General features: G+C 75.1%; 61 protein-coding genes. 25 read left to right on the top strand and 36 right to left on the bottom strand.

Going from position 1 to position 54,512, the window contains the following annotated elements; translation table 11 throughout:
- The first annotated feature begins 131 nt into the window (after positions 1-131).
- A complete protein-coding gene (locus ACI79K_RS17635; RefSeq protein WP_456589712.1) occupies positions 132-1,361 on the top strand; it encodes an MFS transporter in 1,230 nt (409 codons plus the stop codon).
- 257 nt (positions 1,362-1,618) lie between these two features.
- On the opposite strand, the gene ACI79K_RS17640 is transcribed toward ACI79K_RS17635, so the two are convergent.
- Together ACI79K_RS17640 and ACI79K_RS17645 are read right to left on the bottom strand one after the other, a co-directional pair.
- Positions 1,619-2,452 carry an ABC transporter permease gene (locus ACI79K_RS17640; protein ID WP_456589713.1) on the bottom strand — a complete coding sequence of 278 codons (834 nt, stop codon included), beginning with the start codon at positions 2,450-2,452 and terminating at the stop codon, positions 1,619-1,621.
- The gene (locus tag ACI79K_RS17645; RefSeq protein ID WP_456600344.1) at positions 2,449-3,438 is read right to left on the bottom strand and encodes an ATP-binding cassette domain-containing protein; all 990 of its coding nucleotides are present in this window, start codon (positions 3,436-3,438) and stop codon (positions 2,449-2,451) included. Before ACI79K_RS17645 ends, ACI79K_RS17640 begins: the two co-directional genes overlap by 4 nt.
- Positions 3,439-3,674: 236 nt before the next feature.
- Between ACI79K_RS17645 and ACI79K_RS17650 the strand changes: the two genes are divergently transcribed.
- Together ACI79K_RS17650 and ACI79K_RS17655 are read left to right on the top strand one after the other, a co-directional pair.
- Positions 3,675-4,814 (top strand): globin domain-containing protein, encoded by a 1,140-nt coding sequence (locus ACI79K_RS17650; protein ID WP_456589715.1) that lies wholly within the window; start codon positions 3,675-3,677, stop codon positions 4,812-4,814.
- Positions 4,811-5,584 carry a DivIVA domain-containing protein gene (locus ACI79K_RS17655; protein WP_456600345.1) on the top strand — a complete coding sequence of 258 codons (774 nt, stop codon included), beginning with the start codon at positions 4,811-4,813 and terminating at the stop codon, positions 5,582-5,584. Before ACI79K_RS17650 ends, ACI79K_RS17655 begins: the two co-directional genes overlap by 4 nt.
- 40 nt (positions 5,585-5,624) lie before the next feature.
- On the opposite strand, the gene ACI79K_RS17660 is transcribed toward ACI79K_RS17655, so the two are convergent.
- Positions 5,625-6,518: an ATP-grasp fold amidoligase family protein gene (locus tag ACI79K_RS17660; protein ID WP_456600346.1), complete on the bottom strand. Its 894-nt coding sequence runs from the start codon at positions 6,516-6,518 to the stop codon at positions 5,625-5,627.
- A 206-nt stretch (positions 6,519-6,724) separates the two neighbouring features.
- On the opposite strand from ACI79K_RS17660, the gene ACI79K_RS17665 reads away from it, so the two are divergent.
- Positions 6,725-7,810, top strand: coding sequence for a glycosyltransferase family protein (locus tag ACI79K_RS17665; RefSeq protein WP_456600347.1), 1,086 nt, complete (start codon positions 6,725-6,727; stop codon positions 7,808-7,810).
- Here the strand turns inward: ACI79K_RS17665 and ACI79K_RS17670 are convergent.
- Positions 7,807-8,370: a sugar O-acetyltransferase gene (locus tag ACI79K_RS17670; protein WP_456589719.1), complete on the bottom strand. Its 564-nt coding sequence runs from the start codon at positions 8,368-8,370 to the stop codon at positions 7,807-7,809. The genes ACI79K_RS17665 and ACI79K_RS17670 overlap by 4 nt on opposite strands.
- 66 nt (positions 8,371-8,436) lie before the next feature.
- On the opposite strand from ACI79K_RS17670, the gene ACI79K_RS17675 reads away from it, so the two are divergent.
- The 6 genes from ACI79K_RS17675 (at position 8,437) to ACI79K_RS17700 (ending at position 13,812) form a co-directional block, all read left to right on the top strand.
- Positions 8,437-9,051: a DUF4178 domain-containing protein gene (locus tag ACI79K_RS17675; protein ID WP_456589720.1), complete on the top strand. Its 615-nt coding sequence runs from the start codon at positions 8,437-8,439 to the stop codon at positions 9,049-9,051.
- Positions 9,048-9,557: a DUF2617 family protein gene (locus ACI79K_RS17680; protein WP_456589721.1), complete on the top strand. Its 510-nt coding sequence runs from the start codon at positions 9,048-9,050 to the stop codon at positions 9,555-9,557. The genes ACI79K_RS17675 and ACI79K_RS17680 overlap by 4 nt, the downstream gene beginning before the upstream one ends.
- Before the next feature lie 5 nt (positions 9,558-9,562).
- Positions 9,563-9,961, top strand: a complete 399-nt coding sequence (locus tag ACI79K_RS17685; RefSeq protein WP_456589772.1) for a DUF4247 domain-containing protein — start codon at positions 9,563-9,565, stop codon at positions 9,959-9,961.
- A gap of 49 nt (positions 9,962-10,010) precedes the next feature.
- Complete coding sequence (locus tag ACI79K_RS17690; RefSeq protein WP_456589722.1) at positions 10,011-10,475, top strand: DUF350 domain-containing protein; 465 nt, start codon at positions 10,011-10,013, stop codon at positions 10,473-10,475.
- 4 nt (positions 10,476-10,479) lie between these two features.
- Positions 10,480-12,057 (top strand): polyamine aminopropyltransferase, encoded by a 1,578-nt coding sequence (locus ACI79K_RS17695; RefSeq protein ID WP_456600348.1) that lies wholly within the window; start codon positions 10,480-10,482, stop codon positions 12,055-12,057.
- 126 nt (positions 12,058-12,183) lie between these two features.
- Entirely contained in the window at positions 12,184-13,812 is a 1,629-nt protein-coding gene (locus tag ACI79K_RS17700; RefSeq protein WP_456600349.1) for a peptide chain release factor 3, read from the top strand.
- 10 nt (positions 13,813-13,822) lie between these two features.
- Here the strand turns inward: ACI79K_RS17700 and ACI79K_RS17705 are convergent, their stop codons facing one another.
- The gene (locus ACI79K_RS17705) at positions 13,823-14,695 is read right to left on the bottom strand and encodes an alpha/beta fold hydrolase (RefSeq protein ID WP_456600350.1); all 873 of its coding nucleotides are present in this window, start codon (positions 14,693-14,695) and stop codon (positions 13,823-13,825) included.
- A gap of 186 nt (positions 14,696-14,881) precedes the next feature.
- On the opposite strand from ACI79K_RS17705, the gene ACI79K_RS17710 reads away from it, so the two are divergent.
- From ACI79K_RS17710 to ACI79K_RS17720, 3 genes are all read left to right on the top strand, one after another.
- Positions 14,882-15,355, top strand: a complete 474-nt coding sequence (locus tag ACI79K_RS17710; protein WP_456600351.1) for a hypothetical protein — start codon at positions 14,882-14,884, stop codon at positions 15,353-15,355.
- 72 nt (positions 15,356-15,427) lie between these two features.
- Positions 15,428-16,192: an SDR family oxidoreductase gene (locus ACI79K_RS17715; protein ID WP_456589727.1), complete on the top strand. Its 765-nt coding sequence runs from the start codon at positions 15,428-15,430 to the stop codon at positions 16,190-16,192.
- 49 nt (positions 16,193-16,241) lie between these two features.
- Complete coding sequence (locus ACI79K_RS17720) at positions 16,242-16,604, top strand: DUF1330 domain-containing protein (protein ID WP_456589728.1); 363 nt, start codon at positions 16,242-16,244, stop codon at positions 16,602-16,604.
- Positions 16,605-16,616: 12 nt separating this feature from the next.
- On the opposite strand, the gene ACI79K_RS17725 is transcribed toward ACI79K_RS17720, so the two are convergent.
- The 4 genes from ACI79K_RS17725 to ACI79K_RS17740 are packed head-to-tail and all read right to left on the bottom strand — an operon-like array spanning position 16,617 to position 20,162.
- Positions 16,617-18,263 (bottom strand): thiamine pyrophosphate-binding protein, encoded by a 1,647-nt coding sequence (locus ACI79K_RS17725; protein ID WP_456600352.1) that lies wholly within the window; start codon positions 18,261-18,263, stop codon positions 16,617-16,619.
- Positions 18,260-19,036, bottom strand: coding sequence for a cyclase family protein (locus ACI79K_RS17730; protein ID WP_456600353.1), 777 nt, complete (start codon positions 19,034-19,036; stop codon positions 18,260-18,262). Before ACI79K_RS17730 ends, ACI79K_RS17725 begins: the two co-directional genes overlap by 4 nt.
- A gap of 59 nt (positions 19,037-19,095) precedes the next feature.
- Positions 19,096-19,278 (bottom strand): PspC domain-containing protein, encoded by a 183-nt coding sequence (locus tag ACI79K_RS17735; RefSeq protein WP_456589731.1) that lies wholly within the window; start codon positions 19,276-19,278, stop codon positions 19,096-19,098.
- Between the two features lie 50 nt (positions 19,279-19,328).
- A complete protein-coding gene (locus ACI79K_RS17740; protein WP_456600354.1) occupies positions 19,329-20,162 on the bottom strand; it encodes an alpha/beta fold hydrolase in 834 nt (277 codons plus the stop codon).
- Between the two features lie 104 nt (positions 20,163-20,266).
- Here ACI79K_RS17740 and ACI79K_RS17745 point away from each other — a divergent pair, with 104 nt between their 5' ends.
- On the top strand, positions 20,267-20,461 hold the full coding sequence (locus ACI79K_RS17745) for a hypothetical protein (RefSeq protein WP_456600355.1): 195 nt from the start codon (positions 20,267-20,269) through the stop codon (positions 20,459-20,461).
- A gap of 7 nt (positions 20,462-20,468) precedes the next feature.
- On the opposite strand, the gene ACI79K_RS17750 is transcribed toward ACI79K_RS17745, so the two are convergent.
- Positions 20,469-21,827 (bottom strand): alpha-amylase family protein, encoded by a 1,359-nt coding sequence (locus ACI79K_RS17750; protein WP_456589734.1) that lies wholly within the window; start codon positions 21,825-21,827, stop codon positions 20,469-20,471.
- A gap of 258 nt (positions 21,828-22,085) precedes the next feature.
- Here ACI79K_RS17750 and ACI79K_RS17755 point away from each other — a divergent pair, with 258 nt between their 5' ends.
- The gene (locus ACI79K_RS17755) at positions 22,086-22,289 is read left to right on the top strand and encodes a cold-shock protein (RefSeq protein WP_236826100.1); all 204 of its coding nucleotides are present in this window, start codon (positions 22,086-22,088) and stop codon (positions 22,287-22,289) included.
- 557 nt (positions 22,290-22,846) lie between these two features.
- On the opposite strand, the gene ACI79K_RS17760 is transcribed toward ACI79K_RS17755, so the two are convergent.
- The gene (locus ACI79K_RS17760) at positions 22,847-23,641 is read right to left on the bottom strand and encodes an alpha/beta hydrolase (protein WP_456600356.1); all 795 of its coding nucleotides are present in this window, start codon (positions 23,639-23,641) and stop codon (positions 22,847-22,849) included.
- Positions 23,642-23,655: 14 nt separating this feature from the next.
- A complete protein-coding gene (locus tag ACI79K_RS17765; RefSeq protein WP_456600357.1) occupies positions 23,656-24,096 on the bottom strand; it encodes an NAD(P)H-dependent oxidoreductase in 441 nt (146 codons plus the stop codon).
- A gap of 66 nt (positions 24,097-24,162) precedes the next feature.
- On the opposite strand from ACI79K_RS17765, the gene ACI79K_RS17770 reads away from it, so the two are divergent.
- Entirely contained in the window at positions 24,163-24,432 is a 270-nt protein-coding gene (locus tag ACI79K_RS17770; protein WP_456589737.1) for a YciI-like protein, read from the top strand.
- A 9-nt stretch (positions 24,433-24,441) separates the two neighbouring features.
- On the opposite strand, the gene mug is transcribed toward ACI79K_RS17770, so the two are convergent.
- From mug to ACI79K_RS17785, 3 genes are read right to left on the bottom strand one after another with little or no spacing between them, the layout of a single operon-like run.
- Positions 24,442-24,993 (bottom strand): G/U mismatch-specific DNA glycosylase, encoded by a 552-nt coding sequence (gene mug, locus ACI79K_RS17775; RefSeq protein ID WP_456589738.1) that lies wholly within the window; start codon positions 24,991-24,993, stop codon positions 24,442-24,444.
- Between the two features lie 34 nt (positions 24,994-25,027).
- Positions 25,028-25,681, bottom strand: a complete 654-nt coding sequence (locus ACI79K_RS17780) for a histidine phosphatase family protein (RefSeq protein ID WP_456600358.1) — start codon at positions 25,679-25,681, stop codon at positions 25,028-25,030.
- Positions 25,672-26,739, bottom strand: coding sequence for a phosphotransferase family protein (locus ACI79K_RS17785; RefSeq protein WP_456600359.1), 1,068 nt, complete (start codon positions 26,737-26,739; stop codon positions 25,672-25,674). Before ACI79K_RS17785 ends, ACI79K_RS17780 begins: the two co-directional genes overlap by 10 nt.
- 184 nt (positions 26,740-26,923) lie before the next feature.
- Here ACI79K_RS17785 and ACI79K_RS17790 point away from each other — a divergent pair, with 184 nt between their 5' ends.
- Positions 26,924-27,382, top strand: coding sequence for an STAS domain-containing protein (locus tag ACI79K_RS17790; RefSeq protein ID WP_456600360.1), 459 nt, complete (start codon positions 26,924-26,926; stop codon positions 27,380-27,382).
- A gap of 32 nt (positions 27,383-27,414) precedes the next feature.
- On the opposite strand, the gene ACI79K_RS17795 is transcribed toward ACI79K_RS17790, so the two are convergent.
- From ACI79K_RS17795 to ACI79K_RS17810, 4 genes are all read right to left on the bottom strand, one after another.
- A complete protein-coding gene (locus ACI79K_RS17795; RefSeq protein WP_456589742.1) occupies positions 27,415-27,648 on the bottom strand; it encodes a hypothetical protein in 234 nt (77 codons plus the stop codon).
- A gap of 25 nt (positions 27,649-27,673) precedes the next feature.
- A complete protein-coding gene (locus ACI79K_RS17800) occupies positions 27,674-28,963 on the bottom strand; it encodes a S8 family serine peptidase (RefSeq protein ID WP_456600361.1) in 1,290 nt (429 codons plus the stop codon).
- Positions 28,964-29,097: 134 nt separating this feature from the next.
- Positions 29,098-29,493, bottom strand: a complete 396-nt coding sequence (locus tag ACI79K_RS17805; RefSeq protein WP_456589773.1) for a VOC family protein — start codon at positions 29,491-29,493, stop codon at positions 29,098-29,100.
- 60 nt (positions 29,494-29,553) lie between these two features.
- The gene (locus tag ACI79K_RS17810) at positions 29,554-30,084 is read right to left on the bottom strand and encodes a winged helix-turn-helix transcriptional regulator (RefSeq protein ID WP_456600362.1); all 531 of its coding nucleotides are present in this window, start codon (positions 30,082-30,084) and stop codon (positions 29,554-29,556) included.
- Between the two features lie 152 nt (positions 30,085-30,236).
- On the opposite strand from ACI79K_RS17810, the gene ACI79K_RS17815 reads away from it, so the two are divergent.
- The gene (locus ACI79K_RS17815; RefSeq protein WP_456600363.1) at positions 30,237-30,380 is read left to right on the top strand and encodes a hypothetical protein; all 144 of its coding nucleotides are present in this window, start codon (positions 30,237-30,239) and stop codon (positions 30,378-30,380) included.
- A 101-nt stretch (positions 30,381-30,481) separates the two neighbouring features.
- Here the strand turns inward: ACI79K_RS17815 and ACI79K_RS17820 are convergent, their stop codons facing one another.
- Positions 30,482-30,937: a hypothetical protein gene (locus ACI79K_RS17820; RefSeq protein ID WP_456600364.1), complete on the bottom strand. Its 456-nt coding sequence runs from the start codon at positions 30,935-30,937 to the stop codon at positions 30,482-30,484.
- Between the two features lie 386 nt (positions 30,938-31,323).
- Positions 31,324-32,355, bottom strand: coding sequence for a potassium channel family protein (locus ACI79K_RS17825; RefSeq protein WP_456600365.1), 1,032 nt, complete (start codon positions 32,353-32,355; stop codon positions 31,324-31,326).
- Between the two features lie 314 nt (positions 32,356-32,669).
- Here ACI79K_RS17825 and ACI79K_RS17830 point away from each other — a divergent pair, with 314 nt between their 5' ends.
- From ACI79K_RS17830 to ACI79K_RS17845, 4 genes are read left to right on the top strand one after another with little or no spacing between them, the layout of a single operon-like run.
- Positions 32,670-33,347: a response regulator gene (locus ACI79K_RS17830; RefSeq protein ID WP_456589749.1), complete on the top strand. Its 678-nt coding sequence runs from the start codon at positions 32,670-32,672 to the stop codon at positions 33,345-33,347.
- Entirely contained in the window at positions 33,344-34,762 is a 1,419-nt protein-coding gene (locus ACI79K_RS17835) for an ATP-binding protein (RefSeq protein ID WP_456600366.1), read from the top strand. The genes ACI79K_RS17830 and ACI79K_RS17835 overlap by 4 nt, the downstream gene beginning before the upstream one ends.
- On the top strand, positions 34,759-35,346 hold the full coding sequence (locus ACI79K_RS17840) for a GerMN domain-containing protein (RefSeq protein ID WP_456600367.1): 588 nt from the start codon (positions 34,759-34,761) through the stop codon (positions 35,344-35,346). The genes ACI79K_RS17835 and ACI79K_RS17840 overlap by 4 nt, the downstream gene beginning before the upstream one ends.
- A 4-nt stretch (positions 35,347-35,350) precedes the next feature.
- Positions 35,351-36,727, top strand: coding sequence for a DUF2254 domain-containing protein (locus tag ACI79K_RS17845; protein ID WP_456600368.1), 1,377 nt, complete (start codon positions 35,351-35,353; stop codon positions 36,725-36,727).
- Between the two features lie 75 nt (positions 36,728-36,802).
- Here ACI79K_RS17845 and ACI79K_RS17850 read toward each other — a convergent pair whose 3' ends face one another.
- The 12 genes from ACI79K_RS17850 to ACI79K_RS17905 form a co-directional block, all read right to left on the bottom strand.
- Positions 36,803-37,339, bottom strand: a complete 537-nt coding sequence (locus tag ACI79K_RS17850) for a DUF421 domain-containing protein (protein ID WP_456589753.1) — start codon at positions 37,337-37,339, stop codon at positions 36,803-36,805.
- 9 nt (positions 37,340-37,348) lie between these two features.
- The gene (locus ACI79K_RS17855; protein WP_456600369.1) at positions 37,349-38,605 is read right to left on the bottom strand and encodes a cation:proton antiporter domain-containing protein; all 1,257 of its coding nucleotides are present in this window, start codon (positions 38,603-38,605) and stop codon (positions 37,349-37,351) included.
- A 40-nt stretch (positions 38,606-38,645) separates the two neighbouring features.
- Complete coding sequence (locus tag ACI79K_RS17860) at positions 38,646-39,053, bottom strand: four-helix bundle copper-binding protein (protein WP_456589755.1); 408 nt, start codon at positions 39,051-39,053, stop codon at positions 38,646-38,648.
- Between the two features lie 162 nt (positions 39,054-39,215).
- Entirely contained in the window at positions 39,216-40,058 is an 843-nt protein-coding gene (locus ACI79K_RS17865; RefSeq protein ID WP_456589756.1) for a formate/nitrite transporter family protein, read from the bottom strand.
- Positions 40,059-40,174: 116 nt separating this feature from the next.
- A complete protein-coding gene (locus ACI79K_RS17870) occupies positions 40,175-41,287 on the bottom strand; it encodes an L-dopachrome tautomerase-related protein (RefSeq protein WP_456600370.1) in 1,113 nt (370 codons plus the stop codon).
- Positions 41,284-42,879, bottom strand: coding sequence for an alpha/beta hydrolase fold domain-containing protein (locus ACI79K_RS17875; RefSeq protein ID WP_456600371.1), 1,596 nt, complete (start codon positions 42,877-42,879; stop codon positions 41,284-41,286). The genes ACI79K_RS17870 and ACI79K_RS17875 overlap by 4 nt, the downstream gene beginning before the upstream one ends.
- A gap of 47 nt (positions 42,880-42,926) precedes the next feature.
- Positions 42,927-43,916 (bottom strand): ribonuclease Z, encoded by a 990-nt coding sequence (locus ACI79K_RS17880; protein ID WP_456600372.1) that lies wholly within the window; start codon positions 43,914-43,916, stop codon positions 42,927-42,929.
- Positions 43,917-43,925: 9 nt separating this feature from the next.
- Complete coding sequence (locus ACI79K_RS17885; RefSeq protein WP_456589760.1) at positions 43,926-44,081, bottom strand: hypothetical protein; 156 nt, start codon at positions 44,079-44,081, stop codon at positions 43,926-43,928.
- Positions 44,082-44,167: 86 nt separating this feature from the next.
- A complete protein-coding gene (locus ACI79K_RS17890; protein ID WP_456600373.1) occupies positions 44,168-45,064 on the bottom strand; it encodes a dioxygenase family protein in 897 nt (298 codons plus the stop codon).
- A gap of 47 nt (positions 45,065-45,111) precedes the next feature.
- The gene (locus ACI79K_RS17895) at positions 45,112-46,083 is read right to left on the bottom strand and encodes a zinc-binding dehydrogenase (RefSeq protein ID WP_456600374.1); all 972 of its coding nucleotides are present in this window, start codon (positions 46,081-46,083) and stop codon (positions 45,112-45,114) included.
- 11 nt (positions 46,084-46,094) lie between these two features.
- Positions 46,095-46,931 carry a citryl-CoA lyase gene (locus tag ACI79K_RS17900; protein WP_456600375.1) on the bottom strand — a complete coding sequence of 279 codons (837 nt, stop codon included), beginning with the start codon at positions 46,929-46,931 and terminating at the stop codon, positions 46,095-46,097.
- On the bottom strand, positions 46,928-48,124 hold the full coding sequence (locus tag ACI79K_RS17905; protein ID WP_456600376.1) for a CaiB/BaiF CoA transferase family protein: 1,197 nt from the start codon (positions 48,122-48,124) through the stop codon (positions 46,928-46,930). Before ACI79K_RS17905 ends, ACI79K_RS17900 begins: the two co-directional genes overlap by 4 nt.
- A gap of 232 nt (positions 48,125-48,356) precedes the next feature.
- Between ACI79K_RS17905 and ACI79K_RS17910 the strand changes: the two genes are divergently transcribed.
- From ACI79K_RS17910 to pdxY, 3 genes are all read left to right on the top strand, one after another.
- On the top strand, positions 48,357-49,871 hold the full coding sequence (locus ACI79K_RS17910) for an amidohydrolase family protein (RefSeq protein ID WP_456600377.1): 1,515 nt from the start codon (positions 48,357-48,359) through the stop codon (positions 49,869-49,871).
- Positions 49,872-49,989: 118 nt separating this feature from the next.
- On the top strand, positions 49,990-50,814 hold the full coding sequence (locus ACI79K_RS17915; RefSeq protein ID WP_456589766.1) for an IclR family transcriptional regulator domain-containing protein: 825 nt from the start codon (positions 49,990-49,992) through the stop codon (positions 50,812-50,814).
- 44 nt (positions 50,815-50,858) lie between these two features.
- Positions 50,859-51,710: a pyridoxal kinase PdxY gene (gene pdxY / locus ACI79K_RS17920; protein WP_456589767.1), complete on the top strand. Its 852-nt coding sequence runs from the start codon at positions 50,859-50,861 to the stop codon at positions 51,708-51,710.
- Between the two features lie 36 nt (positions 51,711-51,746).
- Here pdxY and ACI79K_RS17925 read toward each other — a convergent pair whose 3' ends face one another.
- The 3 genes from ACI79K_RS17925 to ACI79K_RS17935 form a co-directional block, all read right to left on the bottom strand.
- On the bottom strand, positions 51,747-51,923 hold the full coding sequence (locus ACI79K_RS17925) for a hypothetical protein (protein ID WP_456589768.1): 177 nt from the start codon (positions 51,921-51,923) through the stop codon (positions 51,747-51,749).
- A 47-nt stretch (positions 51,924-51,970) separates the two neighbouring features.
- The gene (locus ACI79K_RS17930; protein WP_456600378.1) at positions 51,971-52,792 is read right to left on the bottom strand and encodes a hypothetical protein; all 822 of its coding nucleotides are present in this window, start codon (positions 52,790-52,792) and stop codon (positions 51,971-51,973) included.
- A 93-nt stretch (positions 52,793-52,885) separates the two neighbouring features.
- Positions 52,886-54,310, bottom strand: coding sequence for an NADP-dependent succinic semialdehyde dehydrogenase (locus tag ACI79K_RS17935; protein ID WP_456598494.1), 1,425 nt, complete (start codon positions 54,308-54,310; stop codon positions 52,886-52,888).
- Positions 54,311-54,512: the final 202 nt, after the last annotated feature.

The raw sequence follows: 54,512 nt of genomic DNA on the forward strand, positions 1-54,512 counted from the left end.
CCCCCCCCCCCCCCCCCCCCCCCCCCCCCCCCCCGCCCCCCCCCCCCCCCCCCCCCCCCCCCCCCCCCCCCCCCCCCGCGCCCGGGTGTCTCGTGCGTGTCGGGCCACCGCACGTGCGACGATCGCCTCTCGTGCGGGTGGGGACACGGGGCGAGCTGCCCCGCGAGGTCAGAGTCCTGGCGGTCATCGCCTTCGTCGTGGCGCTCGGCTTCGGCATCGTCGCCCCGGCGATCCCCCTGTTCGCCCGCAACTTCGGGGTCGGGACCACCGCCGTCGGGCTGGCGGTCAGCGCCTTCGCGTTCTTCCGCTTCGTCTCCGCCTTCAGCGGCGGCACCCTGGTCGAGCGGTTCGGCGAGCGGCTCGTGCTCGCCTCCGGGCTGGTGGTCGTCGCCGTCACCACCGGTCTCGCCGGGCTGGCCGGGTCCTTCCCGCTCTTCCTCGGGCTGCGGGCCGCCGGCGGGATCGGCAGCGCCATGTTCACCGTCGCGGCGCTCTCGCTGCTGCTGCGGGTGGCCCCGCCGTCGCACCGCGGGCGGGCCGCGGCCACCTGGCAGGGCGGCTTCATCCTCGGCGGCATCGCCGGGCCGGCCGCCGGCGGGCTGCTGGCGGAGCTCTCCCCCCGGCTGCCGTTCTTCCTCTACGCCGGGTTCCTGCTGGTGGCCGGTGCGGTGGGCGTCGCGCTGCTGCGCACCGCCGAGCCCGACCCGGCCGCGCCCCCGGCGGGTGACGCCGCCGGCCCCGACCTCGACGCCGGCCCGGTCCGGCTGGGCAGCGCGCTGCGCTCGCGGGTCTACCTGGCCGCGCTGCTGGCCAACTTCGGCGTCGGCTGGGTGCTGTTCGGCGTCCGCAACTCCCTGGTGCCGCTCTACGTCACCGAGGAGCTGGGCCGGACCGTGGCCTGGGCGGGGGCCGGGCTGCTCGTCGGCTCGGTCGCGCAGGCGCTCGGCCTGCTCCGATCCGGCCGACTGGTGGACGGCTGGGGACGCCGGCCTTCGCTGATCGTGGGCGCGGCGCTGGCGACGGCGGCCATGGCGGTGCTGGTCCTGCCGCCCGTCCTCTGGGCCTTCCTGCTGTCCATGGCCGTCTTCGGGCTCGCCGCCTCGCTGCTCGCCAGCGCCCCGGCGGCCCTGGTCGGCGACCTGAGCGCCGGGCGGGGCGGCCGGGTCGTCGCGGTGTTCCAGATGTCGGCGGACCTGGGTGCCATCGCCGGGCCCCTGATCGCCGGCTGGCTCACCGACGTGGCCGGCTTCCAGGTGGCGTTCGGGGTGAGCACCGCGGTGCTCGCGGCCGGGCTCCTCGGTGGGCTGGCCATCCCGAGGACCGCGCCCGCCCCGGCGCCGGCGGCGACGCCGGCCGCCTGACCCCGGATCCCGACGGCGGTGAGGACGAGCCGTTGATCCACCCCGGCCGCTTCGTCGCCGAGGTTCACCGGTTGCCGGCAGGCGCCGTCCGCTCCGCGCCTCCCGGCCCGGTGATCTCAGCATGACTCGTGCCCTGCCCACTCCTGTGGGCAGGGCACGAGTGATGCAGAGGGCACCTGCCCGAGCTCCCGGGCCGGGCTCACGAGCACCGGCGTGGACGGCGGGAACCGGGCGGGGTCGTCGGCGGGAACCGGGCGTCAGCGGCTGCGGTACAGCCGGGTGGTCAGCGGGAGGAAGACCGCGGCCAGCGCGGCGGCCACCGCCAGCGAGACGCCGATCGCGACGCCATCCGGCGTGCCGTCCATCAGCGAGCGGCACGCCGTGGCCAGCACCGAGATCGGGTTGACGTCGACGAACGCCTGCAGCGGCCCGGGCAGGGTGGCCGGGTCGACGAACACGTTGGAGAGAAACGTCAGCGGGAAGATGCTCATGAACCCGGCGTTCATCACGGCGTTCGGGCTGCGCATCAGCAGGCCGAGCACCGAGAAGGCCCACGACAGCCCGAACGAGAAGACCACCACCAGGGCCAGCGCCGCCACGGCGCCCGCCACCCCCGCGTCCGGGCGGTAGCCCAGCAGCACGCCGACGACGATGATCACCGTGCCCGCCACGACGTACCGGACGCTGTCCCCGAGCAGCGAGCCCAGCAGCGGCGCGGGCCGCCAGATCGGCAGCGACCGGAAGCGGTCGACGACGCCCTTGGTCAGGTCGGTGTTGAGCGAGACGCCGGAGTAGACCGTCGTGAAGAGCACCGACATGACCAGCAGGCCGGGCAGCGTGTAGTCCAGGTAGGCGCTGGTGGAGCCCGCGATGGCGCCGCCGAAGAGGTACGTGAACATCAGCAGGAACATCACCGGCGTCACGGTCACGTCGAGCAGCTGCTCGGGGACGTGCTTGACCTTGAGCATCCCCCGCCAGCCGAACGTGAGGGCCGCCGACAGCGGTCCGGGCCGCGGGGGCCGCTCGCGGCCGGCGATCGCCCGGCGGACGGCCGCGGCGTCGGCGTCGGTGGTCGTGGTCGCCGTGCTCATGACGTCCGCTCCTCGAGGGTCGGTGCCGCTCCGGGTGGGTCCTCGGCGCCGCGGCCGGTCAGGGCGAGGAAGACCTCGTCCAGGCTGGGCTGGTCGAGGGAGAAGTGGGCGATGCCGATGCCGGTCCGCGCCAGCTCGGCCACGCCGGCGGCGGCCCGGGCGGAGTCGGGGCAGGTGGCCGACAGCGCCGCCGGGTCCGGCTCCAGGGCGACCGAGCCGAGCGCGCTCTCGAGGACCGCGGCCGCCTCGGCGCGCCGGGCCGGGTCGAGCAGCCGCACGTGCAGCGCCCCGGTGCCGACCGACGCCTTCAGCTGGGCCGGGGTCCCCTCGGCGATCACCCGCCCCCGGTCGATCACCGCGATCCCGTCGGCGAGCTGGTCGGCCTCCTCCAGGTACTGCGTGCAGAGCAGGATCGTGGTCCCCTCGGCCACGAGCGCGCGGGCGATCTCCCACACCTGGTTGCGTGACCGCGGGTCCAGCCCGGTGGTCGGCTCGTCGAGGAACATCAGCCGCGGGGTGACCACGATGCTGGCCGCGATGTCCAGCCGGCGCCGCATCCCCCCGGAGTAGTGCTTCACCAGCTTGCCCGCGGCCGCGGCGATGCCGAAGGCGTCCAGCAGCTCGTCGGCCCGCGCCCGGGCCCCGGGGCGGGACAGCCCGAGGAGCCGGCCGAGCAGCACCAGGTTCTCCCGCCCGGTCAGCTCCTCGTCGACCGACGCGAGCTGCCCGGTCAGGCTCACCTGCGCGCGCACCGCGTCGGCCTCCGCGACGACGTCGTACCCGAGCACCCGGGCGCTGCCCGAGTCGGGGCGGACGAGCGTGGCCAGCATCCGGATGGTGGTCGTCTTCCCCGCCCCGTTGGGCCCCAGGACGCCGTAGATGCTCCCGGCCGGCACGGCGAGGTCCAGCCCGCCCACCGCCTGGGTCTCCCCGTAGGTCTTGACCAGCGCCGTCGCCTCCACGGCCAGCGGTGCGTGCTGCGGCATGGGTACCTCACCCTGGGGTCGGTGTCGTCGTGGTGCAGACGGACTCTCCCCGGATATCTCATCGGCGGCGAACGACTTTTCCGCGGCCCCGCCGGCCGGCGGGCAGAAACCTCGCCGGTGCCCGTGTGACGCAGCGTGCACCGGGGAAGGGGACGGCGGAGCGCGCAGGCGTCGTCGCGCACCGGAGCCGATGCCGCGCCAGGTAGCCGGCCGGACCCCGCCGCGAGGAGGCACGCATGGACATCGCCGCGATGCGGGCGAGCTTCGCCAAGGCGGCGGCGACCGGCGACGAGGCACCGCTGTACTTCTACTCGCACCTGTTCCTGAGCCACCCCGAGACGCGGGCGATGTTCCCGGTGTCCATGGCCCACCAGCGCGACCGGTTCTTCCACGCGCTGGGCGAGGTGGTGTCGCACGTCGACGACCTCGACGCGCTGGTCCCGATCCTCAAGCAGCTCGGCCACGACCACCGCAAGTTCGGCACGCTGCCGGCGCACTACCCCGCGGTGATGCCCAGCCTGCTCGCGACGCTCGAGCACTTCGACGACGAGTGGGACGAGCACCGCGCCCGCACCTGGACCGAGGCCTACGAGCTCGTCGCCTCGGTGATGATCCAGGGTGCCGAGGAGTCCGGCGACCAGCCGGCCACCTGGCGGGCCGAGGTCGTGTCCCACGAGCGCCGCGCCATCGACGTGGCGGTGCTCCAGGTGCGGCCCGAGGTGCCGGTCAACTACCTGGCCGGCCAGTCGCTGTCCCTGGAGATCGACCGCCGGCCGCGGCTGTGGCGGTACTACTCCCCCGCCAACGCCCCCCGGGACGACGGCACCCTGGAGCTGCACGTGAAGGCCCGCCCCGGCGGACCGGTCAGCACCGCGCTCGTCCGCAGCACCGAGGAGGGCGACCTGCTGCGGCTGGGCCCCCCGCTGGGCGACCTCACGCTGGCCGGCGACTCCGACCGCGACCTCCTGCTCGTCGCCGGCGGCATGGGGCTGGCGCCGCTGAAGGCCCTGGTCGACCAGGTGGCCCGGCAGGGGCCCGCCCGCCGGGTGGACCTGTTCGTCGGCGCCCGCACCGAGGACCAGCTCCACGACCGCGCCGCCCTGGACGAGCTGCGGGCGGCCCACCCGTGGCTCGGCGTGACCTACGCGGTGTCCGACGACGACCTGTCGGGCCTGGAGCAGGGGGACGTCGGTGACGTCGTCCTCCGGCACGGTCCGTGGCTCAGCCGGGAGGTGTTCGTGGCCGGCCCGGCGCCCATGGTGGAGGCGACCGTCAGCGGCCTCCTGCAGCACGGCGTGCCGCGGGAACGGGTGCGCAGCGAGGTGTTCGCCCCCAGCCGACCGGGGCCCAGTGCCGAGGGGAAGGTGACCGAATGACCACCACCGAGACGTCCGGGACCGGAGGGAACGCTCGGCGGCTCACGCCCGAGCAGATCCGGGGGGCGCGGTTCGCCGCGGGCACGATGCTGCACCCGGGGTACGACCAGGGGCAGGTCGACCGCTTCCAGGAGCTGGTGGCCGCGGAGGTGAGCACCCTGGTCGGCGAGCGGGAGCGGCTGCACCGGCAGGTGGCGGAGCTGCAGCAGCGCCTGGACGGCATCACCGTGCCCGAGCCCCCCAGCGAGCAGGCGGTCCGCATCCTCGCCAGCGCCCAGCAGACGGCGGACGAGTACGTCGCCGAGGCGGAGGACTTCAGCCGGCAGATGACCGCCGAGGCCCGCGACCAGTACGAGGAGCAGCTACGGCTGGCGCGCGAGAACGCCGGCGCGATCATGCAGGCGGCGCAGGAGGCGGCCGCCCGGCTCACCGGGGGCACCACCGGGGACGGCGGCGGCGACGCCGCCGGGCAGCGGACCGCCGCCGAGCTCGAGGAGCAGGTGGCGTTCCTCAGGGCGTTCGCCCAGGCCTGCCGGGCGCAGCTGCGGGCCTACCTGGAGGCCCTGCTCACCGACGTCGAGACCGAGTGGGGCCGCGTCGACCCGGCGCTGGCCCCGGAGGCGCTCGCCGCCGCGGAGCCGGGCCGGCGACCGGGCCCCGCGCCGCAGCGCACCGCCTTCCACTCCAACAGCGCCGGGAGCACGGCGCGGTCGGAGGAGGACGCCGAGAGCCGGACGGCGCCCGCGGGCGCCCCCGCCTCCGGCTCCTGACCCGCCACTGCCCGGCCGGCGGGCCGCCCGCGGTGCGCGGTCACGGCGCGGGCGGCGTGCCGCGGCGGCTCCTCCGGGGCGCACGGACGGCCGCTCGCGGCGGCAGGTCCCAGCAGGCGCCCAGCGCCCGGTCCACCACGGGGTGCAGCCGGTCCAGCCCGCCGCCGGGGTACGGGGTCAGCTCGCCGAACCAGAGCTCGCCGTCGACGTCGTAGAGGTCCACGCGCACGAAGTCGAACTCCCGGCCGAGCGCCTCCGCCACCGCCCGCATCGCCGGGTAGCTCGCCGGCGGCGGGTCGGCCGGTCCCAGGGCCATCCCCGGGTCGACGAACGGCAACGGCGACCACTCCGCGGTGTAGAGCCGGCGCCGATGCCCAGCGCTGAACCGGCCGGTGTCCACCTGCACCAGCCGCACCCGGCCACCGAACACCAGCAGCTTGTGGTCGGCGGGCGGGACGCCGGGGCGCCCGAGGAACTCCTCGACGAGCAGCAGGCGCCGGGCCCGGCTGTACACCCACTCCCCGCGGGTGGGGAACAGCGGCTCGTCCAGCCAGCCCGCGGTGGCCTCCCGCAGGGCAGCGACGTCGGGCCGTCCGGAGGCCAGCCGCACCCGCATGGTCCCGTGGTTGGGCTTGAGCACCCAGTGCTCGGGCAGCGGCACCTCGGCCAGGTCGGCGACGTCCGTGCCCGCCCAGAGGACGCGCGGCACCCGCACCTCCGGGCAGACGCGGGCCGCGTACGCCTTCATCGCCAGCTTGTCGCCGAGCTGCGCGATCAGCGGGCGGCGGTCGTGGACCACCCGCCAGTTCAGCTTCTCGGTGAAGGTGCGCGGCGGGCGGCGGGGGAACCGGCCGTGCGCCTCCCGGAAGAGCAGCGCCCGCTTCGCCGGCAACGGCAGCCTGCGGAACACCTCCCGGGGCAGCCTGTCCAGCACCCGACGCACCGCCCCTCGACCCGCCGCGCTCCGCCCGGCTCCCGGCTGCCCAGTCTGCCGAGCCGCCCGCGCCCCGGCGCCCTAGGGTCGGGGGTCGTGCGCACCGCAGGAGCCCCCCGCTGAACCCCGTCCCCCCAGCCGCACCGGCCACCCGGGTCGGGTTCGTCGCGAAGGACCCCTGGCACCCTGCGATCCGCCGCGAGCAGATGATCGCCCGGGAGCTGGTCCGCCGGGGCGGCGACGTCCGCTTCGTCCAGGTCCCGGCGGACGCCCACCGGGTGCGCACCGACCCGGGGAACTGGTGGCGGCACCTGCGCGCGGCGCGGTTCGCCGAGGTCTGCGACGGCGTCACCGTGACCGAGCGCTCCACGGTCCTGCCCGGCTCCCGGGGAGCCCTGTCCGAGCGGGTGGACGCCGCGCTCCTGCGCGCCTTCCTCCGCCGCTCGGGCTGGGCCGAGGACGTCACCGTCCTCATGCTGCCGTGGGACTGGCGGGCCACCCGCGGCCTCGGTGGCCGCGTGGTCTTCGACTGCACCGACGACTGGGCCCGGCTCCTCCCGCACGCCCGCAACGTCCCGGCCCAGCTGCGCCGGATCGCCGACGAGGCCGACGAGATCGTCGTGGTGAACCCGGTCCTCGCCGGGCTGTTCCCGGGGCGGCGGCCGGTCGTCGTGCCGAACGGCACCGACGAGGCGCTGCTGACCGCACCACGCTCCGCCCCCCGCGCGGAGCGGCACGCCGTCTACGTGGGCAGCGTCGCGGAGCGCTTCGACGTCGAGCTGGTCCGGGCCGTGCTCACCGCGCTGCCCGACTGGACCCTCGCCGTGCACGGCCAGCTGGTGTTCCCGGAGCGCTCGGCCCCGGCCCGCGCCCGCTTCCTCGCGCTCGAGGGCGAGTTCCCCGGGCGCTTCACCTACCGAGGGCTGACGCCCCGCGACCGGCTGCCGGCCGTGCTGGACGCCGCCCGCGTCGCCTTGGTCCCCGACGTCGCGGCGCGGGCGCTGGGGCAGTCGTCGATGAAGACCTACGACTACTCCGCCCGGGGCCTGCCCGTGGTGGCGACCGCCGGGCACCTCGAGCACTCCGGGGAGGTGCCGCCGCACACGGCGGTCGTCTCCGGCGCCGACGAGATGGTCGAGGCGCTTCGCGCGGCCGCCACGGAACCACCGGGCCGGGCCGACGAGCGCCGGGCCTGGGCGGCGGGGCGCACCTGGGCCCGCCGGACCGACGACTGGCTGACCGCGGTGACCGGCCGGCCGGCCGGCACGGTCTCCCCGCCGGTTCCGGTCTAGGGCCGCTCCGCGCCGAGCGAGCGGACGACGCGCGCGGGGTTCCCGACGGCCACCACGTCCGGTGGCAGGTCACGGGTGACCACCGAGCCCGCTCCCACGACCGTGCGCGCGCCGACTGTGACGCCCGGCAGCACGATCACGCCACCGCCGAGCCAGACGTCGTCGCCCAGGGTGATCGGCGCCCCCTGCTGCCAGCCGGCCCGGCGGAGCCCGGCGTCCACGGGGTGGCCGGCGGTCAGCAGCTGGACCCCCGGGCCGAGCTGCACGTGGTTCCCGAGGGTGATGGGCCCGACGTCGAGGAAGACCCCGCCCCAGTTGACGAAGCAGAACGCGCCGACGGAGATGCGGTAGCCGTAGTCGCAGCGGAAGTCCGAGCGGATCGTCGTGCCGCCGCCCACCGACCCCAGCAGCTCGGTGAGCAGGGTGTGCCGGGTCACGCCGTCGGACTCGGCGTTGTAGCGGGCCAGCAGAGCCGCCGCCCGCCGGCCGTCGGTGGCGAGGTCGGGGTCGTCGGGCCGGTAGGGCCGGCCCGACAGCATCCGGTCCTTCATCCCGCCCATGCCCGCCACGCTAGCCAGCCCGCCGCGATAGGTTCGACCGGTCCGTACCGAGCCTGGAGGCCCGCGATGCCCGATGTCCTGCTCGTCCTCCTGGTCGTGGTCCTCGTGGCGCTCGCCGCGCTCGCCGTGGTGGTCCTCGTGCTGCGCCGGCGGAACCTCGCCCGGGCCGCCGCACCGCGGCCCCGCGTCGACCCCCTGGCCGACGAGCCCGACGTCTACGACCCGCACGCCATCGGCGTCGGTGACGTGATCACGTACGCGGGCGTCGACCACGTGGTCCGCGGCACGATCGTCCTCGAGGAGGGCGGGATGACCTGGCGCGAGCACCTGCTCGACGGGTCGACCGGCCGCCGCTGGCTCACCGTCGAGGACGACGAGGGCGAGCTGGAGATGACGCTGTGGATGCGGCGGGAGGGCACCAACCTCACCCCCGACGGCGACGTGATCCTCGACGACCGGGTGCACCGCCAGATCGAGCGGGGCCGGGCCGCCTACACCGCCGAGGGCACCACCGGCACCCCGCCGAGCGGCACCGTCGAGTACGCCGACTACGCCACGGCGGACAAGACCGGGCTGCTGGCCTTCGAGCGCTGGGCACCCACCCAGTCCTGGGAGGTCTCCACCGGCCGAGCCGTCAGCCGCGGGGAGCTCACCGTCTACCACCGCACCCCCGGCGCATGAGCCTGCACGTGCTGGACGTGGAGCCGCGCGACGTGTCCGCGACGGCGCTCGGCCTGGTGCTCGACGGGCCCCTGGCCGAGCCGCTCGCCCGGCTCCGGCTGGACGACGGTCGGGGTGGCTCCATCACGCTGGGGGTGCTCGGCGCCTCGCACGTGGTCACCGCCGCCGTCCCCGGCTCCCGGCTGACCGAGGAGGTCTCCTGCGACGCCGTCGGCGCCGGCGGCGACCCGCTGCCCCGGAGCACCCGGTCCGGCGGCTACGCGCTCACCTCCTCGGTCACCACCGTGAGCCGGGCCGAGCTGGACGTGAGCGCGCTGCGGCTGCGCGACCGGGCCGGCGCGGACCCGGCGTGGCTCTGCGGCGCCTTCCCCGGGGCGGCCGGCGCCCTGACCGCGCTCACCGCGCGGCCCCTGGCCGGGGGCGGGTGGGCGTGGCGGACCTGGCACCTCTACCCCGCCGGCGACACCGGCGAGGTCGTCACGACACAGACCAGGTGGACGCCGTGAGAAACATGTCCCGGATGGTGGCCCTCGCGCTGGCCGCCGTCCTGCTCCTGAGCAGCTGCGGGACCGGTACCCGCATCCGCGCCTTCCTGGACGACACCTACGAGCGGACCGAGATCGTCGGCAACGCCGCGGTCTACGCCTCGCCCGATCCGGTGGGCACCACGACCGCGGCCATCACCGAGGCCGTCCCCCCGGCGGAACGGCAGGCCGACGGCGGGAACGAGTACCTGCGCTACGACGACGACATCGTGATCGTCAGCCCCGCTGCGGACGGGAGCACCGTGCGCGTCGAGGACCTCGACGAGCGGTACCGCAGCGGCTTCTTCGCCTTCCTCGGGCCGGGCTTCCGGCCGGGCTCCCCCGTCGGCACGGGCGGCAGCGGCGGCCCCGGGGACGCCAAGTGACCCCCGCCCTGCACGTCCCCACTCCCCTCGAGACCAGGAGCGACCTCACGTGAGCACGACCTACCAGGCCGTGCAGTTCGGCCACGTCGACGCCGATCTGCTGACCCAGGGCGTCGTCGGGACGCTGCTGTTCTTCGTCATCGGGGTGGGCGTGCTCGCCCTCGGGTTCCTCGCGCTGGACCTCATCACCCCGGGCAACCTGCGCACGCAGGTCTACCTCGACCACAACCCGAACGCGGCGATCCTGCTCGGCGCCAACCACCTCGCGCTGGCGATCATCGTGGTGACGGCGATCATGACCAGCGCCGACAACCTGGGCCAGGGACTGGTGGACACGGCGGTCTACGGCCTGATCGGCGTGCTGCTGCAGGCCCTGGCGCTCCGGGTGCTGGACGCGGTCATCCCCGCCGACCTGCGCTCCCTGGTGAACCAGCCGCGGATGCGCGGATCGGCCTGGGCGGTCGCCGTCAGCCTGGTCGCGATCGGCGCGGTCAACGCCGCCGCGCTGTCCTGAGGCCGTGACGGCGTCCGCACGGGGCGTGCCGGCGGCAGGGCCGGCCGCGGCGGGCGGCGGAGTGCGCTCGCGCCCCCTGCTGCTGGCGGCCGTCGCGGTCTGCGCGGCGTGCGGGCTGATCTACGAGCTGGTGCTGCTCACGCTGTCGGCGAGCCTCACCGGCGGCGGGATCACCCAGACCTCCCTGATCGTGGCCGGGTTCGTCGCGGCGCTCGGCGCGGGCGCGCTGCTGGTGAAGCCGTTCCTCGGGCACGCCGCCGCGACGTTCGTCGCCGTGGAGATCCTGCTCGGCATCGTGGGTGGGCTGAGCGCGGTGACGCTCTACGTCTCGTTCTCCTTCTACGGGACCAGCAGCGCCGTCCTGGTGACCGGCACCGCCGTGATCGGGGTCCTCGTGGGTGCCGAGGTGCCGCTGCTCATGACGCTGCTGCAGTCCGGGCGCAGCGGCATCGACGCACGCGGTTCGGGCACGCTGCTCGCCGACCTCAACGCCGCCGACTACGCCGGCGCCCTGCTCGGCGGCCTGGCCTGGCCGTTCCTGCTGCTGCCCCTGGCCGGCCAGATCCGGGGCGCGGCCCTGACCGGGGTGCTCAACCTCCTGGCGGCCGCGGTCGTGGCCGCCTTCGTCCTCCGCGGGGAGCTCACCCCCCGTGCCCGCCGTACCGCCACGGCTGCGCTGCTCGCCGCGGCCGCCGTCCTCGGGGTGCTGCTCGTCCGGGCCGGTGACATCGAGACCACCTCCCGGCAGCGGCTCTACGCCGACCCCGTGGTGGCCGCGCAGCGCTCGGACTACCAGGAGATCGTGGTCACCGAGCGCGCCGACGACGTCCGGCTGTACCTGGACGGCGACCTGCAGTTCTCCAGCCGGGACGAGCACCGCTACACCGAGGCGCTCGTCCACCCGGTGCTCGCCCGCGACCCGGAGCGGGTGCTGATCCTCGGCGGCGGGGACGGCCTCGCCGCGCGCGAGGTGCTGCGCCACCCGACCGTCCGCGAGGTCGTGCAGGTGGAGCTCGACCCCGCGGTCGTCGACCTGGCGCGGACCCGGCTGGCCGACCTCAACGCCGGCGCGCTGGACGACCCGCGGGTCGACGTCGTGCTGGACGACGCCTTCCGCTGGCTGCGCTCCCCGGCCGCCGCGGGGTTCGACGCGGTGATCGTGGACATGCCCGACCCGGACACCCCGGTGCTCGGCCGGCTCTACTCGACCGAGTTCTACGGGCTCGTCGGCGCCGCCCTGGCGCCCGGCGGGCTGGTCTCGGTGCAGTCCGGCAGCCCCTACTCGACGCCGACCGCCTTCTGGCGCACCGTCTCGACCCTCGACGCCGCCGGGCTCGCGGCCACGCCGTACCACGTGCACGTGCCGAGCTTCGGCGATTGGGGGTTCGCCCTGGCGCAGCCCGGCGCGACCCCGCCCGGGCTCGCCCTCTCCCCCGGCGCCCCGCCGCTGCGGTTCCTCGACGACGCTGTCCTGGCGGCCTCCGGCGTCTTCCCGGCCGACCGGCGCCCGCAGCACCTGGAGCCCTCCACCCTCGACCGACCGCGGATCGTCGACGACATGCGCAGCGGCTACGTCGGCTGACGCATGTAGCGTTCTTCTCCTGGGCCGCCCTTCCGGGCCGCTCGTCCGGGTCGCCTGCCCGGACCCGCTGGACGCCGCCCGAGGGCCGGCCGCCGCGGACGCAGACCGAACGAGGAGAGTGCCACCGTGGCCGCCGTCACCGACGCAGCCGAACGACACGAGGCCGGCCGGGCCGCACAGTCGGCCCTCGCCGAGGCCACCCGCCGGCGCACGTTCGCCGTGATCAGCCACCCCGACGCCGGCAAGTCCACGCTCACCGAGGCCCTCGCCCTGCACGCCCGCGTCATCGGCCAGGCCGGTGCGGTGCACGGCAAGGCCGGCCGCCGCGGCACGGTATCGGACTGGATGGACATGGAGAAGGCGCGCGGCATCTCCATCACGTCGGCGGCCCTGCAGTTCGAGTACCGCGACGCGGTGATCAACCTGCTCGACACGCCCGGGCACGCCGACTTCTCCGAGGACACCTACCGGGTGCTCACCGCCGTCGACGCCGCGGTCATGCTCATCGACGCCGCGAAGGGTCTCGAGACCCAGACGATGAAGCTCTTCGCCGTCTGCAAGCACCGCGGCATCCCGATCGTCACCGTGGTCAACAAGTGGGACCGCCCCGGCAAGGACGCCCTCGAGCTCATGGACGAGATCGCCGAGCGGACCGGACTCAGCCCCACGCCGCTCACCTGGCCGGTCGGCATCGCCGGTGACTTCCGCGGCGTGCTCGACCGCGGGGACGGCACCTTCCGCCGCTTCACCCGTACCGCCGGCGGCGCGACGATCGCGCCCGAGGAGCTGCTGAGCGCCGCCGACGCCGCGGCCCAGGAGGGCGACGTCTGGCAGCAGGCGCAGGAGGAGGCCGAGCTGCTCGAGGCCACCGGCGCCGAGCACGACCAGGACTCGTTCCTCTCCGGCGTCACCACGCCGGTGCTGTTCGCCTCCGCGGTCTCCAACTTCGGCGTCGGTGCGCTGCTGGACACGCTGGTCGACCTCGCCCCCGCGCCGTCGGGCCGGCCCGACGCCGAGGGCGTGGTCCGCGGCCTGGACGAGCCGTTCAGCGCCTTCGTCTTCAAGGTGCAGTCGGGCATGGACGCCGCGCACCGCGACCGGCTCGCCTACATCCGCGTCTGCAGCGGGGTGTTCGAACGCGGCATGGTCGTCACCCACGGCCGCACCGGGCGCCCGTTCACCACCAAGTACGCCCAGCACGTGTTCGGCCGGGAGCGGGAGAGCATCGAGACCGCCTACCCCGGTGACGTCGTCGGGCTGGTCAACGCCTCGGCCCTGGGCGTCGGCGACAGCCTGTACGTGGAGCGGCCCGTCACCTTCCCGCCGCTGACCACCTTCGCCCCGGAGCACTTCGCCGTCGTCCGCAGCCAGGACACCGCCAAGCACAAGCAGTTCCGCAAGGGCATCGAGCAGCTGGACTCCGAGGGCGTCGTCCAGGTGCTGCGCTCGGACCGCCGCGGCGACGGATCCCCGGTCCTGGCCGTCGTCGGGCCGATGCAGTTCGAGGTCGCCACCCACCGCATGGAGCACGAGTTCCACGCCCCCGTCGCCCTGGACCGGCTGCCCTACAGCCTGGCCATGCGAACCGACGAGGAGTCCCTTCCGCTGATCGCCTCCTCCGGCGGCGTCGAGGTGGTACGGCGGACCAGCGGCGAGCTGCTGGCGCTGTTCCCCGACAAGTGGGCGCTGCGGATGCTGCAGCAGCGGCACCCGCGGGTGACCCTCGAGCCGCTGGTGGCCGCCCAGCTGGCCTGAGCCCGGCCGCTCACGGCCGGAGCGCGTCGTAGACCTCCTCGGCCCGGTCGAAGACGAAGAAGTGCCCCTCCCCGGGCAGCCAGTGCGCCGAGCAGCGGGGCAGCATCGCGCTGAGCACCTGACCGAGGACGACGGGGACCTGCCAGTCCTGCGTGCCGTGCCACAAGTGCACCTGCTGGCGGACGGCCGACAGCGGGAACCCCCACGGCCGGAACAGCAGGGCCCGGTCCTCGGCCAGCACCGCGCTGCCGTTGCGCAGGCCCTCGGCGAACGTGTCGGCGAGGATGCGCCGGACGGCCGGGCGCCCGATCACCCGCCGGTCGGCCGCGTTGAGCCGCAGCTGCAGGTAGCGCGGGATCGTCCGCGGCCGCAGCCCGACCGGGGCGAGCACCGGGCGCAGCACGGCCGCCAGCCGGGCCGGACGGTGCACGGCCGCCCGCAGCTGCCGGGGGATCCAGCGCGGCCAGGGCCACGGCACGTCCGGCGGGGGTGCGCCGCCGAGGATCCCGACGGCCGACACGCGGTCCCCCAGCGCGTGCGCGCAGGCCAGCGCGTAGGCGGCGCCGCCGGAGAGGCTGAGCACCGCGCACCGCTCGATGCCGAGGTGGTCCAGCAGCTGGGCGACGTCGTCGGGCCAGTCGGCGACCCGGCGGCCGGGGTGCGGGTCCGAGCGCCCGAAGCCGGGACGGTCGGGGACGATGAACCGGACGCCCCACCGCCGGTAGTCCTCCGGGTCCTCGACGTGCCGCTCCAGCCGGGAGCTGGGCGACCCGTGGCAGCCCAGCACCGGCCGGCCCGCGGGGTCGCCGTGCTCCGCGTACGCGAGCGTACGGCCGTCACGGAGCCGGATGCTGCTCTCCCGGAGTTCTGGTCGGCTCTGCATGCCTGCGCCCCTACCCGGGCCGGGCGGAACCCCACCGTCCGGGCCGGCTCCGCGCCCACGCGCGAGGCCGCACCCGACGCACTGCCCCAGCTCCCGGCGGGAGCCGCGGGCCGCGCCCCGGATGCCGGTGGGCGGCGCGCACCCGGGCGGAGGTGTGCCCGTGATCTCCGCGGGTAGCCGCCGAGGATGCCAACGTCGAGACAGCCGTCGGCCGCCAGCGTGCTGGGACGGAGCGTGCTCGCCGGCATCGCCGGCACCGCCGTCATGACGGCCTTCCAGGAGTTCGTCGAGATGCCGTTGACCCGGCGGGGCGAGAGCTACGCGCCGGCCGACTTCGCCCAGAAGGTGCTGCCCGTCGACCCGGAGACCGCGCAGGGGCGTCGGCGGCTGAACTGGGTCACGCACTTCTCGCTGGGAGCGATGTGGGGTGCCGCCTACGGCGTCGCCGCGCTCCGGGGAGCCCGTGGCCAGCAAGCGGTGCACGCCGTCTTCGCGGCCGTCTACCCCGGTGACGTGCTGCTCAACTCCGCCCTGGGGCTTTACCACCCCACGCGGTGGTCGAGGCGTGACCTGGTGGTGGACGTGGTGGACAAGTACGTCCAGGCGCAGGCCACCGGGGCGGTCTTCGACCGGCTGCTCGATCCCGCCGGACGGCGCTGAGCCGAGACATTCGTGCGCCCGCGTCCCAGCCGTGCTGGTGCGCCCGGGCGCCCAGCGGATCCAGGAGACCAGGTGGCCGGCACGGAAACGGCACGACAGCGGGTGGCGATGGTCACCGGGGCGAGCAGCGGGCTGGGGCGGGCGGTGGCGCTCCGGCTGGCGAAGGACGGGTACCGCGTGGCCCTCCTCGCGCGCGACGCCGGTGACCTCTCCGCCGTCGAGCGCGACGTGGAGCGAGCGGGTGGGACGGCTCTCAGCCGAGCGGTGGACCTCGCCGACGCGGCGGAGACCCAGACCGCCGTCGACGAGGTCGTCGCGGCCTGGGGATCGGTGGACGTCCTGGTCAACGCCGCCGGCACCGACGTCCCCGGGACCGTCGAGCAGACGACGGTCGAAGAGTGGGACCGTGTCCTCGCGGTCAACCTGCGCGCCCCCTTCGTGCTGAGCAAGGCCGTCTTCCCGCACCTGCGTGCTGCCGGCGGGGGCACGATCGTGAACATCTCGTCGGTCGCAGGGCTGCGCGGGTGGGCGAACGCGGCTGCCTACTGCTCCTCGAAGTTCGCCCTGACCGGCTTGACGCAGTCGCTGGCCGCCGAGGGGCGGGAGCACGGCATCCGGGCGTGCGTGCTCTACCCCGGCGCGATGGCGACGTCCTGGGGTGCGTGGGATCCGGCGGACCGTCGCACGACCGGCCGCGAGGGCGCGGAGAAGCCGGCCACCGAAGCTCTGCCGGCCGGTCACGTCGCCGACCTCGTCGCGTGGGTGGTCAGCGCCCCGGACCACCTGGTGCTCAACCAGGTCACGGTGACGCCGCTGCACGAGCAGGGCTGGCCGTGACCGCGGCGGCCGGCCACCGGCCACCGGCCGCGCTTGCTAGCTTGCAGGCATGGCGATCGACCCCCGCGGGACGGACCTGAAGCGCTACCTGCAGGAGGACCCCGGCGGGCCCGTCGTGATGCTCAACCTGCTCCGGTTCGCCGAGGGCGGCCGCGAGCTCTACGCGCAGTACGCCGATGCGCTGAACAGCACCTTCCTCCCCCGCTACGGCGGCGAGGTGCTCTACGCCGGCGACGGCTCGACCTCGCTGGTGGCCGAGGACGGGCAGTCCTGGGACGCGGTGCTGCTGGTGCGCTACCCCTCGCGCGAGGCGTTCAGCAAGATGGTGGCCGACCCCGAGTACCAGCGGGTGACGGAGCTGCGCACCCGCGCCCTCACCGAGGCCGTGCTGCAGGCCACCACCGCCTGGTAGCCGGATCGTGCCTCAGTGGCCGCGGAACGCCTCCTCCAGCCACCACGACGGCTGCTCGCGGGTCACCTTGGCGTCGACGAGCAGCGGCGCCGTCCGGGGGCCGGCCAGCCAGGTGGCGACCCCCTCGAGGTCGGCGGTCCGCCGCACGGTGAGCGCCGCGTAGCCGTGCCCGCGGGCGATCGCGGCGAAGTCGGTCTCCGGGAAGCGGACGGTGTCCAGCGGGTGCCCGTGCGGGCCGAAGTGGTGCACCTCGGCGCCGTAGCCGGCGTCGTCGTAGACCACCACCACCATCGGCAGGCCCAGCCGGACGACGGTCTCCAGCTCGGCGGCCCCCATGAGCGCGCCGCCGTCGCCGAGCGCCGCCACGGGCAGCCGGTCGGGCCGGGCCAGCGCCGCGCCGATCGCCGTCGCCAGGCCCAGGCCGACGGACTGGAACGCCTGCGTGAAGCAGAAGCCCTGCTCGTCGGGGACGTCGAGGAACATGCTCGGGTAGCCCATGAAGTTGCCCGAGTCGACGGCGACCACGCGCTCGGTGGGCAGCAGGTCGTCCAGCGCGACGGTGAGCGCGCGCGGGTCGATCCGCCCGCCGTTCCCGCCGTCGCCGTACGGCTCGTCCCGCCAGCGGCCGCGGGCGGCCAGCGCGGCGCGCACCTCCGGCGTCCGGTAGCCGACGGCGACCGGCTCCCCCAGCCGGGCCGCGGCGGCCTCGGCGACGGCGCGCACGTCGCCGACCACGCCGAGGGCGACCGCCCGCTGGACCCCGATCGCGTCGGCGTCGAGGTCGACCTGGACGACGGTCGCGTCGTCGGCGATGAGCCGGCCGTGCCGCATCGTCCACATGTTGAGCTGGCACCCCCAGCCGATGACCAGGTCGGCGCCGGAGATCAGCTCGGCGGCCAGCGGGGTCGCGAACCCGCCGGAGACGTCCAGGTCCCACGCGTTGCCCCGGAACAGGCCCCGGGCCACCGCAGAGGTGGCCAGCAGCGCGCCGCAGCGCTCGGCGAGGGCCTCCAGCGCCGCGCGGGCACCCCGCGCGCCCCGGCCGGCCACGAACACCGGCCGCCGCGCCGCCCGCAGCGCCTCCGCCAGGCGGACCACCTCGGCGTCGGCGGGCACCGCGGGCGGCCGGTGCGGTGCCGGCGGCGCCTCGCCCTCCTCCGCCGCGAGGGACTGGACGTCCAGCGGGAGGTTGAGCACGACCGTGCGCCGCTCCAGCCGGGCGGCGTCCACCGCGGCCGCGGCGCACGCCACCGCGTCCGCCGCCGCGGTCACCCGCATCGGCGCCGCTCCGACGGCCGTGGCCAGGGCGAACTGGTCGACGAAGAAGTTCGACCGCGGCGAGGTGGCCTCGGCGGTGAGCACCACCAGCGGGGTCCGGCTCTTCGCGGCCTCGGTGATGCCGGTGAGCGCGTTGGTGAGCCCGCAGCCCTGATGCAGGCTGAGCACCGCCGGCCGGCCGGTGGTGCGGGCGTACGCGTCGGCCATCGTCGCCGCGCCGCCCTCGTGCCGGGCGGCCACGTACCGGGCCCCGGCGGTGACCATCGCGTTGGTCGCCACGAAGTTGCCCGAGCCGACGACGCCGAAGACCGTGTCGACCCCGCGCGCGACGAGCGTCTCCCCGACGGCCGCCGCGACCGTGCGCCCGGGAACCCGGGTCATCCCCGCTCGACCAGCGCCAGCACCCGCGACGGCGAGCCGGAGCCGGAGACGATCGGCAGGGGGGCCACCACGAGCAGGGCGCCGGTGGGCGGCAGCAGCGCGAGGTTCTGCAGCTGGGTGAGCCCGTACTTCCCGCTGCCCATCAGCGCCGCGTGGCAGGGGAACGGCGGGTCGAAGGAGTGCGCGGCGCCGGCGTCGGTGCCCACGGTCTCCACACCCAGCCCCAGCACCGGCGACTCCTCGGCCAGCCAGCGCGCGCACTCCACGGACAGGCCGGGGGTGTGCGGGCCGGTGTCGTCGGCGTTGAGGAACTCCTGCTGGGAGGCCGACCGGGCGTCCCAGCCGGTGCGGTAGAGCAGCCAGCCGCCCTCGGGCAGCGGCCCGTGCTCGGCCTCCCACGCGCGCACGTGCTCGACCTCGAGGAGGAAGTCGGGGTCCGCCGCCGCCTGCGCGGAGAAGTCGAGGACCACCGCCGGGGCGATCAGCCGGCGGGCGGGCACCGAGGCGACGTCGTCGCCGTCCCGCCCGGTGACCCAGTGGTTGGGCGCGTCGAAATGCGTGCCGGTGTGCTCACCGGTGCGGAAGTTGTTCCAGTACCAGGCCGGGCCCCGGTCGTCGTACCGGCTCAGCTCCTCCAGCTCGAACCTCGCCGTCTGGGCGAACTGCTCGGGCAGCTGGATGACCGGCGTCTCCGCCGACAGGGGCGCGGTGAGGTCGACGACCTCGACCCGCGCGCTGACCAGCGCCTCGGCGAGGCTCGGGAGGATCGGCATGGCGGTCCCTTCGCAGGCGTGCGGAACGGCCGTCAGCCAATCACAGCCGTCGCGGCGCGTCAGCGCTGCTTCGGGATCATGATCCAGAGCCCGATGTAGACGATCTCGCCGACCCCGAAGAGCCCGAAGAGCACGAAGGCGATCCGGACCAGTCCGGTGGAGACGCCGAACCGGTTGGCCAGGGCCGCGCAGACCCCGGCGATCATCTTCTGCGAACGTGGCCTGACCAGCGGTGATGTCATGACGGAAGGCCTACCCGACCCCGGGCGGCCGGACACGTCGGCGAGCACGTTCAGGCCTGCTGGACCAGGCGGAGCACCGCCTCGGCCACGACGTCCGGCCGGTCCGCGGGCACGAAGTGGCTGGCGTCGTCCACCCAGGTGAGGCGCGCGCCGGGGATGTCGTCGGCGAGCCGCTGCCCGTACCGCGACTTCATCTGGTGGTCCTGGCGGCCCCACACCACCTCGGCGGGCATCTCCAGCCGGGGCAGGAACGGGGCCACCGTCTGGGTGTACACCGAGTCCAGCGACCGCAGGTGGCGTGCGAGCTGCGCCGGGCCGCCCGGGCGGGCCCACGGCGCGACGAAGCGGTCGATGAACGGCGTGGCCCGCTGCTGGTGGACGAAGAGCGAGCGCAGCGCCGGGCGCAGCGCGCTCGCGAGCAGCGGCGGCGGGAGGAGCTGGAGGGCGGGCCAGGTGCCCTTCATCGCCCGCACCAGGGGAACCGGCCACCCGTCGTAGCAGACGCCGTTGACCACACCGAGCCCGGCGACCCGGTCGGTGGCGGTGGTCGCCAGGATCTGCGCCACGCCACCGCCCAGGTCGTGGCCGACGACCACCGCCCGGTCCACGCCGAGGGTGTCCAGCAGCCGCAGCAGCCGCGCCGCCTGGGCCGCGAGGTCGACCGGGTGGTCGCCGGAGGGGTCGGAGTCGCCGTAGCCGAGCATGTCGACGGCCAGCACCCGGGCCGAGGCGGACACCTCCGGGACGACGTCCCACCACAGCCGGGAGTTGGTGGGGATGCCGTGGACCAGCAGCACCGCCGGCCCCGAGCTCCCGGCTTCCCAGACCCCCAGCCGGTGATCGCCGACCTGCACCGTGCGCGCCGCTCCGATGGGTAGCTCCATGAACGGTCACTGCCCACCTGCCCGTGTCCCTGCACGTGGCCTCGGCCTCGTCCGGTGGTGCCGGTGGTGGCTATCCGGGCGTGCGCGGGGTAGGGATCCCGGCCATGGATGCGATCACCTTCGGCAAGGCCGGCCTCAAGGGCTGGCGGGCGCGCGTGGCCGACACCGTGGCCGGGCCGGTGGCCCAGCGGACGTCGGTCACCGAGGACCAGGTGCGGGCAGCGGTCGGCGCGGTCTTCCTGGCCCTCGCCTCGCTGTACGTGGTGAAGGCGGTGAAGGACCTGGCGACCAGCCGCTGAGCCGGCGTCAGCCGGCCAGCACCGCCCACCCGTGCGCCGGCACCCGCACCCGGGCTCCGTCGGAGCCGGGTGCGGAGACGTCGGCCGCCCCCGACAGCACCGCGCCCGCCCGCGGCGCCGGCAGCTCGGCCGGGCCGTCGGCGACCGAGAGGGCCACGACGAGCCGCTCGCTGCCCGCCACCGCCTCGTAGACGACCGTCTCGTTGGTCAGGTGCAGCGTCCGCGTACGGGCAGCGTGCAGCCAGCGGTGCCGGCGGCGCACGCCGATGAGCTCCTGGTGCAGGTGGTAGACGGGCAGGCCGACCGGTGAGAGCTCGGCCGGCGAGCCCGGGAACGGCGGCCGGACGGCGTCGTCGCCGCCGGCCCGGTCCTCCTTGACACCGCGGAAGGCGTGCTCGTCGCCGGCGTAGACCGAGGGCGTCCCCCCGGTGGTGAGCAGCACGACCAGGGCGTGCGCGAGGTGGCGGTCGTCGCGCAGCCGGCTGGCGATGCGCGTGACGTCGTGGTTGCCGACGAAGGTGTAGGGCACGAAACCCTCGAGGAAGCCGCCGTGCCGGTCCAGCGCCGCATCCAGCTCGAAGAAGTTGCGGTCGTTCAGCGCGCTCCAGATCGCCTTCCACAGCTCGTACTGGGTCACCGAGTCGAGGGTCGACTCGTCGACGAACCGGCGGTAGTCGCCGTGGATGACCTCACCCATGAGGTAGGCCCCGGGATGCCGGGAGCGCACCCGCCCGGCCACCTCCGCCCAGAACGACGTCGGGACGGCGTACGCCGCGTCCAGCCGCCAGCCGTCGGCGCCGCGGTCCAGCCAGTGCGACATCACCTCGGTGACGTGGTCGGCAACGGCCGGCGACCCGTGGTCGAGCGCGACCAGGTGGCGGTGGCCCTCGAAGTCGTCGTGGTCGGGCTCCGTGCCCGGCGTCCACACCTCCGGGCCGCCGGGCCAGCGCAGCCGGAACCACCCCGCTGTGGCCGCGGCCGGACCCTCCGCCAGCACCCGCTGGAACGCCGGGTGCCCCCGGCCCACGTGGTTGAAGACGCCGTCCAGCAGCACTCTCAGGCCGCGGGACCGGCACTCCGCGACCAGGGCGTCGAAGTCGGCGTCGTCGCCGAGCCGGGGGTCGATGCGCAGGTGGTCGGTGGTGTCGTAGCCGTGGGTCTCCGCCGCGAACACCGGTCCCAGGACCAGGCCCGAGACGCCCAGCTGCAGTGCGTGGTCCAGCCAGGGGACCAGCCCGCGCAGCCGGTGGCGCAGCGGCTGGCCGGGTGTGGTCTCCCGCTCCGCCCCGACGAAGCCGAGGGGGTAGACGTGCCACCAGATCGCGTCGTGCACCCAGCCGGGTTCGCGGGGGCCCGGAAGAGTCATACCGACGATGCTCGCGCACCGGTCCGCGACGTCCGCCGGCCGGGTCGCCCACCGGAGGGGCACCGCCGACCCGGCTGTTCCCGGGAGAGCCGCAGGAGGAGTAGTGTTCTCCTCGGTCGCTGTTGCGCCTCTGCTTTCGTTCTCGAACGTCCGCGGTCGTCTCTGCCTGACGTTCCTCTCGGTCCTGCCGGTCGGTGCGGCGGCCCCGCACCCGGTACGTACCTGTGCGGTCACCTCCCAGCACGGAAGAAGAACGACATGGCTCAGGGCACTGTGAAGTGGTTCAACGCGGAGAAGGGCTTCGGGTTCATCGCCCAGGACGGCGGCGGCGCCGACGTCTTCTGCCACTACTCCGCCATCACCGGTAGCGGCTACAAGTCCCTCGACGAGGGCCAGCAGGTCGAGTTCGACGTGACGCAGGGCCAGAAGGGCCCGCAGGCGGAGAACGTCCGCGCTCTCTGATCGACGCGTGAGGAGGGGGCCGCGGCGCTGCGCCGTGGCCCCCTTCGCATCGGTGCCGGGCGATCCGCGCACCGGCTCCGACGAGGGGCGCCGCAGGCGCCCGTCGACCACGACATCGAGGGAAACCCCATCGCCACACGCTGCGAGGACGTCCATCTCGGTTGCTCCTGCCGGGGGGACGAGACGATCCACGAGGAGAGCTCCCGCGCGCTCCGCGAGGCACGCGCCAGCTCCGAGGGTGCGGTCGAGTGCCCCGAGTGCGGCGGGCCGACGACTCCGCTGTGCATCGTGTCCTGGGGGAACTGCCGGGCCTGCCGGACCGCGCACTCCCGGTCGACCCACCCCCTGCGCTGGTGAGCCCGCAGCCCTCGGCTCCCTGAAGCTGCTGCATCGCAGGTGTTCCGACCCCGCCGTGCAGCCTCCCCGGCCGGACGTCGCCGCCCCACCTGCAGCGGTGGCGACGGCGTCCGGCCGGGGAACCAACCCGCACCGGCCGGCTCGGGGACAGTTCACCCGCCACCGTGCCGGGCGTCGTCCCCGACGGTCACCGGCACCGGTCAGCCGGCCGCCAGCCACTCGACGGCCTCGCGGGCCACGTCGGGCGGCACGGCGTGCGGCCCGTCGAACTCCCGGTAGGTGACGTCGTAGCCGTCGTCCTCCAGCGCGGGGACGATCCGGCGGCTGGTCCGGTCGATCGGCAGCACCTCGTCCGCCACGCCGTGGGACACGAACACCGCCGGGCGCCCCGAGCGCGGCGCGGACGGCACGAAGCCCGGCGAGAAGGCGACCACGTGCGAGAACAGGCCGCCGTTGGCCAGGCCGAGCCCGAGGGCGTAGGAGGCACCGTCGGAGAAGCCGGCCACGGCGATCCGCCCGGGATCGACCGGCAGGGTCGCGAACACCTCCTCCAGCGCGCGGTCGATGCGTGTGACGTCCGGGCCGAAGCCGCCGCCGACGGCGTCCCACGTCGAGGACTCCGAGGACGGTGCGAGCAGCACCAGCCCGTGCTCCTCGGCGAGCGGGCGCAACAGGTCCAGCCCCGCCGCCGCGTCGCCGCCGGCGCCGTGCAGGCTGAGGACCAGCGGCACCGGCTCCCCCGCGGGCAGGCCGGGGGGCACGTGCAGCAGCGCCCCACCGGTGCCGGCCAGCTCGCGGGTGCCGGCCCCGGGAGGCTCGTCGGGCGCCGCCGGCGGTTGTGCCGGCCGGGCGCCGAGCGAGGCGCCGTTCCTCGGCGCCGCCTCCTGCCCGCCCCGGCCCTCCGTCCCGGACCGCCGCTCGGCCCCGCAGGCCCCCAGCAGACCGCCGAGGGCCGCCGTGACGCCGGCCGCGAGCACGGTCCGCCGATCGGGCACCGGTCCGCCCCGCCTCAGAGACCGACCGCGACGGTCGCCGCGAGCTCCCGGCAGGCCTCCAGCTCCGCCGGGCCGGGCGCGCCGGTGAGGCTCAGCGGCGCGGCCACCTGCTTCCAGCGCAGGGCCCCGGTGATCCGCTCGATGCTGCGCAACGCGCCGGCGGTGTCGTCGTTGCCGTGCACGTAGACCCCGAACGGCAGGCCGGCCGTCGCCTCCAGGCAGGGGTAGTAGACGGTGTCGAAGAAGTGCTTGAGCGCCCCCGACATGTAACCGATGTTCGCCGGGGTGCCCAGCAGCACCCCGTCCGCGGCGAGCAGGTCGGCCGCCCCGGCCGAGAGCGCCGGCCGGAGGGTCAGCTCGATGTCGTCGACGAGGGCGGCGCCCTCCCGGACCGCTTCCAGCACTGCCTGCAGCGCCGGCGAGGGGGTGTGGTGGACGACGAGGAGACGGGCCATACCGGCATTCTCGATCCTGACCGACCCGAGGCACCACCGCCGCCCGCCGGGTGTGAGAGTGGTGGCGTGCATCTGGTGCTCGAGTACGTGCTCGCCGAGGACTACCTGGAACGTCGCACCGCCCTGCGGGCCGACCACCTGGCGTTGGCGCAGGCGGCGCACGAGCGCGGCGAGCTGCTGCTGGCCGGCGCGCTGCCCGACCCGTACGACCGTGCGCTGCTGGTGTGGACGGCGCCGCGCGAGGCGGTGGAGCGGTTCGTGGCGCAGGACCCCTACGTCGCGCACGGCCTCGTCTCGGCATGGTCGATCCGGCCGTGGAACGTGGTCGTGGGCTGACCCGGCAGGTCAGCCGGCCGCACCCTCCCCGTCCGGACGCAGCTGCCGGTAGACGCGGGCCAGCTCGGGCAGCTGGACGTGGGCGTTGAGCCCGCTGGGGTTCGGCACCACCCAGGTCACGACGCCGCCCACGCGCTCGGGCTGACGGCCGGCGACCGCCTGGGGCCGGCCGAAGCCCTGCCGCCACGCCGTGATGCCCAGGACCGCGAGCACCCGCGGCCGGATGCGGGCCACCAGCCGCTCCAGCGCCTCCGCGCCGGCTCGCAGCTCCTCGACCGACAGCTCCGCGGCGGTGCGGCTCGGGCGGTCGACGACGTTGGTCACCCCCAGCCCGTACCGGAGCAGCTCGCGGTCCTCCTCGGGGCGCAGCAGCCGGGGGGTGAACCCGGCGAGGTGGATCGCCGGCCAGAACCGGTTGCCCGGCCGGGCGAAGTGGTGGCCGGTCTCCGCCGACATCAGCGAGGGGTTGATCCCGCAGAAGAGCACGTCGAGGCCGGGCGCGACGACGTCGGGCACCGGTTTGGGGTACGGCTGCCCTGCGGCGGGCGGGAGGGCGGGCACGGCCCCATCCTGGTCGCTCGCGCGGCCCGCCCGGTCAGCGGTAGGTGAGCAGGTGCCGCCGGTCGCCGGTGACGTGCGCGTGGTCGTTGAACGCCAGCAGCGACAGGCCGGAACCACCCGCCACCACCGAGGTGATCCCGACGTTCACGGCGGCCCGGTTCAGCGCCACCACACCCCCGTCCCGGGCGCCCAGCAGGCCGGCCACCACAGCGGCGATCACCCCGGCGGAGCTGACGACGACCGCGTCACGCCCCCGGGGCAGGCCGGCGGCCAGCCCGCCGACGGCCGCGAGGGCCCCGCTGGAGAAGGCCGGCCAGCCGTCGGCGTCACCGGCGGCGATCCAGGACCGCAGCGCGCTGTCGAGCAGCCGCTGCACCTGCCGCGACCCCGAGTCGCCGACCGCTCCCACGTCCCCCGGGTAGCGCTTCAACAGGTCGAGGTGGTCGTACTCGTCGAGGCGGGGGTCGACCTGCTCGGGGGCTGCCCAGCCGGCCGCCGCTGCCAGCAGCGCCGCGGTGTCCCGCTGCCGGCGCAGGGTGCCGGAGACGACCACCGGGTCGCGCAGGTCGCGCCGGCGCAGCTCCTCCCCCACGCAGCCGGCCTGCTCGCGACCGAGCTCGCTGAGCACGTCGTAGTCCTCGGCGCCGAAGGAGGCCTGCCCGTGGCGGACGAGGCAGATCAGCGGCATCCGGCCAGCCGTTCCGCGCGCTGGAGCAGGACGGCAGCGGCGATGCCGAAGTGCGCGAAGCGCGGGTTGGTCGTGTGCCCGGAGCGGTACCGCGCCCAGATCTGCTGGATGATCACCGCGAGCCGGAACAGCCCGAACACCTCGTAGAAGGTCCAGTTCGCCGGCTGCAGCCCGGTCCGGGCCAGGTACCGCTCGACGAGCCGCTCACGGGTCGGCATCCCGGGCAGGGTGCTCGGCTGCGTGGCGACCAGCCCGAACTCCTCGTCGTCGTCGGCCGTCACCCAGTAGGCCAGGGAGGCACCGAGGTCCATGAGGGGGTCGCCGACGGTGGCCATCTCCCAGTCGAGGACGCCGGTGATGCGCGGCGTGCCGGAGAGGTCGAGCACCAGGTTGTCCAGCTTCCAGTCCCCGTGCAGCAGACTGGCCCGCACGTCCTGCGGCTGGTGCGCCGCGAGCCAGGCCATCAGCTCCTCGGCCGGCGGTACGTCGTCGGTGAGCGCGTCCCGGAACCGCCGCGACCAGCCCTCGACCTGCCGGCGGACGTAGCCGGGGCCCCTTCCCAGGTCGGCCAGGCCGGCCTGGTCCACGTCGATGGAGTGCAGGTCGGCCAGGGTGTCGTAGGCGGTCTCCCCCAGCACCCGCGCCTGCTCCGGCGAGATCTCCACGCCCTCGGGGAGCTTCCGCCCCAGCACGACGCCGCGCAGCCGCTCCATCACGTAGAAGTCGCTGCCGATCACCGCCGGGTCCTGGCAGAAGGCGTGGATCTCGGCGACGACGTCCAGGTGCGGGCGCAGCCGCTGCTGCACCCGCACCTCGCGGCCCATGTCGTGCGCCGAGGCGGCCTTGTGCCCGTGCGGCGGCCGGCGCAGGACGAGCTCCAGGTCGCCGTAGTCGAGGAGGTAGGTGAGGTTGCTGGCCCCGCCGGAGAACTGCCGGACGGCGGGCGCGGAGCGCCCCTCGACCACCGGCACGCGGGGCCTCAGCCAGGCGTGCACGGCATCGACGTCGAAGACGTCCTCGGGGCGGACATCGCGCAGACCGCTCGTGTTCTCGCTCATCGCACCCATCCCACCACGGCCGCGGCGGCGGCCGTCCGGGGCGCCGCCGCCGCGGGTCGGCCGAGCCCGGGGCTGGTAGCGTCCCACGCGGGTCGAAGCTCCGGCCCGAGCAGCGCCGTCACGGGCGCCGCGGCGCCCCGGAGCTCCCCGTTCCAGGCACCGGGGGCCCGGGTGGGAGTTCCCCATGGGTCCGCACGACATCGCACTCCCCGCCCCCGAAGGTGGCCCGTTCCTCCTGTCGGTCGACCCGTCCGCGGCCCGGGTGACGGTCCACGGGGAGCTGGACCGGGAGCACGCGCACCTCGTCCTCGACGCCCTGGCGACGCTGTCCGTCGCGGACGGCACCCGCTGGACGCTCGACGCGGGCGGAGTGACCTTCTGCGACGCCGAGGGCCTGCGCGTGCTGCTGTCCGCACACTGCCTGGCGCGCGGTCGCGGCGCCCAGCTGGAGGTGCTGCCCAGCCCGTGCGTCCACCGGCTGGTGATCCTGGTGGGGCTCGACCAGTTGCTGGAGACGCCTCCTCCGCCACCGGCCGTCAGCGCCGACGTCGCGGAGACCCGGCGCACCCGCCGCTCGCTGGCCGCGGTGCGCGACCCCAACCGCCGGCGGTCGACCCCGGACCGGACGCCGTTCGTCAGCTGACCGGTGCGCCGCGGGTGGGCACACCGGGACCGTCACTGGACCGGCGCCTCCGGTGGCGGCAGCCGGTGCACGAGCCGCTCGTCGACCGACACGACACCGGCGACGCCGGTGAGCTCCCGGACGCTGCCGGGCGGCACGGAGCCGGTGATGATCCCGAGCCCGTCGAGCACCTGGTCCACCCGCATGCCGCGCGCCCGCAGCCCACGCACCACGCCGTCGAGCGCGGACAGGTGCCCGTCGTCCACGGTCACGCTGACCTGGGTCATGGCGCGCAGAGTACGCGGCGGCGACTCAGCGGGGGGCGACGGCGAGACCGCTACCGGCGTCGGCCGAGGGCTGGAGCAGCCGTTCGCTCTCCTGCAGCAGGGTGGCCCACAGCTCCAGGCCGCGCCGGCCGGTGGCCTCCGCCCACAGAGCGGCGACGCCGGCGACGTGCGGGGCGGCCATGCTGGTGCCGCTGATCGTCCGGTAGCGCTCGGGCATGGGCCAGGCCGAGTACACGTCCACACCGGGACCGGCGACGTCGACCTGCCCGCCGCGGCCGGGCAGGCTGCGCGCGGAGAAGTACGCCGTCTCCAGCGACCGGTCCACCGCTCCGACGGCCAGGACCTCGACGCTGTTGGCCGGGGCGCCGACGAAACCCGGGTCACCCGCCCGCCGGTCGGCATTGTTGCCCGCTGCCGCGATGACCAGCGAGCCCCGCTGGAGCGCGCGACGCCCCGCCGCCGAGTACGGCGGGTGGGCAGCCGCGACATCGGCCCCCAGCGACATGGAGACGACCGGGCAGCGGCTGGTCACCGCCCAGTTGATCCCGGCCAGGATGCCCGCGTCGGTGCCGCTGCCGTCGTCCCCCAGGACCTTGCCGGCGAAGACCTCGGCCGCGTGGGCGATGCCGTAGCGCGGCCCGGCGGGCGGCGTCGCCGGCCCGCAGGCGGTGCCGATGCAGTGCGTGCCGTGGCCGTGCCGGTCCTGGGCGTCCTCCCCGGCGACGAACGACCGGGCGATCACCGCCCGGCCGGCGAAGTCGGGGTGCGCGAGGTCGAAGCCGGTGTCCAGCACGGCCACCCGGATGCCGCGGCCGGAGTACGGGGAGACGTCGGCCCGCACGGCCTGCACCCCCCAGGTGGCCTGCGCGGTGTCCTCGAAGCGCGCGGCCGGCCCGGCGGGGCGCTCGTCCGCCGCGAGCAGCCGGCCCGCCAGGTCGGCCACCCCGTCCCGATAGCCCCGCGCGTAGCTGCCGGCGTCGGCGGGGAGCGCGTGGTGGACCAGCTCCGGCGACACGGAGAGGAACCGCCGGGCCGACGCGGCCTGCAGGTCGTCCAGCCGGGCGGGGCCGGCGACGACGGCGATGCCGAGCGCCGCGAAGACGGTGGCGCCCGCCTCGCGGAGGGTCTCCGGCGGCACGTCGCCGTCGGCGAAGTCCCGGGAGTCGGCGACGTCGCGCACCCCGGCCCGCGCCCAGTCGACGGGGACGTCGTCCTCCGGCGCGTCGGCGAACACGACGACCTGCCGGCCGGTGGTCCGCGGCGGCGGCAGGGCCGCCCCGGGCCGCACGCTGCCCTGGTCTCCCGGATCGGTCACTGCGCCTCCCCCGTCGGGACGTCACGGGGCGGCCGGGTGGCACAGCGCCCGCTCCTCGATCACCGGCCGTCGCGACCGGTCGACCCAGCGTGGCGGGAGGGAGCGGACCGGGCAACCCGGGGAGCGCCCGCCGGTCAGCCCTGGACGACCGCCGGGTCCATCCACATGACCTCCCAGACGTTGCCGTCGGGGTCGGCGAAGCTGGCGCCGTACATCGCGCCGTGGTCCTGGGCGGGCAGCCAGGGCTTGCCACCGGCCGCGATCGCGTCGGCGACCAGCCGGTCGACCTCCTCGCGGCTGCCGGCGGACAGGCAGGTCAGCACGGAGGTCGCCTGCGCCGGGTCGCCGACCTCGCCGGTGACGAAGTCGGCGAACCGCTCGCGGGTCAGCAGCATGACGTGGATGTTCTCCTCGATCGCATAGGAGACGCAGCGGTCGTCGGAGAACTGGTCGTTGCGCCGGAAACCGAGCGCTCCGTAGAAGGCGTCGGCGCGGTCGCGGTCGGCCACGGGCAGGTTCACGAAGATCATGCGCACGGTGAGCTCCTCCGGTTCGGGGCGGCCCGCCGTCGTCCGCGGCGGGCTCGTCAGCTAGGACGGGGCCGCCGCCGGGAACTCATCGGTGGGGATCCCGGCGCCCCACCCCGGACCGCGCCTCACCCCGGGGCGGCGGCCGGCCCCGGCCGGCCGGGGCCGGACCTCGCGCGGCCCCCCGATCTCGTGACCGTCCCCGCAGACCACCGCGACCCGCACCGGCGCGCCGCACTCGCGGTGCTCCAGCGCCAGCGGGGCCGGCCCGTCGGCGAGGTAGCGGTCGCCCCACTCCATGAGGGCCACCAGGGTCGGGTACAGGTCGCGCCCCTTGTCGGTGAGCCGGTACTCGTGCCGCTGGCGCTCACCCTCGGCCCGGTACGGCTCCCGGCTGAGCACCCCCTCGCGCACCAGGGTGGCCAGCCGGTCGGTCAGGACCGCCTTGGGCGCCCCCAGGGCCTGCTGGAGGTCGGCGAACCGGCGGACACCCAGGAACGCCTCCCGCAGGACGAGCAGGCTCCACTTCTCCCCCACCACGGCGAGCGTGCCGGCGACGGAGCAGCGGGACCGGTCGAACGAGGCGTCGCTCACAGTGTGAGCATAACCATGCTGGGTTCACTTGCCGAACTTCGCGTCGAGGAGCAGAGTTCGTGGTGCGAACCCAGGAGGCGGACGGTCTCCGGCCGGCCCGCCCGGCCCCCTGCAGCGCTCGCACCACCACCGCTGCTCCGGAAGGACCCGCCATGACCAGCCTCCGCACCGTCCTCGCCCGCCGGCACGCCGTCCGCGCGCACCTGCGCGACGAGCGGGCGCTGGCCCGGGCGCTCGCCACGGCCCCGACGCTCGAGTCCGCCCACGAGATCGCCGCGCTGGGCGCCCGCCGCTGATCACACCGGCGCTCCCGCCGTCGCGGGGGCGCCGCCGGTGCACGGCCCGGTGAGGTGGCGGTCGCGCGACCTCACCGGGCCGCCTGCCGTGCGCCACGGGATCAGCCGCGTACCTCCACCCGGCTCGCGTCGAGGTACGGCTCCCCCTCCCACCCGGCGTAGGCGTCATCGGGCAGATCGGTCCCCAGCTCTTCCTCCAACGCCACCAGCTCGAACTCCGCCGCCGGCTCGGCGGCCAGCGCCACGCGCTCGCCGGGCCGGAGGTCGGGCAGCTCCTCGTCCGCGATGACCAGGATCGGCTCGACGTCGTCGCCGGTCAGGGTGAAGGCCACCGGCGAGACGATCCGCTCCACCTCGCCGAGGAGCGTGACCTCCAGGCCGTCGTAGGCCTCGAGGTCCTCGCGGAAGGCGGCGGTGTACTCGCCGTCGTACGGGTCCTCGAGGTCGTCGGAGGCCCGGACGTCGACGTCGGCCGCCGTCGTGTCGTCCACGTCGTCCTCACCGCAGCCGCCGAGGACGCCCCCGGCGAGGGCGGTGGCCAGCAGGACGGTGGTCACGCGACGGTGGGACCCCAGGCCCCGGCGCATCACCGGGATCCCCCGTGCCGCGAGGCGGGATCGGCGGCAGGCGCCACGGAACTGGGCCAGCTGGTCGTCATGGCGGGTGTCCTCTCCGGCTCCGGTGCCGCCGCGGGGTTCCGCGGCGGAGCCTCCGGTTGCTGCCCCATGCGGCACGCGCCCTCCCCCGTGCGGGCCGTTCGTCACCGCATCGCAAAACGCTGCGGGCGCAGCGCCGTGCCGGTGTTGCAGGGACGTCACACGGACCTCCCGCGGCCGGGCGGTGCGGAGGTCGTGGCGACGGGCGGCCGGATCGGGCGGTCCAGGGTCGGAGCCCGGGCCGCGCCGTCGGGGTGCCCCGAGGCGGACGCTGCATGGTCGGAGGGTCAGGCCGGCCCCGGGACGTCCCACTCCCACCCGGCGTCCTCGACCAACCGGCGCAGGCGGGCGCGACGCCCGGCGGCCCGATCGACGGCCCCCTGCCACGCGTGCGCGTCGACGAGGGGCACGCCCGCCGCGGCCAGCCGGTCGGTGCACGGTGGTGGCGGCGGTCCCCCGTCGTCCGGGACCACGGGGTGGTCGCTGCCCGCCGTGGACAGGTACCGGTCGATCACCCGGCGCACCGGGGCGACCGCCGCCACGGGTGGGCGCACCGGCGCGGCGACCGCGGACTCGAGCAGGAGCAGCGCGTCGTCGAGCCGGGCGATCGCGAGCGGAGCGGCGGCCTCGGGGCGGCGGCTCCGGAAGAAGTGCAGCACCGGGTAGGCCAGGTGCTGCTCCGCGAGCGACGCCAGCTGCGCGGGCAGCTGGAGGAGCTGCTGGGTCAGCACGGGGCTGAACCGGTCGCCGTCCCAGCACCCGAGCACCATCTCCTCGGCGGTCCCGCCCTGCGCGTGCAGCTGGGTGGCCAGGGCGCGGCGGGAGACCACCGCCGACATCACCGAGAACAGGTAGGTGATGGCCAGGGTCATCAGCGCCAGCCCGCTGAATGCGGCGACGGCGGCGGCCACGCGCCAGGTCGGCGTGGTCGCGACGAAGTCACCGACCCCGAGCGTCGAGATCGCGGTGCCGGCGAAGTAGATGGTGTCCAGCACCGACGCCGGCCGGCGGGGATCGGCGTCCCCCACCGCCTCGGCGCCGAGGAACACCAGCGACCAGCCGGCCCAGAACAGCGTGACCCAGAGGACCACGGTGGTGACCATGAGCAGCGGCCCGGCTGCCGTGAGCTGCCTCGCCCGGCGCCCGTCGCTGCGCCGGTGCCGGCGCAGCAGCCGCCGCCACCCGCCGGTGAGCACCCGCCGGGTCAGCGGGCCGGCGCCCTCACCGATGGTGAGGGTCGTGGAGACCACGTCCCACGTCACCAGGGCGATGACCAGCAGACCCGTGCCGACCGCGACGACGGACGCGCCGGCGTTCACCGGCGACCGGCCGTCACGCCGAGGACCGGCCGGCTCCAGCCGGCCGGGCCGGGAACGGCCAGAGGGCGCTCCGTCCGCGGTGGCCGGGCGGACGGGGCCAGGGGAATCGGGAGCACGCTTCCTTCCTCACCGGCAGCACGGACGACCGGTCGTCCCGGTCCGGGTGACCAGCGGCGGGCCGGCCGACCCGGACGTCACGGAGTTGTCACCTTCGCGGCGCGGCAGCCGTGCTCCCCGCGAGCAGCACGGCCGGCTCCGTCACCCGGACGGGGCGGGGCGACTAGTTGCCCACCGCGCTGGGCAGACTGACCGGCATGTCCCGGTCGGTGCTGATCATCGAGGACGACCCCCGGATCCGGCGGATGCTGCAGATGACGCTGCAGCGCGAGGGCCTCGAGGTCACCGAGGCCGAGAGCGGCGAGGACGGGCTCGCACGGCTGGGCGAGCGGTCGTTCGACGTCATCCTGCTGGACCTGATGCTGCCCGGGAAGGACGGCTTCGAGGTGTGCCGCGAGATCCGGCGCTCCTCCAACACGCCCGTCATCATGGTCACGGCCCGGTCGGACAGCCACGACGTGGTCGCCGGCCTGGAGGCCGGTGCCGACGACTACGTCTCCAAGCCGTTCGTCGTCAAGGAGCTCTCCGCGCGCATCCGGGCCCTGGCCCGTCGTACCCGCGCCCCGGAACCGCGGGCACGGCTGACCGTCGGCGACGTGGAGATCTCGCCGGCGGAGGGCACGGTGGCACGGAACGGGCAGCTGCTGAACCTCACCCGCACGGAGTTCCGGCTCCTCTGCGAGCTCGCCGCCGAGCCCGGTCGGGTGCTCAGCCGCGAGGAGCTGCTCGAGCGCGTCTGGGGGTACGACTACTTCGGCGACTCCCGGCTGGTCGACGTCCACATCCGCCGGCTCCGGAAGAAGATCGAGCCCGACCCGGGGAACCCGACGCTGGTGACGACCGTCCGGGGCATGGGCTACCGGGTTCCCGGGTGACCGCCCTCGCCCCTCCTGAGCCCCCCGGGCGCACCCCGTGGGGCCCGCGCACCCTCCGGGCCCGGGCGACGGCGGCCTTCACCGCGGTGACCCTCGTGCTCTCCTCGGTCGTGGCGGTCGCGGTCTGGGTGGCGGTCTCGCAGTTCCTGCTCCTGCAGCGCGAGCGGGTCACGCTCGTGCAGACCGCCGACAACGCGGCCCAGGTCCAGCGCTCCCTGGCCACCGAGGGGCTGAGCGTCGCCCAGGTGCTCGCCCAGCTCCCGCGGGAGACGGGGTCGACGTCCCTGCTGGTCGACGCCGGCGCCTGGACCACCACGTCGTTGCTCGTGGGCCGCGACGACCTGCCGGAGGAGCTGCGCGCAGCGGCCGAGGCAGGTACGCCGGTCCGGCAGCGGATCGAGGTGCACGGCGAGACGGTGATGGCCGTCGCGGTGCCGCTCGCCGAGCTCGGATCCGCCTACATCGAGGTCTTCCCGCTGGTCGAGCTGGACAAGACCTACCGGGTGCTGGCCACCGTGCTGGCCGTGTCGGTGCTCGGCTCGGTGCCGCTCGCCCTGGTGGTCGGCTGGTGGGTCACCGGGCCGGCGCTGCGCCCGCTCGACCGCATCTCCGCCGCCGCGGCGGCCGTCGCCGCCGGCGCGCTCGAGACCCGCATCGATCCGCGGGGCGACCCGTCGCTGGCGCCCATCGCCACCTCGTTCAACCAGACCGCCGAGGCGCTCGAGCAGCGGGTGCGCAGTGACGCCCGGTTCGCCGCCGACGTCAGCCACGAGCTCCGGAGCCCGCTGACCACGATGCTGGGGGCGCTGCACCTCGTCGAGGCCACCGCCGACCCCGCGGACGAGGAGCAGGCCGAGGCCCTGGGCCTCCTGCGCTCGGAGGTGGAGCGGTTCGAGCGCCTGGTCGCCGACCTGCTGGAGATCTCGCGCGCCGACGCCGGGAGCGCCGACATCGCCGTCGAGCCCGTGCAGCTGTCCGCCCTGGTCCGGGAGGTGGTCGGACGCCACCGGCTGGACGGCACGGTCACGGCGCTGCTGACCGTCGACCCCGACGCCGAGGAGGCGCTGGTGCACGCGGACAAGCGCCGGCTGGAACGCGTGCTGGGGAATCTCCTGGACAACGCCGACAAGCACGCCGGGGGCGTCACCGGGGTCGCGGTGACCCGCGCCGGCGACGTCCTCCGGGTGGCCGTCGACGACGCCGGTCCCGGCGTTCCCGAGGCCGAGCGCGACCGCATCTTCGAGCGGTTCGCACGGGGGGCGGGCAGCGTCCGCACCCGCACGGAGGGAGCGGGCCTCGGCCTCGCCCTGGTCGCCCGGCACACACGGATGATGGGCGGCGCGGTGCACGTGGAGGGTCGTCCCGGCGGTGGGGCCCGGTTCGTCGTGGAGCTGCCCGTGGGAGCCGCCTCGTGAAAGCGCTCGCCGTCCTGCTCAGCGTGCTCGTGGCGCTGCTCACCGGTTGCGGCGTCGGGCCCCAGCCGCGGCCCGAACGCGTCGCGGTGCCCGCCGCGACGGCGGACAGCCCGGCGCTGCCGACCGACGGCGCCGGGCCGGAGGTCGTCGTCTACTTCGTGCACGGCGCCGAGCTGGCCCCGGTCCCGCGCGCGGCGCAGGCCGCGACCCCGGGGAGCATCCTGGCCCTGCTGGCGGCCGGCCCCACCCGGGGGGAGGTCATCGGCGGGCTGCGCACCGCACTGGCGCCGCAGTCCATCGCGGTGGACGAGGGCCTGCCCGGTGGCATGACGTCGGTGAGCGTGACCGAGGAGTTCGCCAGGATCACCGGCGGCAACCAGCTGCTCGCCGTCGCCCAGGTGGTCTGGACGCTGACCGAGCTGCCGGGGACCGGCCAGGTGCGCTTCCTGCTGGACGGCAGGCCGGTGGAGGTCCCCACCGACGGCGGGCTGTCCGACGGGCCGGTCGGCCGCGACCAGTACCGCTCGGTCGCCCCGTCCGGCAGCCCCGATCCCTCCACCCCTGCGACCCCCGGCGAGGACTGACCCCGTGAGCGACCTCCACCCCGTCCAGCGCCAGTGGCGGTGGATGCGCCGCGCCCTGTGGCCGATCCCGCTGCTGGCGGTCGTGCTCGCCGTCGGGCTCGGTATCGCGATGCCGTTCCTCGACGGTTTCCTCGGCACGGGCGGCCCGGCGTCACCCCTGGGCTTCGTGTTCGGCGGTGGCCCGGCGGCCGCCCGGGACCTGCTGGCCGCGATCGCCGGCTCGCTCATCTCGGTGACCGGTGTGATCTTCTCGCTCACCGTCGTGGCGCTGCAGCTGGGCAGCAGCCAGTACTCGCCGCGGCTGCTGCAGACCTTCGCCACCGACCGCGTCGTCCAGTTCACCCTCGCTCAGCTCACCGGCACCTTCGTCTACGCGCTCACCGTGCTGCGCACCGTCCGGACGGCGGAGGCCGCGACCGGTGAGAACTCGTTCGTCCCCCGGGTGTCGATCACGCTGGCGTTCCTGTTCGCCTTGGGCAGCGTCGTGGCCCTGGTCGTCTTCCTCGGGCACCTGGCGCGCACGCTGCGGGTCGAGACCATGCTGCGCGACGTGCACGACGAGGCGACCCGGGCGATCCGGGGCGTGGACGACGACCGGCTCGAGCACGACACCGGCATTCCCGAGAGCCCGGGCTCGGTGATCGAGGCGACCGGGAGCGGCTTCGTCGTCGACCTCGACGTCGATCAGCTCGTACGGGCGGCCCGGGACGCCGACGCCGTCATCGGCCTCTCCCCCCGCATGGGCGACGCCGTCGTCGCCGGCACACCGCTGGCCGAAGTGTGGTCGCCGGCCGGAGATCCGGCCGGCGACCTGGACCCCCTGCGCGACGCGGTCAACCGCGGCGTGCGGCTGTCCTACGAGCGCACCCCCGACCAGGACGCGGCCTACAGCCTCCGCAAGATCGTCGACATCGCGGGCCGCGCCCTCTCCCCGGGCATCAACGACCCGACGACCGCGGTGCACGCCCTGTCCCACGTCTCCGCGCTGCTCGCCGACCTCCTCCCCTGCCGCAGCACCGTGCGGTCGTGGCGCGACGACGACGGCACGGTGCGGCTGCTCGTGCCGCGGTGGACCGCCCAGGAACTGCTCACCGTCGGCCTGGAGGAGCCCCTGCAGTACGCGTCGGGGCAGCCGGCCGTCCTGCGCCGGATCGCCGGCCTGCTGCAGGAGGTCGCGTGGCGGGTGCGCGGGGAGGACCTCGACGACGCCCTGCGCGCACTGCTCGACCGGTGCGTGGACTCGGCGCTGGAGAGCACCGCGATCGACAGCCGGGAGACGAACGCCTGGCGGTCGGCCGTCGAGGACGCGCTGGAGGGGCGCTGGTCGCCGGCCCGGCGGCTCAGCCCCCGACCGGGGCCGCCGGGTGGGCCGACCGGGTGACCGCCGGGTCGAGCGGCGTCTCCCACGCCGTGGCCGCCCGCCCGGCGCTGCGGCGCACGACGCCGCGGTGTCCCGTCAGGCCTGGGCAGCGCGGGATATCTCGTCGGCCCCCGCGATCCCCCCGAGGGCGGAGCCGCTGCCGTACTTCTTCGCCGGGATGACGCTCATCGAGCCGTCGCTCTCCAGCACGACCGCGGCCACGTCGGACAGGTCACCGGACCCCGAGGAGCGGACGGCCTGCCGGATCTCGTCGATGCCGACCCGTGACTCCCGCATCTGGTCCGGCAGCGGCTGCCCGTTGCGCAGCACCAGCGTCGGCCGGGAGGTGACCACGCCTCGGAGGGCCGGCCAGCGCACCGTCAGCCAGGCGACCACGAGCTGCAGCAGGGCGAGCAGCCCGAGCGCGACCGCACCCTCGGTCCAGGCGACGTCGCTGCTGAGCAGGATGGTGGCCAGCGTGGAGCCCAGCGCCACGGTGACCACCAGGTCGAAGGCGTTGAGCTTGGTCAGCGTCCGTTTCCCGCTGAACCGCAGGACCACCACCACGGTGACGTACGCCGCTGATCCCACCAGCAGCACTCGGAGGACACCGGACCATTCGTCGAACCACATGGGGTCCCCCTACCCCGCAGACCCCTGCGACGACTCAGCGCTCTGCGCACCGGCGTCCCGCTGCCCGCCGGTGGCGCCGCGGTACAGCCGCCGGCCGAGCGTGGCGGTCAGCCCGTGGGCGAGCGTGCTGGCCGCGACCACCAGCGAACCGGCCGCCAGCACGACCGGGTCGATCGCGAGCCGCTCCGACTCCAGCGTCAGGTAGAACAGGGCGGAGATCCCGATGGGACCGAACCAGCCCAGGTAGGCGGCGTCCGGCGGCGCCAGGCCCAGCCCACGGCGCAGCAGGTAGATCACCGGTGGCCGGCGCAGCAGCAGGATCAGCGCCGCGAAGAGCACCCCGGACCAGCCCAGTTCCCGCCACTGCGCCCACGGCAGCAGCGCACCGAACGCCACGAAGAGCGGGAGGACGACGAACCGGTTCACCGCCTCGTCGATCCGGACGTCCGCCACCCGCTCCCGTCCCGTGCTCACCGCGTTGAAGGCGAGACCACAGACGAAGACGGCCAGGATCCCGTCGATGTGGATCAGGCCCCCGATGCCCAGGACGGCGAGGGCCAGCACCACCGTGAACACCAGTTCGGGGCCGGGGTCGGTGGCCCCGTGGTCGGCCCCCGCGCGCAGCGCCCGGCCGCCCAGCCAGCCGAGCAGGGCGCCGAGCAGGACGGCGCCGGCGACCTGCCAGAGCGACTCGAGCAGCGCCTCCCCCAACGAGAGGGGGCCGGCGAGCGCGACCGCCACCAGGACCAGCGGCAGGGCCAGGCCGTCGTTGGCACCGGACTCCAGGGAGAGCACCTGCCGGTCGCGCCCGGGCAGGTCCTCCTCCGCGGGCTTGCCGGTCACCACGTTGGAGGCCAGCACCGGGTCGGTCGGCGCCAGCGCGGCACCCAGCAGCGCGGCGACCCCGAGCCCGAGGCCCAAGGTGGCCGCGGCCAGCCCGGTGCTGACCAGGGCCATCACCGGCATCACCACGGCCAGCAGCAGCAGGACCGGCCGCCAGCGGGCCCGTGCCTCACGGGCCGGGTAGCGGAGCGCCACCGACATGACCGAGACGGCGAGCAGCATCCGGGTGGCGGTGTGCAGCCAGCCGTGGTCCTCGAGCAGGTCCGGCAGCGGCAGGAGGCCGAGCACGGCGGGGCCGAGGACGACGCCGATCGCGAGCGCCAGGAGCGGTTCGCTGATCGGCAGCCGGCGGATGCGGTCCGACCAGGCGGCGGCGACGAGCGCGAGTGCGCCCGCCGCCGCCAGCAGGACGTCGACGGTCACCGGGAACCCCCGGGAGAGGTGCGCGTCGCCCGCATGGTGGTCAGCCCAGGCTGGCGATGAGCTCCCGGCACGCCGTCTCGCAGCGGCGGCACGCCTCGGCGCAGACCCGGCAGTGCTCGTGCATCTCGGCGTGGCTCGCGCACTCGTCACCGCAGGCCTTGCACGCGGCAGCGCAGGCCTCGAGCACGGCCCGGGTCAGGTTGGCGTCGTAGCCGGTGTGCCGGGAGAGCACCCGGCCGGTGGTGTCGCAGATGTCGGCGCAGTCGGTGTTGCTGCGGATGCACTTCGTGAGCTCGGCGACGGAGTCCTCGCTCAGGCAGGCGTCGGCGCACGCGGTGCAGGCCTGGGCGCACTCGAAGCAGGCCTCGATGCACTCCAGGAGCTTCTGCTTGTCCACCCCGCCGAGGTCCTTGGGGTACGTGTCGAGCATCTGGGCGGCGACGGTCACGTCGGCCTCCTTCGCTGGGTCGTCGGCCCGGGCCGCGGTCGCGCCCCGGGGGCTCTCGCCGGCGGGAGCCCTACCCGCGCCCCGACGCCGGGCACACGTGCCGCCCGTGACGATCCCGTGACGGACCCGCTGGTGGGACCCGCGAACCCCCCGGCCGGCCGGTCAGCCGCGTTCGGCGGGCTCGCCCTCCGGCGCCGTCTCCGAGGTGTCGCGCAGGAAGAGGTACCAGTAGGACGTCGCCACGAAGATGACCGCACCGACCAGGTTGCCCGCCCCGGCCAGCAGCCAGTTCAGCGCCGTGTCGTCCCAGCCGACGTCGGGGACGCCGGCGAAGATCGCCGCGGGCAGGAAGAACATGTTCGCCACGACGTGGTCGAACCCCATCGCCACGAAGGCCATGATCGGGAAGAAGATCGCCAGGATCTTGCCCGACACCGACGTCGCCGCCAGCGACATCCACACCGCGAGGCAGACCAGCCAGTTGCAGCCCACCGCGCGCAGGAAGGTCTGCCACGGCGACTCCCCCAGCGCCTTCCCCTCGGCGATGGAGGCGAGGCGTTCGTAGGTCAGCCCGGCGGTCCCGACGGCGTCGGCGTCCCCGATCACGCCGGTCTCGACGGCGAGGAAGAAGGCGACGAACAACGCGCCCAGCAGGTTGCCGAACAGGACGAGCGTGAGGTTGCGGACCACGTCGGTCACGGCGAGCTTGCCGTGCATGGCGCCCATCGGCACCAGCAGCATGTTCCCGGTGGCCAGGTCGGAGCCGGCGATCAGCACCAGCACGAGGCCGAGGGTGAAGGTGGCGCCGGTGAACAGGGTCGGCAGCGTGCCCCACGTCTCTGGGTCCAGGCCCGCGGAGACGGTGATCGCCACCAGGCCGCCGAAGGCGATGTAGGCCCCGGCGAGGAAGGCGCTGACCAGCACCCGGTCCCAGGTGCGGCCCACCTTCTTGGCGCCCATCGCGGTGGCGACCTGGGCCATCTCCTTCGGTTCACGTGCCGCCATCGTCACCCTCCGGTCGGTGGTCGCCGCTGAGGGCAGCCTCCCGCCCGGCAGGAGCCGCGGCAACCCGGGTCGCCGGGCCGCGGCAGGTCGGAGCAGCCGCTGCCGACCCGGATCGTTCAGCGCAGCCGTACGGGCCCGGCGTCGATCGGGGTGCGGAACAGGACGTAGGGCCTGCGTCGCTGGTCCTCACCACCGCGGTACGTGGACTGCCGGTGGAGCTGGTTGGCCGTCACGTAGAGGTGGCCGTCGGCGGCCACGCTCAGGGTGTCGGGCCACAGCAGCCGCGGGTCGTGCACCACGGTCTCCCACGACCCGTCGGGCAGCCGGCGGTGGATCGCGTCGTGCTCCCCGTCGGTGACGTAGAGCCGCCCCGCGTCGTCGGTCTCCAGGCCGTCGCTCACGCAGCCCTTGTCCCCCTCGTCCCGCACCGTGGCGGCCACCGCGTCGTCGTCCCGGCCACGGTCGACCAGGGCGTCCACCGCGACGCTGTACCAGCTGCGGCCGGCGAGCGGGCAGTAGTACAGCCGGCTGCCGTCGGCGGCGAGGGCGATGCCGTCGGCGCCCATCGTGACCGGTGAGACCTCGCCGTCGGGCGAGCGCTCGGCGAACTCGACGCCCTCGACCACCATCCGCAGCTGCGGCGGGGTGCCGGCCTTCGTCGTCGGGTGCTCGTGCAGCCGCCGCCAGCTCTCCCCGGACGCCAGGTCGACGACGACGATGCCGTTCGGGCCCTGGTCCGAGGAGTCGGTGATGAACGCGTACCCCGCCTCGCCCCGGTGCAGGTCGAACCGCACGTCGTTGAGGTACGTCGTCGGCAGCGCCACCTCGGTCGGGAAGAGGATCACCCGCTCGACGGTGTCGCTGGTCAGGTCGACGCAGACCAGTTTCGGCCCCCCGTGCTCGGTGGGCCGGAACATCGGGCTGCCGGTGTCCAGGAGCCACAGCCGGTCGGCCGGGTCGACGACGACGCTCTGCACCGAGACCAGGCGCTCGGGGTCGGCGTCGGAGCGGTTGTCGTTGAGCTCCTGCGACGGGTAGGCGACCGCCTGCCCGTCCCGGAGCTCGCCCACGGTGAACCCGACGTCGTCACCCCACTTCGGGTAGCAGACGAAGATCCGCCCGCCGTGCGAGACGGTGACGCCGGTGGGCATGGCGTCGTGGAAGAGGTGCACGACCTCCAGCTCGCCGACCGGCTCGTCGACCGCCAGCCGCAGCGCCGCCGTCGTCACGCCGTCCCGCCGCTGGTGGGTACCGCCCCCACCGCCGGCCGGGCCGCCCCGAAGGCGCGGACGAAGTGCCGCGCGGCCTCCTGCTGGGCCTGCTCGGCCTTCTCCAGCACCGCGGCGGCGCCGAAGAACTCGTGCATGACGCCCTGGTAGTGGCGGTGCGTGGTCGGCACGCCGGCGGCCTCCAGGTTCTGCGCGAACTGCTGTCCCTGGCTGCGCAGCACGTCCCGCTCGGCGGTGATCACCAGCGTCGGCGGCATCAGCGCGAGCTCGTCGCGGCCCCACCCCAGCAGGTCGACCCGCGGGTCCTTCGCCCCGTCGGGCTTCCCCTCGAACGCGTGCATCGCCATCCAGGAGAGCAGCGGCCGGTCCAGCGGCCGCGCGTCGGCGGCGTCCTCCATCGACTCACCGACCTGCTCGCCGGTGGTCAGCGGGTAGACGCAGACCGCCGCCGACGGCACCGGCTCGCCTGCCCGGGCGAGCTGGAGGACCGTGGCAGCGGCCATCGTGCCGCCGACCGACTCCCCGCCGATGCCGATCCGGGTCGCATCGCCGCCGAGTTCGGCGGCGTGCTGCACCACCCACCGGTAGGCAGCCAGGACGTCGTCGTGCGCCGCGGGGAAGACCGCCTCGGGCGCCCGCCGGTAGTCCGGGCTGACCACCATCGCGCGGGCCTTGTTGGCGAGACCTCGGCAGGAGGCGTCGTAGGTGTCGATGTCGAACAGCACCCAGCCGCCGCCGTGGATCCACATGATCACGGGCAGGGGCTCGCTGCCGGAGTCGACGGGCTTGTAGACCCGCATGCGCTGCTGCCCGCCGGCGGCGTCGGGGATCACGATGTCCTCCACCGACCCGACCGGCTCCGGGCCCTCGAGGCCGTTGTCGGCCATGACCTTCGCGACCGCGTCGTCGGGGCCGGGCTGGGAGCGGGCCTGGTCGGGCTCGAGGATCTCGAACGGCAGCGGGCCGAGGGAGGAGTGCGCGTCGACGATCGCCTGGGCCTGCGGGTCGAGCAGGCCGGAGGCGTCGGTGGCCATCTCCTTCTGCTTGCCCGAGAGCAGGTCCCGGACGTGGTCCAGCGGCTTGGCGAGCATGCCGGCGATGCGCTCGGCGATGCCCTCGTCGGGGGCGTGCGGATGCGGCCGGGTGGGCGCCATCCGCTTGGCGGCCAGGAACTCCTCGCCCAGCTGCGCCATGCGCTCCGGGCCGGCCTTGCGGCGGAACTCCGGCAGCTCCTCGTCCTCCTCGTCGTGCACGTGGTGGCGGACGACGCCCATCAGCTTCGCCAGCGCCTGCTCGAACTCGTCCTCGCCGGGCTCGGTGCGGCCGAGGACGACGAGCAGCTCCTTGATCTCCTGGTGCTCGTGCTCGGCGTCGTCGTGCTCGTCGGTCATGCCCAGCTCGGGCCAGATCGGGTAGAGCACGGTCTCCTCGGCGAAGGCGTGCAGCGCCAGCTCGAAGGAGATCTGGTCGACCAGCACCCGGCGGTTGCCGCGGCCGGCCTCCAGGTGCTGGAACTGCCGCTCGACCACCGCGTGGTCGTCGGCGATGAGGTGGTCGATGTCGCCGGGCAGGGTCGGGTAGTCCAGGGCCACGGGGGCCTCCCACGTCTCTCCGTCATGTGCAACCGGTCGTCCGGCTCCTACCCGTGGCCGGTTGCGGGCACGCGTGCCGACGGGTCTTCCTGACCGCCGGCGCCGGGCCCGCCCGTGGCGGTCCCGGCCCGGGGCGGCACCGGCACGGTCTGCAGATCGGCCGCGACGACGACGTCCCCGCCGAACACCGCCCCGGCCTCGTCGGCGAAGCGGCGCGGGTCGTCGTACCGCTGGGAGAAGTGGGTCAGCACGAGCGTCCGCACCCCGCAGTCGGCGGCCACGGTGGCGGCCTGGCGGGCGGTGAGGTGGCCGTACTCGCGGGCCAGCCGCGCGTCGGCGTCGAGGAAGGTGGACTCGATGACCAGGAGGTCGGCGCCCTCGGCCAGCCCCCAGACGGCGTCGCACAGCCGGGTGTCCATCACGAACGCGAACCGCTGCCCCGGCCGCGGCGCGCTGACCTCCTCGAGGTGCACCACCCGGCCGTTCCGCGTCAGCGAGCCGAGCCGCTGCAGCCGGCCCACGTCGGGGCCGGCGATGCCGTGCCGGGCGAGCCGGTCGGGCAGCATCCGGCGCCCGTCGGGCTCCACCAGGCGGTAGCCGTAGGTCTCGACCGGGTGGTCCAGCCGCCGGGCGACGAGCGTCCCGAAGCCGCCGGCCGCGACCGTCCCGTCGCCGGCCACGGGCAGCTCGGGGACGTCGAGCACGTCGTGGAACACCGAGGCACGGCGCAGCCGGTCGAACCACGGCCGGCCGCCGGCCGGGAAGTGCACCGGGACCGGGTGCGCCACCCGGTCCAGGTTCATGCGCTGCAGCACGCCGGGGAGCCCCAGGCAGTGGTCACCGTGGAAGTGCGAGACGCAGATGCGGGTGATCGCGCTGCTGGGCACCCCGGCGAGGAGCAGTTGCCGCTGCGTGCCCTCGCCGGGGTCGAACAGGAGACCCTCGCCGTCCCAGCGCAGCAGGTAGCCGTTGTGGTTGCGGTCGCGGGTCGGCGCCTGGCTCGAGGTGCCGAGGACGACGAGTTCACGCGCCGACACCGCGACTCCTCAGGACGGGTCGGCCGGCTCCTGGCCCATCGCCTCGTCGACGGAGGTCTCCCCGCCGGTGCGGCCGCCGCCGGGGCGGGCCGGGTCGTCACCCACGCTGGCGTGCGAACCCTCGTCGGTCGGCTCGGCCTGTCCCTGGGTCTTCGGGTCGGTCATCCCACGCTCCTTCCGTCGGTCCGGCGTCCGTGCTCCCATCGTGGCGGCGAACCGGCCCCGCCGCGATCCGGGACCGGCGGCGGCCCTCAGGACTGCCGCTGCAGCACGAAGTCGTAGCGCGACTCCAGCCACGGCACGTCGATCGAGCCGCCGTCGGGGGTGGCGCCCGGTTCCCGCTCCTCGAACGCCGTCACCAGCTCCTGCTTGGTCCCGAAGACGACGTCGCTGTCCAGGTACGGCGCACCCTCCTGGAACAGGTGGGTGATCAGCGGCTCGAAGCCCGGCACGTTGATCAGGAAGTGGATGTGCGCCGGCCGGAAGTGGCTGATGTCGGTCCGGGCGACCAGGTCGCCGACCGGGCCGTCCATGGGGATCGTGTAGCCCAGCGGCGCGATGGTGCGCACGCAGTACTCGCCGTTCTCCCCGGTCGTGTACTTCGCGCGCAGCCGGGCCTCGTCGACGTCGGGGAGCTGCGACTCGTAGGCGCCCTCGGTGTCGGCCTGCCACACGTCCAGGACCGCGCCGGCCACCGGCGCGCCGTCGAGGTCGGTCACCCGGCCGTGCAGGAACAGCGGCGTCCCGGGCAGGCCCTCGGACATGTCCTCGGCGTACCCGAGCTCGGGCGAGCCCTCGATGTGGAAGGGCCCCAGGACGGTGGCCGGGGTCGCGCGCGGGTCGAGGCGGTGGTTCATCTGGACGACCAGCATCGACAGCCCCACGACGTCGGAGGCGAGGATGAACTCCTCGCGCTTCTCGGTGCTGATCTTGCCGGTGGCGGTCAGCCACTGCACGGCGGCCATCCACTCGTCCTCGGTGAGCCGCACCTCGCGGGCGAAGTCGTGCAGGTGGCGCACGAGCGCCGTCATGACCTCGGCCAGCCGCGGGTCGCGGGCGGTGGCCCAGCGCTCGACGGCGAGGTCGGTGATGTTCTCCTCGGTGACCAGCTGCACGGTGTCCTCCTGCCGTCCGCGCGGCCGGGGCACCGGCCGCGCAACCTCGACCCCCGCGGCTCCCGCGGGGGCATGCTCGTTCAGGGCGTCAGCACGAGCCGGACGCCGGGGTCGCCGGTCGCCTGCCGCTGCCACGCGGCGGCGACGTCCGCGAGCGGCACCTGCTCGTGGGCGACGGACAGCCGGCCCGCCGCCGCCTCCTGGGCGATGGCGGTGACCGCCTCCGCACGCTCGGCCGGGGTCAGCGCGTTGTTCGTGTAGCCGAGCACGGACGCCGACTTCCCCCGCAGCACCGCCGAGGAGAACTCCGCGGTGTCCCCGGAGGCGCCACCCAGGTTCACCAGCCGCCCGCCGGCGGAGAGCGCCCGGGAGGCCGCGGTGGCCGCCGGACCGAAGACGGGGTCGACGACGAGGTCCAGCCGCCCACCGGCCGCGTCGGCGAACCGGGCGGCGAGCGTGTCGACGTCGGCATCGAGGGCCACCACCGCGTCGGCGCCGGCGGCGAGCGCCCGCTCGCGGGCCGCCGCGGACCGGGCCGCCGCCACCACCCGCCCGGCACCGAGCAGCCGGGCCGCGCCGACCGCCGCCTGCCCGACGGCCCCGCCGGCGCCGAGCACGAGCACGTGCTCGCCCGGGCGCAGGCCCCCGCGCCAGGTCAGCGACATCCAGGCGGCCACGGCGGAGAGCCCCAGCGCGGCCAGCGCGGCGTCCGGGACGTCGGCGTCCACCGGGACCAGGTCGCCGGCCGCCACGGCGCAGCGCTCCGCGAGGCTGCCGTCGCCGGGGGCCATGCCCGCGGCGGTGCTGAACCAGACCCGGGTGCCGGGGACGGCGCCGGGCCCGTCCTCGACCACGCCCATGCCCTGCACCCCGGGCACGTAGGGCACCGCGGGCCGCCCGAAGTAGGAGGTGCCCGACGCGCAGAGCAGGTCGAGCGGGACCAGGGGCGCCGCGGTCACGCGGACCACGGTGCTGTCGGCCCCGGGCACCGGATCGGGGTGCTCGCGCAGCTGCGGGGCCTCCCCCGGGGCGTGCAGGACGGCGGCGCGCACGGCCGGCCCCCTCAGGCCTGCGGCCCGGCGCCGGGCAGCGGCGCGGGGACGAACGGGTCGGGGTCGACCGGCCGGTTGTTGAGGTCGACCGAGAGGAAGACGTCGTTGGCCACCGGGTGCCGGAGCTCCTCGGCGAGCTGCCCGATCAGCCCGGCGGTGCGGGCCAGGAGCGCGAACCCGCGCAGCAGCTCCATCGGCAGCCCCAGGTCGGCCAGGGCCGCGCCGCAGACGCCGGCGCCGTTGAGCGGGAGCCGCTTGCCGAGCACCTGCTCGTGGGTGCGGCCGATGGCGGCGAACAAGGAGAGGTGCGGGCCGACGAGACCTTCCTCGGCCGCGATCTCGAACAGCCGCGGGGTGCGCGGATCGCCCTGCTTGTGCACGTGGTGCCCCAGCCCGGGGACGAACCGGCCGGCCGCGCGCTGCGCGGTCACGGTCTCCAGGGCGAGCGCGTCCCAGCCGGCGTCGTCGGTGGGCAGGTCGCCGTCCACGGCGGTGAGGACGCCGTGCAGGAAGCGTCCGCAGTCCTCGGTGACGCCGAGGAACCGGGACCCGCCGCCGAGCAGCCCGGCGGCCAGGGCGCCCTGGATCGAGTCCGGTGCCGAGAGGTAGGTGAGCCGGGTGACGATCGCGGTGGGCGTGAACCCGTGATCGGCCAGCGCGGCGAGCACGGACTCGAACACGCGGGTCTCCCCCGGTGTGGGACGCCGCTGGGTGGCCAGCCAGAAGGCCAGCTCCCCGAAGCCCACGGTGCCCATGACGTCACGGGCCAGGTCGGTGCCCAGGAGGGTGATCGACTCGAGGCTGGAGGCGCCCAGCGCGGTCGGGTACGTGGGGCGCTCGTCGGTCACCGGGACTCCTCGGGCGCGGCCAGCCAGCGCCGGATCTCCGTGCCGTGCTCGTCCAGGCCCGGCGGGGGCAGCCGGTAGGCCGGCGGCGTCGCGGAGAAGGTGATCGGGTTGCGCACCGAGGGCACGGCGGCCGCGCCCTCGCCCACCCGGACGACCGGGTCGAGGCCGACCTCCTGGGCGAACGCCACCCCCTGGTCGATCGTGTTGATGGGTCCGCACGGCACGCCCGCGCCGATGATGTCGCGGAACCACTCCTGCTTGCTCCGGGTGCGCAGCCGCTCGACCAGCAGCGGGCGCAGCTCGTCGCGGTTGGCGGTGCGGTCCTCGTTGCGGCTGAACCGGGGGTCGTCGGCGAGCTCCGGCACGCCGAGGACCTCCACCAGCCGGCGGAACTGGCCGTTGTTGCCGGCCGTGATGATCAGGTCGCCGTCGGCGCACGGCAGGGGCTCGTACGGGAACAGGCTCGGGTGGCTGTTGCCCATCCGGAAGGGCACCACGTTCCCGGCCACGTAGGCGCTCGTCTGGTTGACCAGGCCCGACAGCGCCGAGGAGAGCAGGTTGACCTCGATGTGCTGCCCCTGACCGGTGGCGTGCCGGTGGTTGAGCGCCGAAAGGACGCCGATCGTGGCGTGCAGGCCGGCCATGACGTCGAAGAGCGCGACCCCGGCCCGGTACGGCGAGCCGTCCGGGTCGCCGGTGAGGCTCATGAAGCCCGAGATCGCCTGGACGATGAGGTCGTAGCCCGGCAGCGACGCTCCCTCCGGGGCGCTGCCGAAGCCGCTGATCGAGGCGTAGAGCACGCCCGGGTTGGTCGCGGAGACCGTGTCGTAGTCCAGTCCGAAGCGCGCCAGGCCACCGGGCTTGAAGTTCTCCACCAGCACGTCGGCCCGGCGCGCGAGCTCCCGCGCGGCCTCGGCGTCCGCGGGGTCCTTGAGGTCGAGGGCGACCGAGCGCTTGTTGCGGTTCGCGCCCATGTAGTACGTCGACACGCCGTCCCGGACCGGCGGCTGCCAGGTGCGGGTGTCGTCGCCGTGCGGGCCCTCCACCTTGACCACCTCCGCGCCCAGGTCGGCCAGCAGCATGGTGGAGTACGGGCCGGCCAGGATGCGGGAGAAGTCCGCCACCAGCAGCCCGGCCAGGGGCCCCGCAGCCGGCGCCCCGGGGACCTCCGCGGCCGCAGTGTCAGCGCTCATCCAGGATGCACTCTCCTCGTCGCAGGCCTTGCCGGACACTCGTCCGCGTTCGACGCTCGCAGTCTCCGACGGCTCGCTGCGGGCTGTCAACCGGGGTCCAGCCGCTGCACGCCGAACTGCGCAGCCCGGTTGACAGCATCCGACGAGCGGGAGATGGTGACCCACGTCGCACAGGCCGTCCGTCTAGCGGACGCCGGTCCGGCGACGCGACGACGACGTCCAGGAGGAGACGATGACCCACTCCGAGCCCGCTCCGGCGGCCGGCCGGCCGGTGGTCCTGCGCGGCGGGACCGTCCTGACGATGGACGAGACCTGCACCGTCCTGCCCGAGGCGGACGTGCTGGTCGTGGACGACCGCATCGCCGCGGTCGGGCCGGCGCTCGAGGTACCCGAGGGGACGCAGGAGATCGACGCCCGGGGCGGCATCGTGATGCCGGGCATGATCGACACCCACCGGCACATGTGGCAGACCGCGATGCGCGGCTACGGCGCCGACTGGACGCTGACCCAGTACTTCGTCTGGTACTACCTCGAGCACGGGAAGAAGTTCCGCCCCCAGGACGTCGCGGCGGGCAACCGGCTCTCGGCGCTGGAGGCGCTCGAGGCCGGCGTCACCACGACCGTGGACTGGTCGCACGGCCTGCAGTCGATCGACCACGCCGAGGCCGCCGTCGACGCGCTGCGCTCGGTGCCGGGCCGGTTCGTCCTGGCCTACGGCAACATCCAGGCCGCGCCGTGGGAGTGGACCGCCGACCCCGCCGTCCGGTCGTTCCTCACCCGGCAGCGCGACGCCGCCGACGACATGCTCGGCCTGCAGCTGGCCTTCGACGTGACCGGCGACCCCGCCTTTCCGGAGAAGGCCGCGTTCGAGGTGGCCCGGGAGCTCGGCCTCCCGGTGACGACGCACGCCGGCGTCTGGGGCGCCACCAACGACGACGGCATCCGGCTGATGCACGAGCACGGCTTCATGACGCCGGAGACGGTGTACGTGCACGCAGCCACCCTGACGCCGGACTCCTACCACCGCATCGCGGCCACCGGCGGTTCCATCTCGGTGTCCACGGAGTCGGAGCAGAGCGCCGGACAGGGCTACCCGCCCACCTGGCAGGTGCGCTCGCACGGCATCCCGGTGTCGCTGTCGATGGACACCAGCGTCTGGTGGAGCGGTGACCTGTTCTCGGCCATGCGCACCACGCTCGGCGCCGACCGCTCCCGCGAGCACTTCGAGGCCCACCTGAAGGGCGACACCGTCACCCACCTCCAGCTGCGCGCCCAGGACGTCGTCCAGTGGGCCACCCGGGGCGGCGCGCTGGCGCTGGGCCGCGACGACCTGGGCACCCTGGCGCCCGGGAAGAAGGCCGACGTCGTCCTGATCAAGAACGACGACTCCCCGGTCTCCTTCCCCCTGCTCAACCCGTTCGGCCACGTCGCCTTCCAGGCCCAGCGCGGTGACGTGCACACCGTGCTGGTCGACGGCCGGGTCGTGAAGCACGCCCACCGGCTGGTCGACGTCGACCTGGCCGCGGCACGCAGGGAGATCGACGCGACCGTGGAGCACCTGCGCGGCGCCATGGGCGAGGAGGCGTGGGCCGGCGGCATGTACCCCGACCTGCCCGACACGCAGATGCTGGACAACCCGTACCAGTACACCGAGTACAAGTCCCACGGGACGCACGCCGCCCGGGAGCAGGCCTTCGAGGAGCACCTGGCCACCGAGCGTCCGGCCGGGGCGGTCACCGAGCACTGAGGAAGCGTGCCCGCGGGCACACCATCGCGTGCCGAGGTCGCGCGATCTCGCACACTGCTCCCATCCGGGAGCGAGGGGATCGCGCGATCTCGGCACGGCGGACGACGGAGGGAACGGGATGGCAGGGCGAGGCAGCGGGCCCGACTTCGTCGAGGCGCTCGCACGGGGTCTGGACGTGCTCGCCTGCTTCGACCGCGAGCACCCGACGATGACGCTGTCGGAGGTGGCAGCAGCCGCCGGGCTGGCCCGCCCCACCGCCCGGCGGCTGCTGCTGACGCTCGAGGAGCTGGGCTTCGTCCGGTCGTCGGCCGGCGGGTTCGCCCTCACCCCCAAGGTGCTGACCCTGGGGATGGCCTACGTCGGCGCCCTCGGCCTGTGGGACATCGCCCGCCCGCACCTGGAGGCGCTGGTCGCCCGCACCGGCGAGTCCTCGTCGATGGCCCAGCTCGACGGCTCCGACATCGTCTACGTCGCGCGGGTCGCGGTGCCGAAGCTGATCGCGCTGCGGGTCGACATCGGCACGCGCTTCCCGGCCACCCAGACGTCGCAGGGCAAGGTGCTGCTCGCCGCCCTGCCGCCCGACCAGCTGGTCGACACCCTCGCCCAGCCCAGCCGGGCCGGGCTGCCGCCGATGATCGGCCGCTCGCCCGAGCAGCTGCGGGCGGAGCTCACCGAGGTGCGCGCCCGCGGCTGGGCGCTCGCCGACGAGGAGCTCGCCCCGGGGGTCCGCTCGGTGGCCGTGCCCGTCCGCGACGGCGACGGCGTCGTCCGTGCGGCCATGAACGTGACCGTGCACGCCGCCGAGACCTCCACCGAGCGGCTGGTCGGCGAGCACCTGCCGCAGTTGCTCCGCACCGCCGGGGACATCAGCGCCGAGTGGGCGCTGTGGCAGTCCCGCCCGCACGTGCAGCTGCCCCCGGGTCGGGCGGCCGGCGCCGGCTGAACGCCCGTGAAGATCAGCGGGTCCGATGTGCCAGGGTCTGTCCCGTGACCGCCGTCCTCTCCATCCAGTCGCACGTCACCTACGGCCACGTCGGGAACAGCTCCGCGGTCTTCCCGCTGCAGCGCCTGGGCATCGAGGTCTGGCCGGTGCACACCGTCCAGTTCTCCAACCACACCGGCTACGGCCAGTGGACGGGCCGGGTCTACGACGGCCAGTCGATCGAGGAGCTGGTGCAGGGGGTCGCCGACCGCGGCGTTCTCGGCAGCTGCGACGCGGTGTTGTCGGGCTACCTCGGCTCCGCGGACATCGGGCACGCCGTCGTCGGCACGGTGGCGCGGGTGCGGGCGGCCAACCCGGCCGCCGTGTACTGCTGCGATCCGGTGATCGGCGACGTCGGTCGCGGTGTTTTCGTGCGCCCGGGCATCGAGGAGTTCATGCGCGAGGTCGCCGTCCCGGCCGCGGACCTGGTGACGCCGAACCACTACGAGCTGGACCTGCTCTCCGGCACCCCGACCCGCTCGCTGACCTCGGTCAAGGACGCGGTCGCGGCGGTGCACGCGCTCGGGCCGCGGGTCGTGCTCACCACGTCGCTCGTCGCCGAGGACACCCCCGAGGACGCCGTCGACCTGCTCGCCTCCGAGGGCGGCCGGCACTTCCGCGTGCGCACCCCGCGGCTGGGGGTGTCGGTGAACGGCGCCGGCGACGCGATCGCCGCCCTCTTCCTGGCCCACTGGCTCGACACCCGCTCGGCGGGTGAGGCGCTGGGGCGGGCGGCGGCGTCGGTGTTCGGTCTGCTCCAGCGCACCGAGGACGCCGGTTCACGGGAGATCCTGCTGGTCGCCGCGCAGGACGAGTTCGTGACGCCGTCGCGCAGCTTCGCCGTCGAAGAGGTCTGACCGGCGCCCCCCGGACGAACCCGGGGGCGCCGCGGGTCAGGTCTTGCTCTTCCCCTGGGCGCTGGAGTGCTCGTGCCGGTCGTCCTTGTGGGTGTGGTGCTCGATCTGCTTGCTGGCCCCGGTGGTGACACCGGCCGCGCTGGGCGCCACACCCTGCTTCTTGGCCTCGCGGACGGCGGCGCGCTGGGCGTCCTGGTCGTTGTTCTTAGCCATGGGTCGATGGCTACCCCGGCAGCGATCCCGGACACATGGAGCAGGGATCAGTGGCCGGCGAGCGTGGCCGCGATCCGGGTGATCGTGCCCTCCTCCACGGGCAGGTGCACCAGCACCGACGGCACCTCCTCGGCCTCCAGCCCGGTGTCGCCGAGCGCGGCCAGCAGGAGGTCGGCCTCCTCCGGCGGTACGGGCACCGTGCAGCCGGAAGCCTCGAGCGCCGCCCGGGCGAGGAACAGCGCACCGGCCAGGCTCTCGTCGGGTACCGGCACGGGCTCGGGGACGGCGGCCGACCGGGTGGCGGCCTCGGCCGCGCGGACCAGCGACAGCGCCAACCCCTCGGCCTCGACCTCGATCAGCGGGACGTCACGGAGCGCGGCGAGCACCAGGTGCTCGGCGTCGATGCGCAGCGGCGCGTCCCAGCCACCGGCCCGCACCACGTCGGCGACGTCGGCCGGGTCCTCCCCCAGGTCCTCGGCGAGCTCCGCCCACTCGGCCTGGCGGGTGGCGCGGGCCCGCTCCCCCGCCACCCGGCAGGTCTCCGCCACGAAGGGCAGCAGCACCTCGTCGTCGAACCGCTCGGCCACCAGCCGCCCGTCGGCGCCGATCATGTTGAGCGCGTCCTGGAAGCTGCCCGGCGCGGCGTCACCGAGGTCGACCCGGCCGTCCTCGTCATCCCCCAGCGGCTGCCCGGTGGCGGCCCGCTCGCCCACCGTCAGGCCGCTCGGGGCGACGCGGCCCGCGCGCCGCCGGTAGTGCGGGCGGTCGGAGAGGCCGACGGCCCAGGCGCAGCTCTCGGCGATGAGCGCGGCGCCGCGCTCGCGCAGCACCTCCCGGGTCAGCAGACCCATCCAGTCGACGTCGAACACGCCTCCACTGTGCCCCGGCACCTCCGTCGTCCGCCGTAGGACGAGGATCACCCGGTCGGTGGACGTCGCCGGCCGCGACGCCCACCGCGGGGCTCACTCGGCGGCGGCCCCGGCGGTGCTGCCCTTCGCCTGCTCGCTGCTCGGGCCACCGATCCACACCGTCTTGGCGTTCATGAACTCGTACATGCCCAGCTCGGTCAGCTCCCGTCCGTAGCCGCTCTGCTTGATCCCGCCGAAGGGCAGGTCGGGGTAGCTGGCGGTCATCCCGTTGATGAACGCCATGCCGGCGGCGATGTCGCGCACGAAGCGCGCCCGCTCGCCCTCGTCCTCGCTCCACAGGTTGGACCCGAGGCCGTAGACGTGGTCGTTGGCCAGCTCGATGGCCTCCTCCAGCGAGTCGACGGTGTACAGCGCGGCGACCGGCCCGAAGACCTCCTCGCTGTGCACCTTCATCTCGGGGGTGACGCCGGTGAGCAGCGTCGGCTCGTAGAACCACCCGGGGCGGTCCACCCGCTTGCCACCGACCACGACGGTGGCGCCCTTGCTGCGGGCGTCCTCGACGTACTCCTCGACGTCCTGCAGACCCGACTCGGTGGCCAGCGGGCCGATCTGGGTGTCGGCGTCCATCGGGTCCCCGACGGTGAGGGCGCCGATCTTCTCGGCGAACAGGCGGGTGAACTCCTCGGCGACGTCGCGGTGCACGAAGAACCGCTTCGCGGCAATGCAGCTCTGCCCGTTGTTCTGGTTGCGCGCGGTGGTGGCCACCTCGGCCGCGGTGTCCAGGTGGGCCGAGGGCATGACGATGAACGGGTCGGAACCGCCGAGCTCCAGCACCGTCTTCTTCAGGGCGTCGCCGGCGACGGCGGCGACGGACTGCCCGGCCGGTCCACTGCCGGTCAGCGTCGCGGCCACGACGCGGTCGTCGCGCAGCACGCGCTCGACCGACCCCGAGCCGATGAGCAGGGTCTGGAAGACGTCGTCGGGGAAGCCCGCCTTGCGGAACAGCTCCTCCATGTACAGGGCGGTCTGCGGCACGTTGCTGGCGTGCTTGAGCAGTCCGACGTTGCCGGCCATGAGCGCGGGGGCGGCGAACCGCATCGCCTGCCACAACGGGAAGTTCCAGGGCATGACCGCCAGCACCACGCCCAGCGGCTGGTGGACCACGTACGCCTGCTGCGCCCCCACGGCGCCGGCGTCCTTTGGTTCGGGCTCGAGCAGCGCGGGGCCCCGCTCGGCGTACCAGCGCAGCGCCGACGCGCACTTGGCGACCTCGGCCTTCGCCGACGCCAGCGTCTTGCCCATCTCGGTGGTCATGAGCTCCGCGACGCCGTCGGCATCGGCGTCCAGCACGTCGGCGGCGGCCGACAACCAGCCGGCCCGTTCCTGCGGCGTGGTCAGCCGGTAGCGCGCGAAGGCTCGAGCCGCCCGGTCGATGGCGCCCTCGAGCGCCTCGTCCGACAACGCCTCGAACGTCTTCAGCGTCTCGCCGGTGGCCGGGTTGATCGTGGCGATGGCCATGGTGTTCTCCCTCCGGGGTGCGCCCGTCACCTGCCCGGGCGCACACGGACGAAACGGACCCCGGGCGATCCGGCGCCGGGGGGGGGGGGGGGGGGGGGGGGGGGGGGGGGGGGGGGGGGGGGGGGGGGGGGGGGGGGGGGGGGGGGGGGGGGGGGGGGGGGGGGGGGGGGGGGGGGGGGGGGGGGGGGGGGGGGGGGGGGGG

This window comes from Blastococcus sp. SYSU DS0616 (assembly GCF_054051015.1).

What these genes read in the sequence shown, in the direction of transcription:
- ACI79K_RS17640 (WP_456589713.1), bottom strand. Translation starts at nt 2,452, where the DNA reads ATGAGCACGGCGACCACGACCACCGACGCCGACGCCGCGGCCGTCCGC.
- ACI79K_RS17645 (WP_456600344.1), bottom strand. Translation starts at nt 3,438, where the DNA reads ATGCCGCAGCACGCACCGCTGGCCGTGGAGGCGACGGCGCTGGTCAAG.
- ACI79K_RS17650 (WP_456589715.1), top strand. Translation starts at nt 3,675, where the DNA reads ATGGACATCGCCGCGATGCGGGCGAGCTTCGCCAAGGCGGCGGCGACC.
- ACI79K_RS17655 (WP_456600345.1), top strand. Translation starts at nt 4,811, where the DNA reads ATGACCACCACCGAGACGTCCGGGACCGGAGGGAACGCTCGGCGGCTC.
- ACI79K_RS17665 (WP_456600347.1), top strand. Translation starts at nt 6,725, where the DNA reads ATGATCGCCCGGGAGCTGGTCCGCCGGGGCGGCGACGTCCGCTTCGTC.
- ACI79K_RS17670 (WP_456589719.1), bottom strand. Translation starts at nt 8,370, where the DNA reads ATGGGCGGGATGAAGGACCGGATGCTGTCGGGCCGGCCCTACCGGCCC.
- ACI79K_RS17675 (WP_456589720.1), top strand. Translation starts at nt 8,437, where the DNA reads ATGCCCGATGTCCTGCTCGTCCTCCTGGTCGTGGTCCTCGTGGCGCTC.
- ACI79K_RS17680 (WP_456589721.1), top strand. Translation starts at nt 9,048, where the DNA reads ATGAGCCTGCACGTGCTGGACGTGGAGCCGCGCGACGTGTCCGCGACG.
- ACI79K_RS17685 (WP_456589772.1), top strand. Translation starts at nt 9,563, where the DNA reads ATGTCCCGGATGGTGGCCCTCGCGCTGGCCGCCGTCCTGCTCCTGAGC.
- ACI79K_RS17705 (WP_456600350.1), bottom strand. Translation starts at nt 14,695, where the DNA reads ATGCAGAGCCGACCAGAACTCCGGGAGAGCAGCATCCGGCTCCGTGAC.
- ACI79K_RS17710 (WP_456600351.1), top strand. Translation starts at nt 14,882, where the DNA reads ATGCCAACGTCGAGACAGCCGTCGGCCGCCAGCGTGCTGGGACGGAGC.
- ACI79K_RS17720 (WP_456589728.1), top strand. Translation starts at nt 16,242, where the DNA reads ATGGCGATCGACCCCCGCGGGACGGACCTGAAGCGCTACCTGCAGGAG.
- ACI79K_RS17725 (WP_456600352.1), bottom strand. Translation starts at nt 18,263, where the DNA reads ATGACCCGGGTTCCCGGGCGCACGGTCGCGGCGGCCGTCGGGGAGACG.
- ACI79K_RS17730 (WP_456600353.1), bottom strand. Translation starts at nt 19,036, where the DNA reads ATGCCGATCCTCCCGAGCCTCGCCGAGGCGCTGGTCAGCGCGCGGGTC.
- ACI79K_RS17735 (WP_456589731.1), bottom strand. Translation starts at nt 19,278, where the DNA reads ATGACATCACCGCTGGTCAGGCCACGTTCGCAGAAGATGATCGCCGGG.
- ACI79K_RS17740 (WP_456600354.1), bottom strand. Translation starts at nt 20,162, where the DNA reads ATGGAGCTACCCATCGGAGCGGCGCGCACGGTGCAGGTCGGCGATCAC.
- ACI79K_RS17745 (WP_456600355.1), top strand. Translation starts at nt 20,267, where the DNA reads ATGGATGCGATCACCTTCGGCAAGGCCGGCCTCAAGGGCTGGCGGGCG.
- ACI79K_RS17750 (WP_456589734.1), bottom strand. Translation starts at nt 21,827, where the DNA reads ATGACTCTTCCGGGCCCCCGCGAACCCGGCTGGGTGCACGACGCGATC.
- ACI79K_RS17755 (WP_236826100.1), top strand. Translation starts at nt 22,086, where the DNA reads ATGGCTCAGGGCACTGTGAAGTGGTTCAACGCGGAGAAGGGCTTCGGG.
- ACI79K_RS17765 (WP_456600357.1), bottom strand. Translation starts at nt 24,096, where the DNA reads ATGGCCCGTCTCCTCGTCGTCCACCACACCCCCTCGCCGGCGCTGCAG.
- ACI79K_RS17780 (WP_456600358.1), bottom strand. Translation starts at nt 25,681, where the DNA reads ATGCCGCTGATCTGCCTCGTCCGCCACGGGCAGGCCTCCTTCGGCGCC.
- ACI79K_RS17785 (WP_456600359.1), bottom strand. Translation starts at nt 26,739, where the DNA reads ATGAGCGAGAACACGAGCGGTCTGCGCGATGTCCGCCCCGAGGACGTC.
- ACI79K_RS17790 (WP_456600360.1), top strand. Translation starts at nt 26,924, where the DNA reads ATGGGTCCGCACGACATCGCACTCCCCGCCCCCGAAGGTGGCCCGTTC.
- ACI79K_RS17795 (WP_456589742.1), bottom strand. Translation starts at nt 27,648, where the DNA reads ATGACCCAGGTCAGCGTGACCGTGGACGACGGGCACCTGTCCGCGCTC.
- ACI79K_RS17805 (WP_456589773.1), bottom strand. Translation starts at nt 29,493, where the DNA reads ATGATCTTCGTGAACCTGCCCGTGGCCGACCGCGACCGCGCCGACGCC.
- ACI79K_RS17815 (WP_456600363.1), top strand. Translation starts at nt 30,237, where the DNA reads ATGACCAGCCTCCGCACCGTCCTCGCCCGCCGGCACGCCGTCCGCGCG.
- ACI79K_RS17830 (WP_456589749.1), top strand. Translation starts at nt 32,670, where the DNA reads ATGTCCCGGTCGGTGCTGATCATCGAGGACGACCCCCGGATCCGGCGG.
- ACI79K_RS17850 (WP_456589753.1), bottom strand. Translation starts at nt 37,339, where the DNA reads ATGTGGTTCGACGAATGGTCCGGTGTCCTCCGAGTGCTGCTGGTGGGA.
- ACI79K_RS17865 (WP_456589756.1), bottom strand. Translation starts at nt 40,058, where the DNA reads ATGGCGGCACGTGAACCGAAGGAGATGGCCCAGGTCGCCACCGCGATG.
- ACI79K_RS17885 (WP_456589760.1), bottom strand. Translation starts at nt 44,081, where the DNA reads ATGACCGACCCGAAGACCCAGGGACAGGCCGAGCCGACCGACGAGGGT.
- ACI79K_RS17905 (WP_456600376.1), bottom strand. Translation starts at nt 48,124, where the DNA reads ATGAGCGCTGACACTGCGGCCGCGGAGGTCCCCGGGGCGCCGGCTGCG.
- ACI79K_RS17910 (WP_456600377.1), top strand. Translation starts at nt 48,357, where the DNA reads ATGACCCACTCCGAGCCCGCTCCGGCGGCCGGCCGGCCGGTGGTCCTG.
- ACI79K_RS17915 (WP_456589766.1), top strand. Translation starts at nt 49,990, where the DNA reads ATGGCAGGGCGAGGCAGCGGGCCCGACTTCGTCGAGGCGCTCGCACGG.
- ACI79K_RS17925 (WP_456589768.1), bottom strand. Translation starts at nt 51,923, where the DNA reads ATGGCTAAGAACAACGACCAGGACGCCCAGCGCGCCGCCGTCCGCGAG.
- ACI79K_RS17935 (WP_456598494.1), bottom strand. Translation starts at nt 54,310, where the DNA reads ATGGCCATCGCCACGATCAACCCGGCCACCGGCGAGACGCTGAAGACG.